Raw genomic sequence first — 56,715 nt, 5'->3', positions numbered from 1 at the left:
TCGCGCGTCGCGGAGCCGAATTCGACCTGTTGCCGTGGCTCGCCGCGCGTAGCATGCCGGCTATGGCATACAGCCCGGTCGATCACGCGCGTCTGCCGAAGCGCTCGCCGCTCGACGACATTGCCGACACGCGCGGTGTTTCGATATTTCAGGTGGCGCTGGCGTGGGTATTGCAAAAACCCGGCGTGTTCGCCATTCCTAAAGCAGGCCGCGTCGAGCATGTGCGCGACAACCATCGGGCTTCTCAACTGCAACTCCACGCTGACGAACTCGCCGCCATCGACACGTATTTCAAACCGCCACGCAGCAAGCGGCCGCTCGAAATGTTGTAAGCGCCGCGGCGGTCCGGGGTCGCCCCGCTTCAGACTTTAGCGAATCGCGGCCAGCCGCGAAGTTGCCGCGCGCGGCGCCTCGCAGTGGCTCGCTGCGGCGGCCCTACGCCGACTAATTGCAGCTGTGATGCAGGTGCACGGAACCCAGAACAGCGACTTCAGCGGGCGTATGCCTGAGCGAATCTTCGTTGACCTGGGCGGCGTCGGCGATGAATTCGTCGACGATCGACGACACCGACGTATTGTTCAAACACAGCGATACCCGCTGCGTTTCGTTGGGTGGCAGCGACGCGCGCTGGCCGAGGAACAGCACCCCGTATTGATAGCCGTGGATGATGCCGCGGATCGCGCCGACGCATTGGCCTTGCGCGACGTTGTCGTTTTTCCGTTTGCAGGTTTGTGCGAGTGAATAGGCGGAGAAGCTCGGGTCGACCGGCGGGGCGGCTTGCGACAGAGTTTGTGGTTGCGGCCCGGCTGATGGGGCAGGGGTTTGAGCCGGGGTTTGAGCATAAGCGAGCGATGCGAGGCCGAGAGCGGTGATCATCAGCAGGCCGGCGGCCGTGCGCGCCATCGCGTGGGGGACGTTTCGTTGCATGTTGTGGTGCCCTCATATCGAACGTTGAATCTGATATGAGGCAATCGCTTCGGTTTGGTTCCGGTCATGCGCGACGCGATCGATTGGCTGGGCTTTAAACGCCTGCAGGAGCACGCTGGTCAGCTTGCCGGAGGTGCGCCATGGTTCGTGCGGGAGCCCGCTTGCCCGCGAGTGTCGTCGATTCAAACCGGCCTCGGGCGGTGACGCTCGACCGGGGGATCGAGACATCACCGCCGTTGCCGGGGGACTGCGGGCGGGATACGGAGGGTCGTCGTTAGCGACGGGTAGGGCGCGGGGGCCCCCTACCCGGGAATCAGGCCATTGCTAATGCCCGTTTCCTCCGCCATTGCCACCGTTACCGCCGTTGCCGCCACTACCCTTGCCTCCGTGGCCGCCGCCGAAGCCTCCGCCAAAGCCGCCGCCGAACCCGCCACCGAAGCCTCCGTGGCCGCCACCGCAACCGCAGCCGCCGCTCCCGCTGCTGCCGCCGCCGCTGCTGCCACCACCGCTGCTGCCACCGCCACTGCTTCCGCCGCCACTGCTGCCACCGCCGCTGCTGCCACCGCCGCTGCTTCCGCCGCCGCTGCTTCCGCCGCCGCTGCTTCCGCCGCCACTGCTTCCGCCGCCACTGCTTCCGCCGCCACTGCTTCCGCCGCCACTGCTTCCACCGCCGCTGCTGCCTCCGCCGCTGCTGCCTCCGCCGCTGCTTCCACCGCCGCTGCTGCCACCGCCGCTGCTTCCGCCACCGCTGCTTCCGCCGCCGCTGCTGCCACCACCGCTGCTGCCACCACCGCTGCTTCCGCCGCCGCTGCTCCCGCCGCCGCTGCTCCCGCCACCACTGCTTCCGCCACCACTGCTACTACCACCGCCGTTACCTCTACCTCCGCCGCCGGCCGCTCCCGAGCCTGCCGCGCCACCGGCGCCTCCGGCACTATTGCCGCTCGCGCCACTGCTACTGCTGCCGGCACTCGCAGCACCGCTGCTGCTACCGTTGCCGGCATAACGCAAGCACCCTCCAACACTGGTGCTTATGCAATTGCGCGGACTGAACACCACGGCCGCATCATCTGCAGCCGTTGGTTCGTCGGGTGGCGTGCCGGTGGTTGCCGCACCCGCTGCGCCCGCTGCCGCGCCGTCGTCCTGCGCGAGTTGGGTCGCGCTATGCACGCCGCTGGCAGGCAGTGGCGCGTTGGCGGACGCCGTCCACCTGGGGACCGGATCCGTCGACGCCGAATACGCGACCTGAGTGACGAGCAAAGCTACACCTGCCACGATCGCCGCACTTCGCAGAACCCCGCAGTAGTACTGATTGAATTTTCTGGTTTTCATCACGTCTCTCCCGAGGGAATGCCGACACCTCGCTGCCGCCAATTCCCACGCTGACTCCTCGACGACTGGCCTGTCTGAACGCGGGCCGCATCGTCCCCCCGGACTCTGGCTTGCGGATGCAAGTCAAGCATCATCACTGCTTCCCCGGCTGCGTAGCCGGTGCGGCTGACAAGCGCCTTTATGCGTTTCAGCCGTTACCGTCAGGGCACGCTTTTCGTCACGTATCGCTTCTTGCCATGGCGATTCCCAAAAGCGGCGCTTCAGACGTTTTCCCGATCTCTTTGGTCCTGAGTGTCTGGACACTACTTAGCGATATCCATGCCATTACCCGCAAAGCCTTGCGGTGACAGGTGTCGAATAGGGGTGTGTGATGCCGGCGAGGAAAAAACGCATGAAAACGTTTCGGCGATGAAACGCACCGCTGGAAAGCCGCGTTATTGCGCGTTATTCGTTGCGCGCGGCATCTTCCGGGGTGTCTTCCGAACCACGGCCGGTGGCCTTGCCGGTACCGTCGCGCGACGCGGCCTGGAGCGCGCGCAGTTCGTCGACGGGGATATGGCAGCGGATGCGATGCGCGGACGACTGAGTAGAGTCGTCGCCGCCGGCTTCGAGGAAGGGCGGATCTTGCTGCTCGCAAATCGCACCGAGCTTGCGCGGGCAGCGCGTATGGAACACGCATCCGGAAGGCGGCGTGGCGGCGCTCGGCAGATCGCCCGACAGGCGGATGCGGGCGCGGCTGTCGTGGGCGTCGAGCGTCGGCACTGAAGACAGAAGCGCTTCCGTATAAGGATGATGCGGCCCACCGAAGACCGCGGCCGCCGGTCCGATCTCCAGCAGCCGGCCGAGGTAAAGCACCGCGATGCGATCCGACAGATAGCGCACCACATGCAGATCGTGCGAAATGAACACGTAGCTCACGCCGCGCTCGCGTTGCAGATCGGCGAGCAGATTGAGAATCGCGGCCTGCACGGAGACATCGAGCGCGGAGGTAGGTTCGTCGCACACCACCACGCGCGGCTCACCGGCGAACGCGCGCGCGATCGCCACGCGCTGTTTGAGTCCGCCGGACAACTGGCGCGTGCGCGAGCCGAGATAGCGCTCGGGCAAGCGCACGGCGGCCGTCAACGTGGCGAGCCGTTCGTCGATCGCGGCGCCGCGCAGGGCGGTGAGGCGCGACAACGCGCGGCCGATCAGGCGCTTCACCGAATGCGCGCGATTGAGTGCCGAGTCCGGATTCTGAAACACGATCTGCAAGGACTTGACCTGTTCGTCGTTGCGTCGCGTGACGCGCGCGGCGAGTGGCGTGCCGTCGAGTTCGAGCACGCTGCCCGGGTCCGGCGTGAGCAAGCCCAGCATCAGTTTCGCGAGCGTCGTCTTGCCGCTGCCGGATTCGCCGACAAGACCGAGCGTTTCGCCACTGGCGAGGTCGATCGAGACATCGTCGACGGCGCGCAGCGGGGCGCCGGACACGTGGAATGTCTTCGAGAGTTTTTCCGCGCGTAGCACGAGAGAAGGGCGCCCGGCGTTGCGCGCCGCGCCGTCATACAGCGGCAAACCTTCGGCGGCCGCACGCGGCAATTCGGTTGCGCGCTCGTGATAGTGGCAGCGCGACATCTGATCGCCGTGCGCGGCGCTCACGCGATACGGCGGTGGCGCCTCACGGCGGCAACGGTCGTCCGCGAGGCGGCAACGCTCTGCGTAAATGCAGCCTTGTGTGACCGAACCCGGCGAGGGCAGATGGCCGGCGATGGTGTCGAGCCGCTCGCTGTCCTTGCTGCGCCCCGCGCCCGGCAAACAGCGCAGTAGTCCAATCGTATAGGGATGACGCGGCCGGGCGAACACGTCCTGGGTCGCGCCTTCTTCGACCAGCTTGCCCGCATACAGCACGCCGACACGCTCGCACATCCGCCCGATCACCGCGAGATTGTGGCTGATGAACAGCACGGCGGTGCCGAGTTCCGCGCGCAGTTGCGCGACGAGGTCGAGCACTTCCGCTTCGACGGTGGCGTCGAGCCCGGTGGTCGGTTCGTCGAGAATCAGCAGGGCCGGGTTCGAGGCGAGCGCCATCGCGATCACCACGCGCTGCTGCATGCCGCCCGACAACTGATGCGGGTAGCTGTCCATCACGCGCTCGGGCGAGGCGATGCGCACACGCTGCAGGATCTCGACCGTGCGCTGCAGCGCTTCTTCACGCGAGACCCCGGCTGCTTCGAAGGCTTCCGTGACTTGCCGCGCAATCGTCAGTGACGGATTCAATGCGCGCCCAGGGTCCTGATAGACCATCGAAATCGCGTTCGCACGCATGGTGCGCAGCGCGTCGGCGTCGAGCTTCTGCACGTCCTGACCGGCGATGACGATCTTGCCTGCCTTCACCTTGCCGTTGCGCGGAAGATAGCGCAGCGCCGCCATCGCGAGCGTCGACTTACCGCAACCCGATTCGCCGACGAGACCATACGCTTCGCCGCGCCGCACGCGAAACGACACGTCCTGCAACACTTCGCGATCGCGTCCGCGCATCCGGTAGGTGACCGTCAGGCCCACCACGGTCAGCGCATCCGTGCGATCGCTCTTCGACACGTCGAAGGCCGGGAACGAGGCGGGCGGCGGGCCGTTCATCGGTCGAGCACTCCTTGCACGCTATCGGCGATCAGATTCACGCCGACCACCAGCGAGGCGATGGCGCCGGCCGCGAACACGACGGTCCACCACGCGCCGCCCGCCATCAGCGTGTACGACTCGGATAGCGCAAGCCCCCAGTCGGCGGAAGGCGGTTGAATGCCGAAGCCGAGAAACGACAGCGTCGCGACCGCAAAAATGGCATAGCCGAGCCGCACGGTCGCCTCGACGATGATCGGCGGCAACACGTTCGGCAGAATCTCCGCGAACATGATGTACGGCGCGCGCTCGCCGCGTAGTTGCGCGGCGGCGACATAGTCCAGATGCCGTTCGGCAAACACGGCGGCGCGTACCGTGCGGGCGGTGATCGGCGTGAAGGTGATGCCGATCACGAGAATCACGGTGAAGTTCGATGCACCGACCGCGGCGAGCGCGAGCAAGGCGACGATCACGAGCGGCAGCGCGAGCACGGCGTCGATTGCGCGGCCCACGACGTTGTCAACCCAGCCCTCGAAGTAGCCGACGATCAAACCGAGAGCGGTGCCGGCAAGCGTGCCGAGCAGGGTCGCCAAAGGCGCGATGGTCAGAATGTCGCGCGCGCCGACGATCACGCGCGAGAACACGTCGCGGCCGAGCTGATCGGTGCCGAACCAATGCGTGCTGTCGGGCGGCATCAGCGAGTTGAGCGGATCAGACGCATACGGGTCGATCCGCACGATCCATTGCCCGGCGATCGCGCAGACGATCCACCATCCGACGATCAGCACGCCGACCACGAACGTAGGCGAGCGCAGCAGCACGCGCAACTGGTCGAAGCGCGGTTCGCCGGCCGGCCGGGGCGTGGGCGGCGCGGCCGGTGGAACGATGGTGCTCATTCGGCGCTCCTCACCCGCAAGCGCGGATTGAGCAGGACATGCAGCGCATCGGCGACGAGATTGGCGACGGTGTAGACCACACCGATCGTCAGCACGCCCGCTTCGAGCATGGGGAAGTCTTTGGCCTTGGCGGCGTTGTAGATCAACGAGCCGATGCCCTGATAGTGGAACAGCGTCTCGACCACCACGAGACCACCGATCATATAGCCGAGCTGCGTTGCGGCAACGGTGATGGTGGGTAGCAACGCATTGCGCAATACGTGCCGCCAGATCACGATATGACGCGGCAAGCCTTTGAGGATCGCGGTGCGGGTGTAGTCCGCATCGAGTGCTTCGACGGTGCCCGCACGCGCCATCCGCGCGATGTAGCCGAAAAACACCAGCACCAGCGGCAGCACCGGCAAAACCAGATGCCGAAGTTGTTCGAGCACGCTCGCTTCCGGCGGATACGACGCTTCGATCGGCAGCCAGCGCAGCCACACGCCGAACACCAGAATCAGCACAATCGACGAGACGAACTCCGGCACCACGGTGGCCGACAAACCGGCGATGCTGATGGTGCGATCGAGCCAGCGCCCGGCGTGCATGGCCGACCATACACCGCCCGCAATGCCGAGCGGCACGACGACGATAAACGCGAGCAGGCCGAGCCTCGCCGAATGCGCGAGCGCATCGGCGATAAACGGCCCAACCGGCTCGCGGTAGGCATAGGAGATCCCCATGTCGCCGCGCACGAAATGCGAGATCCACCCCACGTATTGCGTCATGAGCGGACGGTCCGCGCCGAGCTGGTGATTGAGCGCGGCGACCGCGCGCGCATCGGCGAGCGGCCCGAGCACCGCACGGCCGATATCGCCCGGCAGCAACTGGCCGCCCGCGAACACGATCGCCGACAGCAGCCACAGCGTGATCAACGACAAACCTAGCCGCGTCGCCAGAAATCGCACGACGCGGCCGGCGTTGCCGCTCGACACCGGGGAAGCGGAAGGGGTCACCGTGGTCGACATCGTGCGCTCCCGTCGAAGCAGTGCCGCGCGCTCGGCATTACGCGCTCAACACCGCGCGATCGAAATAGAGTTGCGCGAGCGCGGTGAAGCGCACGCCGTTCACACCCTTGCGCATGGCGATCAGTTGATCGTAAAAGAACGGGATGATCACGGGCGTTTCGTCGAGCAACAAGGTCTGGATCTGTCCGGAAATTTTCCGCTGCGAACTCAGATCGATCGCCGCGACGAATTGCGCGACCAGTTGATCGTACTGCGGGTTCCGGAAGTGCGCGGCGTTCCACGTGCCGGTGCTGGTGAGCGGCGCGTTCAGGAACACGTTCGGCACACCGCGATGACCGTAATCGGTGATGCCGAGCGGCGAGTCGAGCCAATCCGATTTGCCCGGCGTGCCCGCGCCGTAGTACAGCGACTGGCTTTCCACTTTCAGATTGATGCGCACGCCGATCGCCTTCGCCGCGTTCTGCACGACCACGGCGAGATCGGGAATCTCCATGTATTTTTCGGTGGTCAGCGTGACGTCGAAACCGTTCGGCACACCCGCCTGCGCGAGCAATTGCTTTGCTTTCGCGATGTCGATCCTGCGTTGTGCGACGCCGGCGTCGGAAGACGGAAACACGGGTGCGAACGGACTGTCGTTACCGAGTTGCGCGCGGCCCTTGAACAGGCCCCGCACCAGCACGTCGCGATCGAGCGACAACGCCATGGCCTGGCGTACGCGCTTGTCCTTGAACACCGGGCTGTCGTTGCGCATGTGAATCTGGCGATGCGCGCTCGACTTCACACCGACTGCCTTGTAGTCCGGATTGTTCAGAATGCCGGCGCCTCCCTGCACGGTGAAGGTGCCCATCACGTCGGCCTGATGACCTTGCAGGGCAAGCAATTGAGCCTGTTCGTCGGCATAGAAGGAGAACTGTACGCGTTGCGGTAACGCTTTGTCGCCCCAGTAATCCGGATTGCGCACGAACGATGCGCCCACCTTCGCCTGATACTTTTCGAACTTGAACGGGCCAGTGCCGATGAAGCTCTTTTCATAACCGCCCGCATAGTTCGCGGGCAGGATCACTGCGTTGTAATTATCGGAGGAAACGTAGTACGGGAAGTTGCCGTTCGGAGCATCGAGGTGGAAGGCGACCGTGTGCTCGTCGACCACTTTCGCGCCGCCTTTCGACAGCACACCCTTGAGCACCGACAGCGCCGCCGAACCGCTGGCCGGATCGGCGAGACGATCGAAGGTGGCAACGACATCTTTGGCGGTGAATGCCTGGCCGTCGTGGAATTTGACGTTCGGCCGTAGCTTGAAGGTCCACACGTCGCCTTTGTCGTTCGGCTTCCACGACAAGGCAAGCGCGGGCTTCAGCACGAGCTTTTCGCCGTCGTCGTCGATCAGGAATTCGCCGGTCTGGTTCAGCAGCGCGAGACTCGCGGCATCGGTCACGGTGAGCGGATCGACCGCACCGGCCGGTGTCAGGTGGGCCACGCGGATCGTCTGATTAGACGGAGCGGGCGCGCCTTGTGCGCGTGCGAGCGGCGCGTTCAGCACGCCGCCGCCGGCCAGCGATAGACCGATCACGCCGGCATAGCGTAGCAGCTCGCGCCGCGTGATGCGGCCGGCGATGAATTCGTCGATAGCGTGGTTGCCGTAGGCGTCGGCGGTGCGGCGGGCCAGGTCGAGTCCGGAAAGTCGATCCGCGGGAGTCTTCATCGATGGAGTATCCAGTCCGTTCTGCTGTCGGTTCTGAAGGGCCGCGCTGGATGCGCGCGGCAGGGTAGCGGGTCTGCGATGACGCAACGCGGTTTCAGTGTAAGCGATTGCCCGCGGATTCGGCGCGCCTGCAAGGGCGCGGCGTGCCGGTTTCGCGGATAAAAGGGCCCGCGTGTATCGTCGGGACAACGCTCGATGCATGCTGCGCGGCGCCCGGCGACGGATCGTATGGCGCGAATCCCGCGCGAGACCGATGCCGTAGCGCAGGAAGCGCTGCTGCCACGGCATCCTTACCGATCAGGCCGGTGCCGGCGAGTTGGATTTACCGCGCGCCGGGGGCCACTGGCACGATACGCGAAACGGCGCGAACGGGAGATTCAATGTTCGTGCGGATGCTTGTGAATCGGATCGACCCAGAAGACCGTTTCCGGCGCTTCCACCGCGTCGATGTTCAGATTTACCACCACCGCTTCATTGTCGCTGCGCACCAGCACGCATTCGAGCGGCTCGTCGGTGCTCGCGTTGATTTCCTGATGCGGCACGTAAGGCGGCACGAAGATGAAGTCGCCCGGGCCGGCCTCGGCCGTGAACTCCAGATGTTCGCCCCAGCGCATGCGGGCCTGGCCTCGCACCACGTAGATCACGCTTTCGAGCGCGCCGTGATGATGCGCACCGGTCTTTGCGTTCGGATGGATCGTCACGGTGCCGGCCCAGATTTTCTGCGCCCCGACCCGCGCCGCATTGATCGCCGCCGCGCGATTCATACCGGGCGTTTGCGCGGTGTTGCTGTCGAGCTGGTCGGCCTTGATGACCTTCACGCCGTGCTCGCGCCAGTCGACCGGCGCCGACGGGTGCTCGTCCTTGTAATGCGGGTGTTCGTGATCCTGGCTCATGGTGTGTCTCCTCGTGGGCGGCCGCCCGGGTGATGGACGCGCCGCCTTGCGGCATTTTTGCACGTTCAGAAACAGGCGTGTGGCTCGCCGCTGCGGGTGTTCGCGTTTTCCGAACCCGCCCGGAACCCTTGTCGGTTGTCTCGCACGGGCTGCTTTTACGAGTTGTCCGATAGTGCCGCCCCATGCGCTAACGCAGGCTGGCGCTCTGTCAATTTTTCAAGGGTTTAACCACCATGAAGCAGATTAAACGATTGTCCTGTGGCGCGCTGCTTTGCCTCGCCTTTGCCGCATCCAGCGCCTGGGCCGAAGCCGGCCACGAGTGGGGCTACAGCGGCGACCACGGCCCCGCTCACTGGGGGGAAATCAGCAAAGACTTTCATACTTGCGAAAGCGGCCGCGCGGAATCGCCGATCAATATCGAAAGTGCGAAGAAGGCGCCCGCCGATATGCCCAGGCTGAAAATCAACTACCAGCCGCTGCCGATCGACATTTCCAACACCGGGCACTCCGTACAGTTCAACGCGGCACCGGGCACGGATAGCATTTCGCTCGGCGCCCATGCCTACCAGCTGGTCCAGTTCCACTTTCACGCACCGGGTGAAGAGCGCTTCGCCGGCAAGGCGAGCGTGATGGATGCTCACTTCGTTCACCGCTCCGACGAAGGCAAACTGCTCGTGCTGGCGGTTCAGTTCAAACTCGGGGCGCAAGCCAATCCGGTTATTCAGGCCCTGCTGGATCGTATCCCTCGTGAGCAGGGCGCGGAGCTGATGGCGAGAGGCGTCACGATCAACCCGCTCGATCTGCTGCCGGGGAATCGCGGTTATTACACCTATAGCGGCTCGCTGACCACGCCGCCTTGCTCCGAAGGGGTGACCTGGATCGAGTTCAAGGAACCCGTGACGATCACGCCGCAGCAACTGCACGCGATGGAGGCGTTCTATCACGGCAATCAACGTCCGGTGCAAGCGCTGAACGGTCGCGATATCTGGGACGTTGAGTGATTATTCGCCGCGTGGAGCGTGCCGGTATCCACGACCCCGCGCCGCGATGAAAAAAAAAGCCCGTCCACCAAGGACGGGCTTTTTTGCTTCAGTCCGGGTGGCCGCACATTGCGTGCAGCCACCTCGGCGCTTACTTCTGCTTCGAGCTGATCACGGCTTCCGCGACGTTGTTCGGCGTTTCCGCGTAGTGCTTGAACTCCATCGTGTAGGTCGCGCGGCCTTGCGTGGCCGAACGCAGCGACGTCGAATAGCCGAACATCTCCGCGAGCGGCACTTCGGCGCGCACCAGCTTGCCGCCACCGCCGGCGATGTCTTCCATGCCTTGCACCATGCCGCGACGGCTCGACAGATCGCCCATCACGTTGCCCATGAAGTCCTCCGGCGTTTCCACTTCGACGGCCATCATCGGTTCGAGCAGCACGGGCCTTGCCTTGCGCATCGCATCCTTGAAGGCCATCGAACCGGCCATACGGAAGGCGTTTTCGTTCGAGTCGACGTCGTGGTACGAACCGAAGGTCAGCGTCACTTTCACGTCGACCACCGGATAGCCCGCCAGCACGCCGGCCTTCAGCGTTTCCTGAATGCCCTTGTCGACCGCCGGAATGTACTCGCGTGGAATCACGCCGCCCTTGATCGCGTCGACAAACTCGTAGCCTTTGCCTTGCTCCGACGGTTCGAGCGTGATCACCGCGTGGCCGTACTGGCCACGGCCGCCCGACTGCTTGACGAACTTGCCTTCGACATCTTCGACCTTGTTGCGCACCGTTTCGCGGTAAGCCACCTGCGGCTTGCCGACAGTCGCCTCGACGCCGAACTCGCGCTTCATCCGGTCGACCAGAATTTCCAGGTGCAACTCGCCCATCCCGGAGATGATCGTCTGACCGGATTCCTCATCCGTCTGCACGCGGAACGACGGGTCTTCCTGCGCGAGACGATTGAGCGCGATGCCCATCTTCTCCTGATCGACCTTGGTCTTCGGCTCGACGGCCTGCGAAATCACCGGTTCCGGGAAGATCATCCGTTCGAGAATGATCACGTGCTGCGGATCGCACAGCGTGTCGCCGGTGGTCGCTTCCTTCAGGCCGACTGCCGCGGCGATGTCGCCCGCGTAGACTTCCTTGATTTCCTTGCGCTCGTTCGCATGCATCTGCAGGATCCGGCCAAGGCGCTCCTTCTTCTCCTTGACGGCGTTGTAGACGGTATCGCCCGAATTCACCACGCCCGAATACACGCGGAAGAAGATCAACTGGCCGACGAACGGGTCGGTCATGATCTTGAAGGCGAGCGCCGAGAACGGATCGGTGTCGGTTGGATGACGCTCGATTTCCTTGTCGTGCTCGTCGTGACCGGTAATGGCGGGCACGTCGACGGGCGAGGGCAGATAGTCGATCACCGCGTCGAGCATGGCCTGCACGCCCTTGTTCTTGAACGCGCTGCCGCACAGCATCGGCACGATTTCGTTGGCGATGCAGCGCGCGCGAATGGCGTGCTTGATTTCCTCTTCGCTCAACGTCTCGCCGCCGAGATACTTGTCGAGCAGTTCTTCATTCGCTTCAGCCGCGGCCTCGACCATCTTGTCGTGCCATTCCTTGGCGGTGTCGGCGAGTTCGGCCGGAATATCGCGATATTCGAACTTGATCCCCTGGTTCTCTTCGTCCCAGTAGATCGCTTTCATCTTCACCAGATCGACCACGCCCTGGAAGTGTTCTTCCGCGCCGATCGGAATCTGGATCGGCACCGCGACGCCCTTCAGGCGGTCGCCGATCTGCCGCTGCACACGGAAGAAGTCCGCGCCCACCCGGTCCATCTTGTTGACGAACGCGATGCGCGGCACCTTGTACTTGTTCGCCTGGCGCCACACGGTTTCGGATTGCGGCTGCACGCCGCCGACCGAGTCGTACACCATGCACGCGCCGTCGAGCACGCGCATCGAGCGTTCCACTTCGATCGTGAAGTCGACGTGGCCCGGGGTGTCGATGATGTTGATCCGGTGTTCGGGGTAGTTGCCGGCCATGCCCTTCCAGAAGGCGGTGGTGGCCGCCGACGTGATGGTGATGCCGCGCTCCTGCTCCTGTTCCATCCAGTCCATCGTCGCAGCACCGTCGTGAACCTCGCCGATCTTGTGGGTCACGCCTGTGTAGAACAGGATGCGTTCGGTGGTGGTGGTTTTGCCGGCGTCGATGTGAGCGCTAATGCCGATATTCCGGTAGCGCTCGATGGGAGTCTTGCGGGGCACGTGAACCTCCTTGAAATGGCGCGCCTGAAACGCTTGCCGGGCGGCAATCTGTGCTGCCCGGGGAGCCTTGGATGCTGCTTTGCCAAGAATACTAGGATAGCGCGTCGGCCCGTCTTTTGCAGGAATCTTGCCAGCTGCGTGTGACGGCCTGCTGGCATGGCTCCCGGCGCGGGGCCGGAGATGGCATGGCCTGCTTCGCGCGGAACGCAAAAAAAAGCCGGCACCTCGTGAAAGGCACCGGCTTTTCCGGAAAGCGGCCGCTCGAGGAGCGGCGGAGTGGCGGCGCGCGTTTAGCGCGTTTATTGCGCGGCCGGCAACCCCTGGATTTTCATCCCCGGTTTGATGCCTTTCGACGAGAACCAGCCCTTGCTCATTTCCAACGCATACACGCCGTTGTTCTTCGGGCAGTGATTGTTGGTCGTCTCGGCCTGCATTTCGTCGATATCGGTGACCGTGCCGTCGGCGCGCATGAAGGCGATCGACAGCGGGATCAACGTGTTCTTCATCCAGAAGCAATGCACGGCGTTTTCATTGAAGACGAACAACATGCCTTCATTCGGCGCGAGGGTCGTGCGATACATCAGGCCTTGTTCGCGGTCGGCGTCATTCGCGGCAACGGCGGCGTCGATCACGAACATGCCCGCCGTCAGCTTCGCGCGCGGGAAGTCGCCGGGTTGCTTCGCGCCGGCCGGCATCTGTTGCGCGTGAGCGGGAGCAGCGGTGGTCGCGGCGAACGAGATCGCCGCAAGCGGCAGGGCAACGGCAACAGCGAAACGCGCAATCAACGAGCGCATGGGAAATCGCACGGCATGACTCCTTGCTGGAAATTAACCCGCGAATGTTACGCGAGCGCGTCAAAAACAAAAAGGCAGATCGCCTTGCGGTGATCTGCCTTTCAACGCCGTAAGAACGGCAATGAAGCGTGTTCTTGACTGCGTTTTTACAACAAACTTACTCCGAAGCGCCCGAAGCTGCAGCAGCTGCTGCTGCCTTCTTGTGCGACTTCTTGTGAGCGTGCTTCGTGGTCTTCTTTGCCGACGAAGCTGCTGCTGCCGGAGCTGCCGAAGCTGCTGCCGGTGCCGAAGCTTGTGCGAATGCTGCCGTTGCGAAGAGGCCAGCGACCAGAGCGGCGATCAGTTTGTTCATTTTGTAAATCCTCAGCTTGAGTTAATTAACCAAATGACCCGGTTATATGTAGAGTCATGTCGGTAAACGTGCCATCCACCTTTCGGTTGACAGCCGCATCGAGATTTTTTTCGACGCGTCTGTTTAGCGTTCAGACTCCCTGTACTCGCCGCGTGAGCGGCTTGTGCAAAGGCCCTTAAGGCTGAATGCCGGATAGCTTCGGGCGGCATCTGCGTCGAATAACGCGTGAGCTCGCGCACCGGTTGACGTGTTTTTTGTGGAAAATTTATATGCGGATGCGCTGATGCAAATGAGTAGCCGCGCAGTGATCGCGGAAGCAATTGTTTCACGCGTTTTCAGCTTGGTTTCACGCGCTATTTTTGTTTGCGGATACAACGAGTTAGCTTTTTTATCGCCGGTCAGAATACAAACTTGATGCCGGAGCGGCGCCGGCATGGCGTGCAGGTGAACCGTTTCAAACCATGCCTTCCCATGGCGCCTTCAGCGGCAATTCGACACTCTCTCCGGGCTGCAGCCCGAGCGCAAAAATATCGAGTGCGCCGATGCCCGCGCGTACAAGACGCAGCGTCGGAAATCCGACCGCGGCAGTCATCCGACGTACCTGGCGGTTCTTGCCTTCGGTGATCGACAACTCGATCCACGTGGTGGGAATCGCGGCGCGGTAGCGGATCGGCGGTGTGCGGGCCCAGAGCGATCCGCCTGGCTCGACGTAATCCGCACGACAGGGCCGCGTGACGTAATCGCCGAGATCGACGCCGCGCGCGAGCTTCTTCAACGCGGCATCGTCGACTGCGCCTTCCACTTGTGCCCAATAACGTTTGACCAGTTTGTGGCGCGGTTCGGCGATGCGCGCTTGCAGCGCGCCGTCGTCGGTGAGAAGCATCAGCCCTTCGCTATCGGAGTCGAGCCGGCCCGCTGGATAAACGCCGGGCACCTTCACCCAGTCGGCTAGCGACGCGCGCGTTTCATGCGGCGAGAACTGGCAAATGGTGCCGAACGGTTTGTTCAGGGCGATAAGTCGCATAAGGGAATCGGTGAAGGTCGGCTGGCGCCGGCTGCGGCGGTGGCGTGCCGCTCAAGCCGGAAGAGATGCTGGCCCAATGGTAAATCGCGGAATAGTAATGCATAATCGCTTGTCGCAAGTCTTATGTCTTATATAAGACATAAGAATAAAGCACCTTGCCGCTTTGATTTTCGACCATGTTGGAAAACCCCGAGCCGCGACGGCCTCGTTGCCGCGTCGGCGTGGGCTAGAATAGGCGACCAGGCCGCTCGCGGGCGTCCGGCATTGCGCGCAGCGAGGAGCACCCAGTTTCCGCAGTCTCCCCATCAGCTTTCAGCACAGCCTTCACTGGAGTCGATCATGCCGTATCAGCACATCAAGGTTCCGACCGGTGGTGACAAGATCACTGTCAACGCAGATTTCTCGCTCAACGTTTCCGACCAGCCGATCATTCCGTATATCGAAGGCGATGGAACGGGCCTCGACATCACGCCGGTGATGTTGAAAGTGGTGGATGCCGCAGTAGAAAAAGCGTACGCGGGCAAGAAGAAAATCCACTGGATGGAAATCTACGCCGGCGAGAAATCGACCAAGGTGTACGGCCCGGACGTGTGGCTGCCGGAAGAGACGCTGCAGGTGCTGAAGGAATACGTTGTCTCGATCAAGGGTCCGCTCACCACGCCGGTTGGCGGCGGCATCCGTTCGCTGAACGTTGCGCTACGTCAGGAACTCGATCTGTATGTTTGCCTGCGTCCGGTGCAGTACTTCAAGGGTGTGCCTTCGCCGGTGCGTGAGCCTGAAAAGATCGACATGGTGATCTTCCGCGAGAACTCGGAAGACATTTATGCCGGCATCGAATGGCCTGCCGGCTCGGAAGACGCGAAGAAGGTCATCAAGTTCCTGCGCGAGGAAATGGGTGTGAAGAAGATCCGCTTCCCGGAAACCTCGGGGATCGGTGTCAAGCCCGTGTCGCGCGAAGGCACGGAGCGTCTGGTGCGCAAGGCGATCCAGTATGCGATCGACAACGAGCGCCGCTCGGTCACGCTTGTGCACAAGGGCAACATCATGAAGTTCACGGAAGGCGCATTCCGCGACTACGGCTATGCGCTGGCGCAAAAGGAATTCGCGGCGGAGCTGATCGACGGCGGTCCGTGGATGAAGATAAAGAACCCGAAAACGGGTGGCGACATCGTGGTGAAAGACGTGATTGCCGACGCGTTCCTTCAGCAAATCCTGCTGCGCCCGGCCGAATACGACGTGATCGCCACGCTGAATCTGAACGGCGACTATGTTTCGGACGCGCTGGCCGCGCAAGTCGGCGGTATCGGAATTGCACCGGGTGCAAATATGTCGGATTCGGTCGCCATGTTCGAAGCCACGCACGGCACGGCGCCGAAATACGCCGGCAAAGACTATGTAAATCCGGGTTCGGAAATTCTCTCGGCCGAGATGATGCTGCGTCACCTGGGCTGGACCGAAGCGGCGGATCTGATCATCAAATCGATGGAAAAGTCGATTCTGCAAAAACGGGTCACGTATGACTTCGCGCGCCTGATGGAAGGTGCGACGCAAGTGTCCTGTTCGGGCTTCGGCCAGGTGCTGATCGAAAACATGTAAGCGATTCGCGCCGGTTTGCCCGGCTTGAATTCAAAACCCCGGCGCCGTGAGGCGGCCGGGGTTTTTTGTATGTTCGTTATCAGGTGGAGATCGAAAGCGTTCGGAAAGGAAGTTCGGTGTCCAATATTTGAGACATTCAATCAACCCGCATCTCGAACCGCAACAACGATTCGCATTCAAAATGCGCCTCAAACTGGAAAGCGCCGCCCCAAAAAGAAACCCGGCACGGAGCCGGGTTTCAAAGGACGGGTAACGAACAGTTTCAGGCAGGTGCCTGGATGTTCGATGCCTGTTTGCCTTTCGGGCCTTGCACGACCTCGAAGGTTACTTTTTGACCTTCCTTGAGGGTCTTGAACCCATTCATCTGGATGGCCGAGAAGTGTGCAAACAGATCCTCACCACCTTCGTCAGGCGTGATGAATCCGAAACCTTTTGCGTCATTGAACCATTTGACCGTACCAGTTGCCATTCCAACTTCCCCTGTAACTCATGTCACTACCACGAGCCCTCGAAAAGCTCGACGGCCGCATGATGCAGCCGCTCCCTCCTCACAAGCTCACCAACGGCATTTTTTCGAAATTATGGCGCAGTGAAAAAAGTGCCAGCTTGATTGTTGAGGCTCTTTATTCGAGTGTCAAGAAAATTTTGAGACGTCGTTGTCGTGTTGCAAACAGGCGTTTCCAGGGTTTTTCCCGCTTTTATTTTCTTATGTGCGGTTGCCCAAGCGTGGTGTCTTGAAAAGTCGCATAATCGACTCACATGCTGTTCTGCGGGTGGCAGAACCTACCGATGCAGCGGGGCGAGCAGCTTCAGCCAGTACCGGCAGGTTGTGCGATACTCGATCCGACTGCGGCGCAGCACGACTGCGACGCTTCACAGGATAGGGGCCGGCTCCGCAATCGGCTCGTCGAATGACGCAGCGCCGTGGGGGTAATTACCCATAGGCGGTAGCGAACGGGCTCACCGGCCGGTCGGCCGGGTTTTGACAGGATTGCGGGCCTGTCCTAGTTGTTTAGAATGGGTGTATGGCGATTATCCCGGACAAGCAGGACAGCACCGTACTGGAGCGGCAGGAGAAAAAGCTCAAGCCGCCATCCATGTACAAGGTGGTGCTGCTGAATGACGACTTCACGCCAATGGAATTTGTCGTGATGATCGTGCAGGAGTATTTCAATAAAGATCGTGAAACCGCAACGCAGGTCATGTTGAAGGTGCATCGCGAGGGCAGGGGAGTTTGTGGGGTCTATACGCGGGACATCGCGTCGACCAAAGTCGAGCAAGTCGTTACCCACGCACGGCAGGCCGGGCATCCGCTGCAGTGTGTGATGGAGGAAGCATGATTGCCCAGGAACTGGAAGTCAGCCTGCACATGGCGTTCATGGAAGCACGCCAGGCGCGGCACGAGTTCATAACGGTCGAACACCTGTTATTGGCTCTGTTGGATAACCCAACGGCGGCCGAGGTGTTGCGTGCATGCGCGGCCAATATCGAGGATCTGCGCCAGAACCTGCGCAACTTCATTCATGACAACACGCCGACCGTGCCCGGCACGGACGACGTCGACACGCAGCCCACGCTGGGTTTCCAGCGTGTGATCCAGCGTGCCATCATGCATGTTCAGTCCACCTCGAATGGCAAGAAGGAAGTGACCGGCGCGAACGTGCTGGTGGCGATCTTCGGCGAGAAGGATTCGCATGCGGTGTACTACCTGCAGCAGCAGGGCGTGACGCGTCTGGATGTGGTGAATTTCATCTCGCATGGCATTGCGAAGACCAGCAGCACGGACGCCGCGAAAGCGAGCGACGCGAATGCCGAGTCCGACGAAGCCGCCGCGCAGAAGGAAACCCCGCTCGCCCAGTTCACGCAGAACCTGAACCAGATGGCGAAAGACGGTCGCATCGATCCGCTGATCGGGCGCGAGTCGGAAGTCGAGCGCGTCGTGCAGGTGTTGTGCCGCCGTCGCAAGAATAATCCGCTGCTGGTCGGTGAGGCCGGTGTGGGTAAGACCGCGATTGCCGAAGGTCTCGCGTGGCGCATTACGCGCGGCGAAGTGCCGGACATTCTGGCGGATGCGCAGGTGTATTCGCTCGATATGGGCGCGCTGCTCGCCGGCACCAAGTATCGCGGCGACTTCGAACAGCGCCTGAAGACGGTCCTGAAGGAACTGAAGGAACGTCCGCATGCCATTCTGTTCATCGACGAAATTCATACGCTGATCGGCGCGGGCGCCGCGTCGGGCGGCACGCTGGATGCATCGAATCTGCTGAAACCGGCGTTGTCGTCGGGCACGCTCAAGTGTATCGGCGCGACCACCTTCACGGAATATCGCGGCATCTTCGAAAAAGACGCGGCCCTGTCGCGTCGTTTCCAGAAAGTCGACGTGACGGAGCCTAGCGTCGAGCAGACGGTGGCGATCCTGCGCGGTCTGAAGTCGCGTTTCGAGGAGCATCATGGCGTGAAGTACTCGTCGGGTGCGCTGTCGGCCGCAGCTGAGTTGTCGGCGCGCTTCATCACGGATCGTCATCTGCCGGACAAGGCGATCGACGTGATCGATGAAGCCGGCGCGGCGCAACGCATTCTGCCGAAGTCGAAGCAGAAGAAGACGATCGGCAAGAACGAGATCGAAGAAATCATCTCGAAGATTGCTCGCGTGCCGCCGCAAAGCGTGTCGCAAGACGATCGCAGCAAGCTGCAAACGCTCGATCGCGATCTGAAGAGCGTGGTGTTCGGGCAAGACCCGGCCATCGACGCGCTGTCGGCCGCGATCAAGATGGCGCGTGCGGGTCTCGGCAAGCTGGACAAGCCGATCGGCGCGTTCCTGTTCTCCGGCCCCACGGGCGTCGGCAAGACGGAAGTGGCGAAGCAACTGGCGTTCACGCTCGGGATCGAGTTGATCCGCTTCGACATGTCGGAATACATGGAGCGTCATGCGGTGAGCCGGTTGATCGGCGCGCCGCCGGGCTATGTCGGCTTCGATCAGGGCGGTCTGCTGACCGAAGCGGTGACGAAGAAGCCGCATTGCGTGCTGCTGCTCGACGAAATCGAGAAGGCGCATCCGGACATCTACAACGTGCTGCTGCAGGTGATGGACCACGGCACGCTGACGGACAACAACGGCCGCAAGGCGGATTTCCGCAACGTCATCATCATCATGACGACGAATGCGGGTGCCGAAGCGATGGGCAAGTCGGTGATCGGCTTCACGAATCGTCGGGAAACCGGCGACGAAATGGTCGACATCAAGCGCATGTTCACGCCGGAGTTCCGTAACCGTCTGGACGCCACGATCAGCTTCCGTGCGCTCGATGAGGAAATCATCATGCGTGTGGTCGACAAGTTCCTGATGCAACTGGAAGATCAGTTGCACGAGAAGAAGGTCGATGCGCTCTTTACCGACGCGCTGCGCAAGCATCTCGCCAAGCACGGTTTCGATCCGTTGATGGGCGCGCGGCCGATGCAGCGTCTGATCCAGGACACGATCCGTCGTGCACTGGCCGACGAGTTGCTGTTCGGCAAGCTGATGAGCGGTGGCCGTGTGTCGGTCGACGTCGATGCGGAAGACAAGGTGCAGTTGACCTTCGACGAACACCCGGCGCCGCGCAATCCGAATCCGGAAGCGGTCGAAGTCGAGTAAGTTTCAGGCGTTACAGAGGCAGGCAAAAAAACGGCGCGGGTTCGATCCCACGCCGTTTTTTTATGTCTGTTCGAAGGGGCTTCGACTAGTGCTTGCCCGTGCTGCCGAACCCGCCCGCACCACGCTCGCTGCTTTCGAAATCGTCGACGATATTGAACTCGGCTTGGACCACCGGCACGATCACGAGTTGCGCGAGGCGCTCCATCGGATTCAGCACGAACGTGGTCTCGCCGCGGTTCCACGTCGAGATCATCAGTTGACCCTGGTAATCCGAATCGATCAGGCCGACCAGATTGCCCAGTACGATCCCATGCTTATGACCTAGACCCGAACGCGGCAGAATCAACGCTGCGTAACCCGGATCGCCGACGTGAATCGCCAGACCTGTCGGCACCAGCGCGGTTTCGCCCGGCTTCAGCGTCAACGGTTCGTCGAGACAGGCACGCAGGTCGAGGCCCGCGCTGCCGGTGGTGGCGTACGCCGGGAGTTGATCGCGCATGCGCGCATCGAGAATCTTCAGGTCGAGTTTCATGCAGGTTCGAAGGGTTAGGGAGTGGAGGCCGGGCGTCCGAGCTGGAACGCGTCGGCGAGAAGTTCATAGGAGCGCAGCCGGGCGCGATAGCTGCCCGCTACGGTGAGCACAATCAGTTCGTCGGCCTGGAACTGCGCCTGCAAGTCGTGCAGCCGCTCCGTGACGGTTTCCGGCGTGCCGATGATACTGCGCGGTTTCTCACGGTCGATGACGAGACGCTCGCGTTCGCCGTATTCCTGAGCGATGCCTTGTTCGACGGTGGGAATCGGTGCGTTCAGACCGTAGGCCATTTGCACGCGGCGCAGGTCGACGGCCTTTTCCAGATCGGCCGCTTCCTGCTCGGTGTCCGCGCAGATCACGAATACGGCGGCGGCCAGATACGGCTGCTGCGCCTCCAGGCTGGGTTTGAAACGATCGCGATAGGCATGCGCCACCTGGTGTCCGAAATGCGCGTTGATGAAATGCGCGAACGCAAAGCGGATCCCGAGTTGTGCCGCCAGCAAGCCGCCGAATTCACTCGAACCGAGCATCCACAGTTGCGGGCGCGTGGCGATCTGCGGTTGCAGCAGCACGCCGTGCGCGAGGTGATCCTCGGGCAAGCTGCCATGCATCAGGCCGACCAGATCGGCAACCTGCTGCGGGAAAATGTCGCCACGATTGTAGGCGCCGGCCGCGACCGCCTGAGCGGTGCGCATGTCGCCACCGGGCGCGCGTCCCACGCCCAGATCGATGCGATTGGGAAACAGCGCCTCGAGCATCATGAATTGCTCGGCGACCTTGAACGGGCTGTAGTACGGCAGCATCACGCCGCCGGAGCCCACGCGTATGCGTTTGGTGACGCTGCCGAGGCGCGCCAGCATCACCTCGGGGCAGGGATTCGACACGCCGCGCAAGCCGTGATGTTCGGCGCACCAGTAGCGCGTGTAGCCGAGATCGTCAGCCAGTTGCGCGAGTTCGACGGTGGCGGCGATGGCGTCCGCCACTGAGTGCCCGTCGATCACGGGCGTTTGATCGAGCACGGAAAGTAGCGTCATGTCAGTACTGCTCCAGATACAGATAACTTGCTGCGCAGAAGGTGCTCGCGGTGAAGCCGGCGTGCGCCGCCCGCGAGCGGCCTTAGCGGATCAGACTTGTGTCGGGCAGACGCCTTGCAATTTCCACGATCAAGGCGCGCGCGAGCGTCTGCTTGTCGGCGCGCGGCAGCTTTGTTGCACCCCCTGCTTCGAACAGGATGACCTCGTTGTCGTCGAGACCGAACGTCAGCGGGCCGAGGTTGCCGATCAGCAGCGGTACGTTCTTGCGCACGCGCTTTTCTTCGCCATGCACTTCGAGATCGCCGCTTTCCGCAGCAAAGCCGACGGCGAAAGGCGGATGCGGCAGCTTGGCCACCGACGCCAGAATGTCCGGATTCTCGACGAACGTGAAGGTGGGCAGTGCGCGATCGGCGGTCTTCTTGATCTTTTGTTCGCTGGCGTGATCGACGCGCCAGTCGGCCACCGCGGCCACGCCGATAAAGATGTCGGCGTCCGCCACTGAGCGCATCACCGCGTCGTGCATTTGCTGCGCGGTTTGCACGTCTTCGCGGAACACGCCCCACGGCGTTTCCAGCGCGACGGGGCCGGCGATCAGATGGACCTCGGCGCCCGCTTGCTGCGCGGCGCGTGCCAGTGCAAAGCCCATTTTGCCGCTCGAACGATTGGTGATGCCGCGCACCGGATCGAGCGGCTCGAAGGTCGGGCCGGCGGTCAGCAACACGCGACGGCCGGACAGGATCTTGGGCGAGAAGAACGACGCGATTGCTTCGAACGTGGCGGCTGCTTCCAGCATGCGCCCGTCGCCGATTTCGCCGCACGCTTGCGGACCCGAATCGGGGCCGAGCACTTCGATGCCGTCCGCGCGCAGTTGCGCAACGTTGCGTTGGGTCGCCGGGTTTTGCCACATCTGCCGGTTCATCGCCGGCACGACCAGCAGCGGACAATCGCGCGCGACACAGAGCGTCGAGAGCAGATCGTCGGCCATGCCGTGTGCGAGTTTGGCGAGGAAGTCAGTCGAGGCGGGCGCGATGACGATCGCGTCGGCTTCACGCGACAGATCGATGTGCGCCATATTGTTCGGCACGCGCCCGTCCCACTGACTTGTGTAGACGGGCCGGCCGGACAGCGCCTGCATCGTGACGGGGGTAATGAATTGGGTAGCCGCTTCGGTCATGACGACCTGGACCGTCGCGCCGGCCTTGGTCAACAGACGCGTGAGTTCGGCGATCTTGTAGCAGGCAATGCCGCCCGTCATGCCGAGGACGAGGTGTTTTCCTGCGAGTTCTGCGGTTGCCAACGAAAGCCTCCGACAAAGCGTGGTGGCGGGCAGCGGTGCGGGTGCCGCGCCGTTGGCCGCCTACGAATCGGCGCGTAAGCGCTCATCTGAGCCCAACTAAGCCTGGACCGCAAGCGGCCGCATAGGCGCGGCTCAGGCCGCCATGGCGACCCGTCAAACGCCGTTTAGCGCGAGCCGCGTACGCGCCGCAACTCGTCGAGCACGAGCAGGATCGCGCCGATCGTGATCGCGCTGTCGGCGAGATTGAACGCCGGCCAGTGCCATGCGCGCACGTGGAAATCGAGAAAGTCGATCACGTGGCCGTACGCGAGCCGGTCGATCACGTTGCCGAGCGCACCGCCGAGAATCAGCGAGAGCGCCGTGCAGAACATTTTCTGTCCGCCATGACGCTTGAGCAGATAGCAGATCACGAGCGCCGCAACCACGCCGAGCGCGGTGAAGGCCCAGCGCTGCCAGCCGCCCGCCATCGCGAGGAAGCTGAAGGCGGCGCCACGGTTGTACACGAGGATCACGTTGAAAAACGGCGTGACCTCATGCGGAACACCGTAGGCGAACACCTTCTGGATCGCGATCTTGGTGAGCTGATCGAACAGAATCACGATCAGCGCCACGCCAAGCCAAGGCGCCAGCGAGCTGTTTCCGGACGACGCTTTCGACACGGTTCTTGCCATTATGCCGCGCTCCTCGTTTCGCCGTTGCCGAACAGATTGCTGAAGCAGCGGCCGCACAAGGTGGGGTGCTCGGCGTTGGCGCCGACGTCCGCGCGATAGTGCCAGCAGCGCTCGCACTTCAGATACTTCGAGGCGATCACTTCGACGCTTTCGTCCGCTTCGCTGTCGACCTTCACGACGTTCGCCGCCGACGTGATCAGCACAAACTTGAGGTCGTCGCCGAGGCTTGTGAGCGCGTCATAACGCGCGCCGCTCGCCCGGATTTCGACTTCCGCCTGCAGCGACGAGCCGATCAGGTTCGCAACGCGTGCTTCTTCCAGCGCCTTGGTCACGTCGCTGCGCGCGGCGCGCAGCAGCGTCCACTTGTCGAGCAGTTCACCGGCTTGCGGCACGGCCGGGAACGCGTGATACGTCTCGGTGAAGATCGTTTCGCTGTTCGGCTGGAACACCTTCCACGCTTCTTCGGCGGTGAACGACATGAACGGCGCCATCAGACGCAGCAGGCCGTGCGCGATGTGATACAGCGCGGTCTGCGCCGAGCGGCGCGCGACGGAGTCTGCCGCGGTGGTGTACAGACGGTCTTTCAGCACGTCGAGATAGAAGCCGCCCAGGTCTTCCGAGCAGAACGTCTGCAGCTTGGCGACCACCGGGTGGAACTCGTACTTGTCGTAGTGCGAGAGGATGTCGTTCTGCAGATTCGCCGAGAGCGCGACCGCGTAACGATCGATCTCGAGCCAGTCTTCGACCGGCCGGGCGTGTTGCGCGAAGTCGAAGTCCGACAGGTTCGCGAGCAAAAAGCGCAGCGTGTTGCGGATGCGGCGATAGCTTTCCGTCACGCGCTTCAGGATTTCCTCGGAGATCGCCAGTTCGCCCGAGTAATCGGTCGAGGCGATCCACAGACGGATGATTTCCGCACCGAGGCGGTTCGCCACCTCGTGCGGGTCGATCCCGTTGCCGAGCGACTTGCTCATCTTGCGGCCTTCGCCGTCGACGGTGAAGCCGTGCGTGAGCAGCGCGTTATACGGCGGACGCCCGTCGAGCATCGACGCGGTCAGCAGCGACGAATGGAACCAGCCGCGATGCTGGTCCGAGCCTTCCAGATACAGGTCGGCCGGGAATTGCAGTTCGTCCTTATGCGAGCCGCGCAGCACGTGCCAATGCGTGGTGCCCGAATCGAACCAGACGTCGAGCGTGTCGCGGTTCTTTTCGTACATGTTGGCGTCGTCGCCGAGCAGTTCGCGCGGGTCGAGTGTTTGCCACGCTTCAACGCCGGCCTTCTCGACGCGTTGCGCGACTTCTTCGAGCAGCTCCAGCGTACGCGGATGCAGTTCGCCGGTTTCCTTGTGCACGAAGAACGCCATCGGCACGCCCCATTGGCGCTGACGCGACAGCGTCCAGTCCGGGCGATTCGCGATCATGCTGAACAGGCGCTGTTTGCCCCACGCCGGATAGAAGGCGGTGTTCTCGATGCCTTCGAGCGCGGTTTCGCGCAGCGTCTTGTCGGAGTCGTTCGGCTTCACATCCATGCCGGCGAACCATTGCGAGGTTGCGCGGTAGATGATCGGCGTCTTGTGGCGCCAGCAATGCATGTAGCTGTGCCGGTAGTTCTCGGTGCGCATCAGCGAGCCGGCGGCCCGCAGGGCTTCGACGATCTGCGGATTGGCCGCCCAGATCGACAGGCCGCCGAACAGCGCGAGCGATTCGATGTAACGGCCGTCGCCCATCACCGGGTTGATGATGTCGGAATCGGCCATGCCGTGTGCCTTGCAGGACACGAAGTCTTCCACGCCGTAGGCCGGCGACGAGTGGACGACACCCGTACCCGATTCAGTCGTCACGTAGTCGCCGAGATAAACCGGCGCCGTGCGCTTGTAGGCCGGATGCGCGGCTGCAAGCGGATGATTGAAGCGCAGGTTGACGAGCTTCGCGCCCGGCGCGGTTGCGATGACCGTGCCTTCCAGTTCGTACTGTTTCAGGCACGCTTCCACACGCTCTTCGGCGAGGATCAGCAAGCCGCGCGGCGTATCGACCAGCGCGTAGACGATTTCCGGATGCAGGTTCAGCGCCTGGTTGGCGGGGATGGTCCACGGCGTGGTGGTCCAGATCACGATGCCGCCTTCGTTGCGCGGCAGTGCTTTGAGGCCGAAGGCCTGCGCGGTCTTTTCCGGTTCGGCGAAGCTGAACAGCACGTCGATGGTCGGATCGGTCTTGTCCGCGTATTCGACTTCCGCTTCGGCCAGCGCCGAGCCGCAGTCGAAACACCAGTTGACCGGCTTCAGGCCGCGGAACACGTAGCCCTTTTCCATGATCTTCGCGAGCGCGCGGATTTCGCCGGCTTCGTTCGTGAAGTTCATCGTCTTGTACGGGTTGTCCCAGTCACCGAGCACGCCGAGACGGCGGAAGCCGACCTTCTGCTTTTCGATCTGCTCGGTCGCGTAGGCGCGCGCCTTCTGCATCACTTCAGCGGCCGGCAGCGACTTGCCGAACTGTTTTTCGATCTGGATTTCGATCGGCATGCCGTGGCAATCCCAGCCCGGCACGTAGACCGCGTCGAAGCCCGCCATATTGCGCGCCTTGACGATCATATCCTTGAGAATCTTGTTCACCGCGTGGCCGAGGTGGATGTCGCCGTTCGCATACGGCGGGCCGTCGTGCAGGATGAACTTCTTGCGGCCCTTGGAGGCGGCGCGGATCTTTTCGTAGACCTTGCGTTCCTGCCACTCCTTGACCCATTGCGGCTCGCGCTTGGGCAGGTCGCCACGCATCGGGAAGGGCGTGTCGAGCAGGTTGACCGGGTAGCGTGACTGCGGTTTCGAATCGGCTTTCTTGTTGCTCATGATGAGGTCGCGGTGAATTCTTTCTAAGCGCAGCGAGGCTGCGGTATGCGCACGAAGCGCAGGGCGTGGGGCGCGCCCGGCAGGCATGTCGCGTAATCCACGGACGCCCTTCGATGCGCGCAGCGGTGGGTACATGCAGCACTCAGCGCGCTTGCATGTACCGCGGCGGCTATCTAATTCGGTCGGTGGCCGAGGTGGCGAAACCAGTGGAACGGCTGCCCGGCGTGCCGGCGCCGACGGCCGCGAACCACGCGCGCGCATTGGCGACATCGCGCGCGATGGCGGCGGTCAGCGTTTCGAGGTCGACGTATTTCTCCTCGTCGCGCAGCTTTTTCAGGAATTCGACGCGCACGAGTTTGCCATACGCGTCGCCGTGCCAGTCGAGCAGATGCACTTCGAGCAGCACGCGGCCGGAATCGTCGACGGTCGGGCGCAAGCCGAGGCTCGCGACGCCGGGCAACGGCTCATCAGCCACGCCATGCACGCGCACCACGAAAATACCGGACAGCGCCGGACGCTTGTGGGCGATCGCCAGATTGAGCGTGGGGAAACCAAGGTCGCGGCCAAGCTTCATGCCGTGCACGACGTGCCCGCTGAGCAGGTAATCGCGGCCCAGCGCGGCACGCGCGGCGTCGAGATCGCCCGCCACCAGTGCCGCGCGCACGCCCGAGCTGGAAATGCGCGCGCCGGACGGATCGGCCACCGTGGCCATCTGCTCGACTTCGAAGCCGTGCTGTTGGCCAGCGGCCTTGAGCGACGCGAAATCGCCCGCGCGTTTGGCGCCATAGCGGAAGTCGTCGCCGATCATGACCCAGCGGGCATGCAGCCCGTTGACGATGATCCGCTCGACAAACGCATCCGGCGACTGGCTCGCGAAGGTGTGATTGAAATGCTCGACCACCACCCGGTCGACACCGTTGGTGCGCAGCGCCTCGAGCTTGTCGCGCAACATGGCGATGCGGGGCGGCGCACCGGCCGGGTTGAAGAATTCGCGCGGGTGCGGCTCGAAGGTCATCACGCAGACGGGCAGGCCGCGTGCATCGGCTGCGGCCCGGACGTGGGCGAGCAAAGCCTGATGGCCGCGGTGGACACCGTCGAAGTTGCCGATGGTCAGTGCGCAGGGCGCACGGCTTTCAGCATTGGGAAGACCGCGGAAGACTCTCACGATAGCGGGTTTAAGGTAGGGCGGCCGAGGTGCCGCAAAACAAACGATTATAAACGCTCAGCGCACGAGACGGCGGCGCGTCGCCGTTTCAGTGTCCCCCGAATGATAAAATCCGCGGATGAAAAAACTCGTCATCCTGATTTCCGGACGGGGAAGCAACATGGAAGCGATCGTTCGCGCCTGCGCGGACGAGGGCTGGCCGGCGCAAGTCGCCGCCGTGATTGCCAACCGTCCTGACGCCGCGGGCCTTGCGTTCGCGGCGTCGCACGGCATTGCCACGGCGGTGGTCGATCACCGCCAGTTTCCCGATCGCGAGAGCTTCGACGCCGCGCTGGCGCGCCAAATCGACAGCTTCGCGCCCGACCTGGTGGTGCTCGCCGGCTTCATGCGAGTGCTCACCGCCGGTTTCGTCGACCGCTACGCCGGGCGCATGCTGAACGTGCATCCGTCGCTGCTGCCGAGCTTTCCCGGCCTGAAAACCCATCAACAGGCGCTGGACGCCGGCGTGCGGCTGCACGGCGCGTCGGTGCATTTTGTCACGTCGCAGCTGGATCACGGGCCGATCGTCGCGCAGGCGGCAGTCCCCGTTGAGGCTGGCGACACCCCCGCCATGCTCGCGGAACGCGTGCTGGCAACCGAACACATTATCTATCCACGCGCGGTGCGCTGGTTCGTCGAAGGGCGTCTTGCCCTCGACGGCTTGCGTGTCACGCTTACGCCGCCGGAGCCGCAATGGCTCTTTGCCGGTCACACCGCCGGAGAGGGCGCATGAGATTGCATGGTTTTTTGATTGGACAAACCGAGACTTTGCTGGCTGAAGTCCTGAAACTGAACGGCCCGGCCGACGCCACGACGAGCCGCTTTTTCCGCGCGCATCCGAAGCTCGGGCACGGCGAGCGCGGCGTGATTGCCGAGGCGGTTTTCGCCGTGCTGCGTCGCCGGATGGAGTTCGCTCACCTGGCCGAAGGCGGCGCCGGCAGCCCGGCGCGCCGCATGGCCTTGCTGGGATTGATGCAGACGGCCGGCCGCACGGCCCTCAAGCCGTTCTTGTCGGAGACCGAATCGCACTGGCTCGAACACGTCGCGAAGATCGATCCGGAAAGCCTGCCGCTGCGGATTCGCCTGAATCTGCCCGACTGGATCTACCAGGCGCTCTCCAAGCGTTTCGAACCCGCGGAACTGGCGCAACTGGCCGCCGCGCTGAACTACCCGGCGCCGCTGGACCTGCGCGCGAACCCGATCAAGGCAAGCCGCGACGACGTGCTGAACGCGTTGTCGAAGGCCGGCATCGAGGGGGGCGCGACGCCTTTCGCGCCGTTTGGCGTGCGGGTGGTCGGCAAGCCGCCGCTCACCAAGCTCGACGCGTTCCAGCACGGCTGGGTTGAGGTTCAGGACGAAGGCAGCCAGTTGCTGTGCTCGCTGGTCGCGCCCAAGCGTGGCGAGATGATCGTCGACTTCTGCGCGGGCGCAGGCGGCAAGACGCTGGCGCTGGGCGCGGCTATGCGCTCTACCGGGCGTCTGTACGCCTTCGACATTTCCGAGCGGCGTTTGGCCAAACTCAAACCGCGCCTTGCGCGCAGCGGGTTGTCGAACGTGAACCCGGTGCTGATCGACAGTGAGCACGACAGCAAGATCAAGCGTCTGGCCGGCAAGATCGACCGCGTGCTGGTCGACGCGCCGTGCAGCGGCCTGGGAACATTGCGCCGCAATCCTGACCTGAAATGGCGGCAGTCGCCGGAATCGGTCGCTGAACTGGCGCCGAAGCAACTGTCGATTCTGACCAGCGCCTCACGTCTGGTGAAGAAGGGCGGCCGTCTCGTCTACGCGACCTGCTCGATTCTAGAAGCGGAAAACGAAGCCATCGTGCAGCAGTTCCTCGCTGAGCACCCGGACTTCGCGCTGGTGCCGGCGCGCGATGTGCTCGCCGAGCAGCGTATCGAGCTGGAAATGGGCGATTACCTGTCGCTGTGGCCGCACCGTCACGCAACCGACGGCTTCTTCGCCGCCGTGCTGGAACGTCAGAGCTAAGCCAACCGCAGCAAGCTATCTGCCGGTGCGGCCGGGTTCTTTTCCTGAACCCGGCCGCACCGGCGATTTCGGCGACATCATGCTAAACCGCATTTTTCCTCACATGTTTGGCGACCTCGCGCGCGACTTTGGGCAACCGGTCATGCTGTGGCAGGTCGGCGTGCTGCTTGGCACGCTCGCCGTCGCATGGCTGCTCGCGCGCTTCTTGCGCCGTGCGCTCGATCTGCGGCGCCAGACGCGCTACCAGACCCTGCGATTCGGCGCGGAAAGCCTGAACCGTGCATTCTTTCCGCTGATCGGTGCAGCGCTCGTCTGGCTCGCGCAGGCGATCACCGGCCAGTTCATGCACACCGCGCTGCTCGATCTGGCGCTGGTGCCGCTGTTCGGTATCGGCCTGATTTACATCGTATTTTTCTTCGCGCGGCGCGTTTTCAGCCAGGACGGCGCGAATCATCCGTGGCTGTTCCTTGTCGAGAAGATCGTCTCGCTGGTGGTTTGGGTCGGCATGATCCTCACCGTGATGGGCATTCAGGACGACGTGATCGCCTGGATGGGCAGCGTGCGCTTCAGGGTTGCGAATGCGCACATGACGCTGCTCTCGCTCACTACGGGCCTCCTGTGGGTGTGCGTGACGATGATCGTCGCGATGTGGCTCGGCGCCACGTTCGAAGATCGCCTGATGCGCTCAAAGACGCTCGACGCCAACCTCAAGGTGGTAGTGGCGCGCGTCGGCCGCGCGGCGTTCGTGCTGGCGGCAATCCTGATCAGCCTGTCGCTGGTCGGTATCGACATCACCGTGCTGGGGGTGTTCGGCGGCGCGCTGGGTGTGGGGCTCGGGTTCGGGCTGCAGAAGATCGCCAGCAATTACGTCTCGGGATTCATCATTCTGATCGACCGCTCGCTGCGCATCGGCGACACGATCAACGTCAGCGGCCTGCAGGGCATGGTCACGCAGATCCGCACGCGCTATACGGTCGTGCGCGGGCTCGACGGCATCGAAACGTTGATTCCGAACGAAAAGCTGATTACGGACGTGGTGCAGAATCAGTCCTCCTATTTGACGCGCGGTTACGCCAAGGTAGCCGTGCAGGTGGCCTATACCTGCGACGTCGAGCAGGCGATGACGTTGCTCGCCCAAGCGGCGCAGGGCGTTGCGCGCGTATTGCAGGAACCGGCGCCTACGCCTTACCTGGTGGGCTTCGGTGCCGACGGCATCAATCTCGAACTGGGTTTCTGGATCGAAGATGCGGCGACGGGCACTTCAGGCGTGCGCTCGGCCGTCAATCGCAATATCTGGCGTCTGTTCTCCGAGCACGACATCTCGATTCCCTTCGCGCAACGCGAAGTGCGAATCGTCGGCAACGTCAGCGACGCCATGCCGCAAGTGGTAAAAATGACCGCTGCGGCGGCCAATCAGCCCGACAGCGCCCGTTGACGGGCATTTCGAACCCGTCGGACAGTGAAAAAACCACTTTCCGGCGCGTTCAATCCGTTGATGCCGCACAAAAAATCCCTATTTGTTACAAACACTTGGAACGCTTCAAGTAGAATATCGTCCAATCCCGTTGTATGCTTTCACTTTCTTGACACACGTATTTTGCGTGTGTCCGGCGTCTCTTGTTCCACAGGTAAATTGCCTTGTTGAATTCCTTGCTCGATTTCCTTGCCCACGGGCTGTTGCACTTCTCGTGGTGGCAACTTGTGCTGTACACGCTAATCGCGACGCACATCACGATCATTGGCGTAACGGTCTATCTGCATCGCTGCCAGGCGCACCGCGCATTGGAGCTGCATCCGATCGTCAGTCATTTTTTCCGCTTCTGGCTGTGGATGACCACTGGCATGCTGACCGGCCAGTGGGCCGCGATTCACCGTAAGCACCACGCCAAGTGCGAGACCGAAGAGGATCCGCACAGCCCGCAAACGCGTGGCATCTGGAAGGTGCTGCTCGAAGGCGCAGAGCTGTATCGCACCGAAGCCAAGAATGAAGAAACCATGCGCAAATTCAGTCACGGCACGCCGAACGACTGGATGGAGCGCAACGTCTACACCAAGTACCCGATTCTCGGCGTGAGCCTGATGATGGTGCTGAACGTCGCGCTGTTCGGCGTCGTCGGTTTGACCATCTGGGCTGTGCAGATGGTATGGATTCCGTTCTGGGCGGCCGGTGTGGTGAACGGTCTTGCGCACTGGTGGGGTTACCGCAACTTCAACTCGTCGGATGCCAGCACGAACATCTTCCCGTGGGGCATCATCATCGGCGGTGAAGAGCTGCATAACAATCACCACACGTATGCCACGTCGGCCAAGCTGTCGAACAAGTGGTACGAGTTCGATATCGGCTGGATGTACATCCGCATCATGTCTGCGTTCCGTCTGGCCAAGGTGAAGAAGATTGCGCCTACGCCGCGTCTGACCACCGGCAAGCTGGTGCTCGATCAGGACACGCTGCAAGCCGTGCTGGCAAACCGCTACGAAGTGATGGCGCGTTACGGCAAGGCGCTCAAGCGTGCCTATCGTCAGGAATTGGCGCATCTGAAGGAAGTGGGCGCGCGCGAGAAGTATCAGGTCATGCGTGGTGCGCGCAGCTGGTTCCACAAGGAAGAGGCGGGTCTCGACGAGCCGCAGAAGCGTCAGTTGCCGCAGATTTTCGCGAATAGCCAGAAGCTCAAGACCTACATCGATATGCGCAATGAACTCGCGGCAATGTGGGAACGCTCCAATGCGTCGCGCGATCAACTGCTGATTCAGTTGCAAGACTGGTGTCATCGCGCTGAGCAGAGCGGTATTAAAGCGCTGCAGGAATTCGCGATGCGTCTGCGTCGCTATGCTTGATCGTATGCCTGACCGCGAAATCCATTAAAATTTCGTTACGTCACAAAACCCCGCGTTGGCGGGGTTTTGCTTTTTGGGCCGCGGTAATTTCAACGACACGCGATTGAAAGGCCGCGGCGGCAGCGCGAGGGCAGAGGAGATCATGGATCAGCAGGCGATCAGGGCCGTCGAATACGATCGGCCACAGGCGCAGGGCATGACCTGCGGGATCGGGCAGGCGTGGGCGAAGGTGCCCGATACGCCGTCGGCGGAGCAAAGGGTGGCGCTGAAGGAGCGCATCCGCGGGTTGCTTAAGCGCGAAAAGGCCGTGCTCGTCGCCCATTACTATGTCGACGCGGATCTGCAGGAACTCGCCGACGAGACCGGCGGCTGCGTAGCCGATTCGCTGGAAATGGCCCGTTTCGGCCGCGATCATGACGCGCAAACGCTGGTGGTGGCGGGCGTGCGCTTCATGGGCGAGACCGCGAAAATCCTGAGTCCGGACAAGCGCATTCTGATGCCCGATCTCGACGCGACCTGTTCCCTCGACCTGGGCTGTCCAGTCGATGAATTCTCGGCCTTCTGTGACGCTCACCCGGATCGCACAGTGGTCGTGTACGCGAACACCAGCGCGGCGGTCAAGGCTCGTGCGGACTGGATGGTGACGTCGTCGATCGGGCTGGAGATCGTTGCCGATCTGCACGCACGCGGCGAGAAGATCATCTGGGCGCCGGATCGGCATCTTGGCGGCTATATCCAAAGTAAGACCGGCGCGGACATGCTGTTGTGGCAGGGCTCGTGTCTCGTGCACGACGAATTCAAGGGCATCGAACTCGATCTGTTGCGCGCCGAATATCCGGGCGCGAAAGTGCTGGTGCACCCGGAGTCGCCGGCTAACGTGGTCGCGCAGGCGGACGTGGTGGGTTCGACAACCCAGTTGATCGACGCCGCCCAGAAACTCGACGCAACGCATTTCATCGTGGCGACCGATCTCGGCATTCTGCACAAGATGCAGCTTGCCGCACCTGGCAAGACCTTGATTGCCGCGCCTACGGCCGGCAACAGCGCGACCTGCAAGAGTTGCGCGCATTGCCCGTGGATGGCGATGAACGGCCTGGCCAATCTGGCCGACGTGCTCGAGCGCGGCCACAACGAGATCTTCGTCGACCGGGTCATTGGCGAGCGTGCGCGCTTGCCAATCGACCGGATGCTCGACTTCGCGGCGCGTCACAAAAAGCGCGTGCAGGCCAGCGGCGATCTCTCGCGCGACGGGCAACTGTATTCAAACGTGGGAGCGGCGTAATGGGGGCGGTGGAACACAATCAGATCGAGGCGGTGTCGCCGCTGTTCGCGGAGATCCAGGCCCAGTACGGCGCCGCATTCGATGCTGCGTTGGCACGCAATGTCGCTGATGCGCTGGCCGAGGATGTTGGCGCTGGTGACCAGACCGGCCGCCTCGTCCCCGCGGACGACATGCGTGATGCACGCATCATTGTGCGCGAAGATGCCGTGCTATGTGGTGTGCCCTGGTTCAACGCGGTGATGCGTCAGGTCGATCCGCGCATCGACTTGCGGTGGCGTTATCGCGAGGGCGATCGGATGACGGCGGATACGCCGGTGTGCGAACTACATGGTCCTGTCCGTGCGCTACTGACCGGCGAACGCAATGCGCTGAATTTCCTGCAATTGCTGTCGGGCGTGGCGAGCGCGACGCGCCGCTATGTCGACGCCATTGCTCACACCCAGACGCGTGTTCTCGATACACGTAAGACTTTGCCGGGCTTGCGGCTCGCGCAGAAGTACGCTGTGCGCGTGGGCGGCGGCGCGAACCAGCGGCTGGCGTTGTACGACGGCATTCTGATCAAGGAAAACCACATCGCCGCAGCGGGCGGCGTTGGTGCCGCGATGGATGCGGCGCTGGCGCTGAACGCCGGCGTGTCGATCCAGATCGAAGTCGAAACGCTGGCGCAATTGGAAATCGCGTTGGCGCACCGCGCGCAATCCATTCTGCTGGACAACTTTTCGTTCGACGCAATGCGTGACGCCGTGCGCATCACCGCAGGCCGGGCGGTGCTCGAGGTGTCTGGCGGGGTGAACTTCGACACAGTGCGGACCATCGCTGAAACTGGCGTTGATCGCGTGTCGATTGGTGCGCTGACCAAAGATGTCCGCGCTACGGATTACTCGATGCGGATTGTCTGAGCCGCGCGCTTGAACGTTCGCGATTCGTGAAAAGGCCATCGCCGGCGCCCGGCGATGGCCTTTTCACTACCGCTTCAGAAATCACACGTTGCGGTTACGCACATGCTCTGGCGACAGCACGGTCGGCAACGCTTTAGGCAGCGTGGTCGGCCAATCGCGGCTGAAATGCAGGCCGCGGCTCTCACGTCGCGAGCGAGCGCCCTCAACAATCAACGACGCCACGTCGACCAGGTTGCGCAGCTCAAGCAAATCGCGGCTCACTTTGAAATTCGCGTAGTACTCGTGGATCTCGTCGCGCAGCAGCGCAAGCCGATGTTTGGCTCGCATAAGCCGCTTGTCTGTGCGCACGATGCCCACATAGTTCCACATCAGGCGGCGCAACTCATCCCAGTTGTGCGCGACCACCACTTCTTCGTCCGGATCGGACACGCGGCTTTCATCCCAGTCCGGCAGCGGCGCGTGGACAGCGGCGCTGAAGCCTTCTTCCTCAATAGCCTGCGCGGCGGAACGTCCGATCACGAGGCATTCGAGCAGGGAATTGCTGGCAAGTCGGTTCGCGCCGTGCAGGCCGGTGCAGGACGTTTCACCCACTGCGTAGAGACCTGCGAGATCAGTGCGGCCAGTTAGATCGGTCACGACACCGCCGCACGTGTAGTGCGCGGCGGGCACAACCGGAATCGGCTCCTTGGTGATGTCGATGCCGAATTCGAGGCAGCGGGCCAGAATTGTCGGGAAGTGTTCGCGCAGGAATTCGGGCGATTGATGGCTGATGTCGAGATACACGCAATCAATGCCGCGTTTCTTTATCTCGAAGTCGATCGCACGCGCGACGATGTCGCGCGGCGCGAGTTCGGCGCGTTCGTCGTGGTTAGGCATGAAGCGCGTGCCGTCGGGCAGCTTCAGGATGCCGCCTTCGCCGCGCACTGCTTCCGAGATCAGGAAGGACTTTGCATAGGGATGGAACAGGCAGGTCGGATGGAACTGGATGAACTCCATGTTCGACACGCGGCAGCCGGCGCGCCAGGCCATTGCGATACCGTCGCCGGTCGCGGTGTCGGGGTTGGTGGTGTACAGATAGACCTTGCCGGCGCCGCCAGTGGCGAGCACGGTATGCGGCGCTTCGATGGTCACGGTGCGGCCGCTTTGCAGATCGAGTGCGTATAAACCGTGGCAGCGACGTCCAGGCAACCCGAGACGGTCGGACGTGATCAGGTCGATCGCGTAGTGGTCTTCGAGCAACGTGATGTTGGGATGGCGGCGCACCCGCTCGCTGAGCGTGGCGACTACGGCATGACCCGTTGCATCCGCGGCGTGAATGATCCGGCGATGGCTGTGGCCGCCTTCGCGTGTCAGGTGAAAGCCAAGTTCGGCGGCGTCGTCTTTGGTGAATGGCACGCCTTGCTCGATCAGCCATTCGATTGCGGCGCGCCCATGTTCGACGATAAAGTGGGTTGCCGCCTCGTCGCACAAACCGCCCCCGGCGATCAGTGTGTCGCTCACGTGGTTTTCGATGCTGTCCGCCGAATCCAGTACGGCGGCGATCCCGCCTTGCGCCCAATCGCTTGCGCCTTCGGTCATCGATCGCTTGGCGACCACCGCAACCCGACGGGTCTGCGCAAGATTGAGCGCGACGCTCAAACCTGCCAGACCGCTACCGACAATCGCTACATCGAATTCCATCGCCCGCATCTCCGCTCTCGTTTTTGCCATGACAGCATGCCTTTCGCATGCCGCTAAAACGAGAAAGGATACGCGCCGCAGCGGGTGAGGGAAAGCTGGCCGAACGGGATAAGACTGTCCTGGTGGGTATGGGGCAGTTAAATAGCGCGAAAGCGGGACATGGAAAATAAAAAAGCCCCGCATGAATGCGAGGCTTTTTTGCAAATCTGTTTGCCTTCGTCAGGCAGGAACCAAGATTTATTTAATCTTGGTTTCCTTGTACTCAACGTGCTTACGGACGACCGGATCAAATTTCTTGATCAGCATCTTTTCCGGCATGTTGCGTTTGTTCTTCGTCGTCGTGTAGAAGTGACCCGTGCCTGCGGTCGATTCCAGCTTGATCTTGTCGCGTGCGCCTTTCGCCATGATTTACTCCTTAGGCTTCACCGCGTGCGCGCAGATCTGCGAGCACAGCGTCGATACCGTTCTTGTCGATCAGGCGCAGGCCGGCGTTCGAAACGCGCAGACGCACCCAACGGTTTTCGCTTTCCACCCAAATACGGCGGTTTTGCAGGTTCGGCAGGAACCGGCGCTTGGTTTTGTTGTTCGCGTGGGAAACGTTGTTGCCGCTCATCGGCGCTTTCCCAGTTACTTGGCATACGCGTGCCATGAGAGCACTCCTAATACGCTAATTCTGAGTTCGAACGCCGTGAAAGTTTCCCGAAAAGAGCCGCGCTTGAGAGTTTATGGAAACTCGAGGCACGTTTCCTTTCCGGAACGCCTTGGTGGCTTCGGAACAGGGGGTTGGAAATAGGCAAACCGGAATTCTAGCAGAAAAAAAGCCGCAAAATCAAACCTTATTTGCGATGCCGAACACGGCGAGAGGTCGCCGCGGCCCAGGTTCAGGCCATTTCAGGGCCAGCCGGCATGGGCAAACGAGTAGGTAGTGTCGGCGCCGATCACCAAATGATCGATCAGCCGCACGTCGATCAGAGCAAGCGCGTCGCGCAGCGTATGCGTCAGGCGGCAGTCGCTCGCACTCGGCTGAACGGCGCCGGAAGGGTGATTATGCGCGACGATCAGGCTGGCGGCATTCAGACTCAACGCGCGCCGGACGATCTCGCGTGGGTAGACCGCCATGCGCGTCAGCGTGCCGCGTGCGCTTTCTTCGCAACGGATCAGCCGATGCCGGGCGTCGAGAAAGAGCGACACGAAGACCTCTTGCGCCTTGCCGCCTATATAGAGGCGCAGATAGTCCTTCACGGCCTCAGGCGAGTTCATCAGCACACGGTCACGCATTTTATCGACCAGCGAGCGCCGCGCCATCTCCATGATGGCGAGCAACTGCGCCTTTTTGGCCGGCCCGATGCCGCGCAGGCCGTCGAAGTCCGAGTAGGTTGCGTCGAGCATGGCGCGCAGCGAGCCGAAGCGGTCGAGCAGGGTGCGCGCGACATTGAATACATCGTGGCCGGGCAGGCCTGAGCCGAGCACGAGCACGATCATTTCGGTGTCGGATAGCACGCCCGGTCCTTGCTCGATCAGCCGTTCGCGCGGCATGTCGTGTTTAAGCCATTTGCCGCGTACGAGCCGCTGGGGTGCGGATTTGCCGATGTTCGCCGCGGCCTTGGCGATGCGAGCGCCAGGACCGGCGGCGGTACTGGTGGCGCTATCAACTGCGGCGCAAGCGCGCGGTGACGCCCGCGCCGGCGCCGCGCCGGGCTCCGGCAGCCTTGCCTCGGGTGGCGCTTTGTCTATCGTGCAGGCGTAATCAGCCATATCAGGTACACATCCTCCAGTTCGCTTTGGGGCGGCGCGCGGTGCCCGGCCGCGCCGCGATGCGTGCGACGGACCCAAGCCGCCGCCCGCTATGTGGCTTACAATAGGCGCTTTGCGCACGGCACCCCGACGGTTTGCCACACGCGTCGACTGCGCCCGCGGCGCACGCGTGCAGCGCGCTTCGACTGAGCGAGCATTGCATGAGCATCATCGACATTTCCGAAGTGAAACCCGGTTCACATGTGACGCTTCACTACCGGCTTTCCCTTGCCGATGGCGCCGAAGTCATCAATACGTTTACCGACAGGCCGGCCACGCTGCTGCTCGGTGCGGGTCAACTGGCGCCGCCGCTGGAACATATTCTGCTGGGTTTGAAGGTGGGCCACCACTCGACCTTTCAGCTAACGCCGGAGCAGGCATTCGGCCCGCGCAATCCGGAGCTGATCCAGCGGGTCTCACTGGCCACGCTGCGTGAAAACAGCATGATCGGCGAGGATTTTTCGCCGGGTGATCTGGTCGAATTCAACGCGCCGGGCGGCGGCCGCTATGCCGGCGTCCTGAAAGAAGTGGGCGAAACGTCGGCGCTGTTCGATTTCAACCATCCGCTTGCCGGCCAGACGCTGGCGTTTGAAGTGAAAATCATCGGGATTCTGTAAACATGAGCATCACGGATACGACTCTTGCCGAAGCCGAAATCCTGCTGGCGCAACCGCGCGGGTTCTGTGCCGGCGTCGATCGGGCCATTGAGATCGTTGAGCGGGCCATCAAGTTGCACGGCTCGCCGATCTACGTGCGCCACGAAATCGTCCATAACGCCTATGTCGTCGAGGATTTGCGCAAGAAGGGCGCGATTTTCATCGAACAACTGGAAGAGGTGCCGGCCGGCAATACCGTCATTTTCAGCGCGCATGGCGTGTCGAAAGCGGTGCGCTCGGAAGCCGAATCGCGCGGCCTGCGCGTGTACGACGCCACTTGTCCGCTCGTCACCAAGGTGCACATTGAAGTCGCGAAAATGCGCCAGGACGGCTTCGATATCGTGATGATCGGCCACAAGGGTCACCCGGAAGTCGAGGGCACGATGGGGCAGGCGGGCGAGGGCATGCATCTGGTGGAAGACATCAAGGATGTGCAGGCGCTGCAACTGGCCGACCCCGAACGGATCGCGTTCGTGACGCAAACCACTCTGTCGGTCGACGATGCGGCTGAGATCATCGGCGCCCTGAAGTCGAAGTACCCGGCGATCCGCGAACCGAAGAAGCAGGACATCTGCTACGCCACGCAGAACCGTCAGGACGCGGTCAAGTTCATGGCGCCGCAATGCGACGTGGTGATCGTAGTCGGCAGCCCGAATAGTTCGAATTCCAACCGCTTGCGCGAACTGGCCGAAAAGCTCGGCGTGCCGTCTTATATGGTGGACTCGCCGGATCAGATCGATCCGGTCTGGGTCGAAGGCAAGCGCCGGATCGGCGTGACGGCGGGCGCTTCGGCGCCGGAAGCACTGGCACAAGCGGTGATTGGCCGTTTGCATGAGCTCGGTGTGCGCAACGTGCGCGCGCTTGAAGGTATCGAAGAAAACATCGCGTTTCCGCTGCCGCGCGGGCTGGGTTTGCCTGCCTGACGATTAGCCGACGTTTCTGAAAGAAAGGCGCGCCCAAGGGCGCGCTTTTTTTTCGTCCGCAGATTCATGAGGTGGTGGAAATAAAGTGCCAGAACACAGGTCCGAGCCTTTTTACGTGTGTTTCCACGCGAATTCTTTTGAACTGCGATTTGGCATTTAATCGTTTTTCGACAGATGTGACCCCGTTTAAATCCAGCGAAACGCGTTGCGGCGATTTTTGACGCACTAAAATAGTGCGTGTATCCCGGTATCAATGGAAACGTAATACTTAACGCGGACCACCGTGTAACCGGGGATCGGGCTAATTCGCTGCAACACTTGATGCCATTGGGCGCGACGGTGGTGCAACTGGTGCACGAAAATTAGTCGCAACCCGGTTGCGCCTGTCGCTGGATTTCTCTCTCAAAATAAGGTTGCAATGCAGGAAAACCCCACCGTTTCAACAATATTGCGCGTCGCATAATTGGAGTTACAATGCGCGCGTTCTCAAGGCCTCCGGGTCCCGAACAACGGATTTTGCAAGGCGCGGGAGACCTACTTAATGCGAGTCAAATTTGCTTACACCGTGTCCATCGTGACCGCGGTTGCGATGTTGACCGCGTGCGGCAAGAAGCAGGATGGTGAGGTTGGAGCTGGTGCATCGGCTGCCACGGTGGCAGCGGCCCCGGCGAGCGAAGCGATTGTCGTGAAGATCGGTCATGCGGCCCCATTAACGGGTCCCATTGCGCATCTCGGTAAAGACAATGAAAACGGTGCGCGTCTGGCAGTCGAGGAAATCAACACGCAGGGTTTAACGATCGACGGTCACAAGATCCAGTTGGAGCTCGACGCCGAGGATGATGCGGCCGACCCGAAAACGGGTACGGCGGCCGCCGAGAAGCTCGTCGAGGATCACGTCGTCGCCGTGGTCGGGCACCTGAATTCAGGCGTCTCGATTCCGGCCTCGAAGATCTATAGCGATGCCGGCATTGTGCAGATCTCGCCCTCGTCGACCAACCCGGGATATACGCAGCAAGGTTTCAAGACGACTTATCGGGTGGTCGCGACCGATGCCCAGCAGGGGCCGGCGCTGGCCAACTACGCGACGAAGGTGCTCGGCGCGAAACGCATCGCGATCGTCGACGACTCGACCGTATACGGTAAGGGACTGGCCGACGAGTTCGCAAAGACGGTACAGGCGAGCGGCGCGAAGGTCGTCGCGCGTGAAGCCACGAATGACAGGGCTACGGAGTTTCAGGCCGTCCTTAGAAAGATCAGGCGTGTTCAGCCGGACGTGATCATGTTCGGCGGAATGGACGCGACGGGCGGGCCGTTTGCCAAACAGGCGGCGGCGCTCGGTATCAGGGCAAAAATCCTTGGCGGCGACGGCGTGTGTACCGACAAGGTGGGTGAGCTGGCGGGAACCGCCGTGCAAAACCTGGTCTGTTCGGAAGCGGGACTCGCGCTTTCCAAAATGGACAAGGGAGCGGACTTCGAAAAGAAGTACGTGGACCGCTTCCACACGCCGGTGCAGATTTACGCACCGTTCACGTATGACGCTGTGTACGTGATTGTCGATGCAATGAAGCGCGCTAATTCGATCGAGGCGCCCAAGGTGCTGGCTGCGATGCCGTCCACCGATTACAACGGGGTAATCGGCCACATCGCGTTCGACGACAAGGGTGATTTGAAAGAGGGCGCCATTACGCTTTACGACTTCAAGGACGGCAAGAAAGCGGTTCTCGACGTCGTGAAGATGTGATGACGGGACGTAGCCTGACGGCACCGAAACCACCCAACGGTGCCGTTTTTGCATCCGCCATCGGCAAGTGAACGACTGCATCACAGTCGCAAGACGAACCGGGCGGCGGATAACCCTTACCGGTCTTTTACATCAGTACCCGCAGTGCCGTTGAGATTGGCGTACCGCATCACCGCCCACCGGCTGATGAAGAACGCGAATCCAGTCGCACGGGCTAAGGAGCATTAAATGGATATCTTCATCCAGCAGGTCCTCAACGGGCTGGTGCTTGGCAGCGTTTACGCCATCATCGCACTGGGCTATACGATGGTTTACGGCATCTTAGGCATCATCAACTTCGCGCATGGCGATGTGTTGATGGTGGGCGCGATGGTCGCGCTCTCAGCCATAGGCGTGCTGCAGAACCACTTCCCCGGCCTCGGCAATGTGCCGACGCTATGCATTGCGCTGGTCATCGCCGCGGTTGTGTGTGCTGTCGTCGGCTACACGATCGAGCGCGTGGCCTACCGGCCGTTGCGTAAAGCGCCGCGCCTCGCCCCGCTGATCACCGCGATCGGCGTGTCGATCCTGCTGCAAACCCTCGCGATGATGATCTGGTCGCGCAACCCGCTGCCGTTCCCGCAGCTGTTGCCTACTGACCCGATCAACGTGATCAAGGCCACGGATACGACGCCGGGCGCCGTGATCTCGATGACCGAAATCGTGATCATCGTGGTGGCGTTTCTTGTGATGGGCGGTCTGCTGCTGCTGGTCCACAAGACCAAGCTGGGCCGCGCGATGCGTGCGATCGCCGAGAACCCGGGGGTTGCCAGCCTGATGGGCGTGAACCCGAACTTCGTGATTTCGGCGACCTTCATGATCGGCTCGGCGCTGGCCGCGCTCGCCGGCGTGATGATCGCGTCCGAATACGGTAACGCACACTTCTATATGGGCTTCATCCCAGGGCTGAAGGCCTTTACCGCGGCGGTGCTGGGCGGGATCGGCAATCTCGGCGGGGCGATGGTGGGCGGCGTGCTGCTCGGCCTGATCGAACAGTTGGGGGCCGGTTATATCGGCAATCTCACGGGCGGTGTCTTCGGCAGTAACTATCAGGACGTGTTCGCATTCATCGTGCTGATCATCGTGCTGGTGTTCCGTCCGTCGGGCCTGTTGGGCGAACGTGTTGCGGATCGAGCATAAGGAGTAGACAGACATGACCTCAATTCAACCGATCGAGCCGTCCACGACGCTCATCCCCGAAAAGAACATGACGAAGACGTTGACCGTCGGCATCCTTACCGCGGTCTTCGTGATCGCGGCGCCGATGATCATCGGCGCGGCCGGCGGCAACTATTGGGTCCGCGTGCTCGACTTCGCGATGCTGTACGTGATGCTGGCGCTAGGCCTCAATGTGGTGGTCGGCTTTGCCGGCCTGCTGGATTTGGGCTACATCGCGTTCTATGCAATCGGCGCTTACGTTGCCGCGTTGCTGAGTTCGCCGCACCTGACCTCGCAGTTCGAGTGGATCGCGCATATGTTCCCGAATGGCCTGCATACGCCGATCTGGATCATCGTGCCGATCGCCATGGCGCTCGCGGCGACCTTCGGCGTGCTGCTCGGCGCACCGACCTTGCGTCTGCGCGGCGACTACCTCGCGATCGTGACCCTCGGCTTCGGGGAAATCGTGCGGATCTTCATGAACAACCTCGACCGTCCGGTGAACATCACCAATGGTCCGAAGGGGATCACGGGGATCGATCCGGTGTCGGTGGGCGGCTTCAGTCTCGCGCAAACCCACTCGCTGTTCGGCTTCCAGTTCCCGTCGGTGTACTCGTACTACTACCTGTTCGTGCTCTGCTCGCTGTTCGTGATCTGGACCTGTACGCGTTTGCAGCACTCGCGGATCGGCCGTGCATGGGCCGCAATCCGTGAAGACGAAATCGCCGCCAAGGCAATGGGCATCAACACCCGTAACGTGAAGCTGCTGGCATTTGCGATGGGCGCGTCGTTCGGCGGCCTGTCGGGCGCGATGTTCGGGTCGTTCCAGGGCTTCGTGTCGCCGGAATCGTTCACGTTCTGGGAATCGGTCGTGGTGCTGGCGTGCGTGGTGCTGGGCGGTATGGGCCACATTCCGGGCGTGATTCTCGGCGCGGTGCTGCTTGCCGTGTTCCCGGAATTCCTGCGCTCGACCATGGGTCCGCTGCAGAACGCGATCTTCGGCCATGAAATCGTCGATACCGAAGTGATCCGTCAGTTGTTGTACGGCCTCGCGATGGTCGTGATCATGCTGTATCGCTCGGAAGGCTTGTGGCCGTCGCCGAAGCACGAAGACAAGATTGCGAAACTGGCGAAGCGCGCCGGCAAGAAACCGGTGCGGGCGTAAGGACGCGGAGAAAAAATATGAGCGATAACATTCGACTGTCCGTCAAAGGCGTCAACAAGCGTTTCGGCGGTTTGCAGGCACTTTCCGACGTCGGGCTCGAGATCAAGTCGGGCCAGATTTATGGCCTGATCGGCCCGAACGGCGCCGGCAAGACAACCTTCTTCAATGTGATCACGGGGCTGTACACGCCGGATTCGGGCGAGTTCAGGCTCGACGGCACGGAATACACGCCGACCGCCGTCTATCAGGTGGCGAAGGCGGGGATTGCGCGTACGTTCCAGAACATCCGTCTGTTCGGCGGCATGACTGCACTGGAAAACGTGATGGTCGGTCGTCACGTGCGCACGAAGCACGGTCTGATCGGCGCAGTGTTGCAAACGCCGGCCGAGCGTCGCGAAGAGCGCGAGATCAAGGAACGCGCAATCGAACTGCTGGAGTACGTCGGCATTGCGCAGTACGCGGACTACACGTCGCGCAATCTGTCGTACGGCCACCAGCGCCGTCTGGAAATCGCCCGCGCGCTGGCAACGGATCCGAAGCTGCTCGCGCTGGATGAACCGGCTGCCGGCATGAACGCCACGGAAAAGGTCGAGCTGACCAAGCTGCTCGACAAGATCCGCGCGGACGGCAAGACGATCCTGCTGATCGAACACGACGTGAAACTGGTGATGGGTCTGTGCAACCAGATGACGGTGCTCGACTACGGCAAGGTGATTGCGCAAGGACTGCCGTCGGACGTGCAGAAGGATCCGAAAGTGATCGAAGCTTATCTGGGTGCGGGGGTCCACTAATGGCTACGGCAATGTTGAAAATCAAGGGCCTGCAGGTCAATTACGGCGGCATTCAGGCAGTCAAGGGCATCGATCTCGAAGTCGCGCAGGGCGAACTGGTCACGTTGATCGGCGCGAACGGCGCGGGCAAGACCACGACGATGAAGGCGATCACGGGTCTGAAGCCGTACTCGGCAGGCGATATCGAGTACATGGGCCAGTCGATCAAGGGCATCCCGGCGCACGAGCTGCTCAAACGCGGTCTGGCGATGGTGCCGGAAGGCCGCGGCATCTTCTCGCGCATGTCGATCGTCGAGAACATGCAAATGGGGGCTTATCTGCGCAGCGACACGGACGGCATCAAGGCAGACGTCGATCGCATGTTCGGCTTCTTCCCGCGCCTGAAGGAACGGGCCGCGCAATACGCGGGTACGCTTTCGGGCGGCGAACAGCAGATGCTGGCGATGGCGCGCGCGATCATCAGCAAGCCTAAGCTGTTGTTGCTGGATGAACCGTCGATGGGTCTGTCGCCGATCATGGTCGAGAAAATCTTCGAAGTGGTGCGGGCGATCTCGGCCGAAGGCATGACTGTGCTGCTGGTCGAGCAGAACGCGCGTCTCGCGTTGCAGGCGGCGAACCGCGGCTACGTGATGGACTCGGGTCTCGTCACGATGTCCGGCGATGCGAAGCAGATGCTCGATGATCCGAAGGTGCGGGCAGCTTATCTGGGTGAATGAGCTGGGTGAATAACCCTGACCAGATTTGCTTTAGCCGTTAAAAAAGGCCGCCTGCGCGATTGAAGCGCAGGCGGCCTTTCTCTTTTCAGGCGCTTGTCCGACGCTCAGGCAGCCGGCGTTTCCGCCAGTTCGCCGAGGCGTTTGCCGAGACTGATGACGGCATCCGCGCGATAACCGAGCGCTTCATAAAACGCCCGCACGTCGGCCTTCGCGGACAGCACCTGCAAGTTCAGCTTCGGGCAGCCACGTTCGGTCAACGCGTTCTCGACATGCGCGACCAGCCTCGTGCCGATGCCATGACGTCGCAACGATTCATCCACCGCGAGCGAATACAGCCAGCCCCGGTGCCCGTCGTAGCCGCCCATCACTGTGCCGACTATACGCTCGCCAAACACCGCGACAAAGAACAGCTCCGGTTGCGTCGCCAGCTTGTTGGCGATCGACAGATGCGGGTTGCGCTGCGGCCTCGTCACGTCCCGGTACTCGGGGAATGCCTGCTGCCACAGCGCGACCACGGCGTCGGTGTCGCTCGCTTCGAAGCGGCGAATCGAGAGGGCTGCGGTCGTCGTCATACGCGCTTTTCCGTGTGATTACAGCGTGTCGAGAATCGAACGCAGCATCGCCATCATCTGGTCGATCTCTTCGTTCGTGACGTTCAGCGCCGGCATGAAGCGCAGCAGGTTCGGCCGCGCCGCATTCAGCAGCAGGCCGTCCGGTTGCATCAAACGTGCTTTCTCGACGATCTGATTGCCGATGTCCTTGCCGAGCAGCAGCGCGCGCAGCAGGCCCTCACCGCGTTCGCCTTCGAAGCCGCGTTCTTCCGACAGTTCGAGTAGCTTCGCGCGCAGATATTCGCCGCGCGCGCGCACGCCTTCGAGGAAACCCGGCGCCGTAAGCTGCGAAATGACCGAGTAGCCGACCGCGGTCATCAGCGGATTGCCGTTGTACGTGCCGCCCTGGTCGCCCGCTTCGAACACGGCGATTTCGGCTTTCGAAAGCAGCGCCGCGAGCGGAACGCCGCCGCCGATACCCTTGCCGAGCGTCATGATGTCCGGTTCGATACCCGACAGTTCGTACGCGAACAGCGTGCCGGCGCGGCCGCAACCGCTTTGCACTTCGTCGACGATCAGCAGCAGGTTGTGCTGTTTGGTCAGCGCGCGCAGTTGCTGCATGAACTCGCGGGTGGCGGGAATCACGCCGCCTTCACCCTGAATCGGCTCGAGCATCACCGCGACGGTCTTCGCATTGATGAGCTTTTCAACCGATGCGATGTCGTTCAGATCCGCCTTCGGGAAACCCGGCACTTGCGGTGCGTAGATCGTGTCCCAGCCCGGTTTGCCGCTGGCGGACATGGTGGCGAGCGTGCGGCCATGGAAGCTGTGATCGAACGTGATGATTTCGAACGCGCCGTCCTTGAACTTCTTGCCCCACTTGCGCGCGAGCTTGATTGCACCTTCGTTGGCTTCGGCGCCGCTGTTCGCGAAGAACACCTTGTCGAAACAGCTGTGCTGCGTGAGCAGACCCGCGAGTTTCGCCATCGGTTCGTTGTAAAAGGCCGGCGACGGATTCAACAATAGTTGCGCCTGCTTGTTCAGCGCTTCGATCATGCCCTCGTTGCAGTGGCCGAGGCTATTGACCGCCCAACCCTGGATGAAGTCCAGATATCGCTTGCCGTTATTGTCATAGAGCCACGAGCCCTTGCCGTGCGTGAAAACGATTTCGGGCCGGTTCGTGATGTACATCAGCGACTCGATCGGGTACTCATTGAAATTCATGACGGCAGGCTCCAGACAGCGGGGTGAAAGTTAGTGAGCGGTTTGGCCACACAATGAAACACGGGCCGGGGAAAGCAAAAAAAGCAAACAAAAAAGCCACGGCATGCCGTGGCTTTCATGATTCGAACTGCTTGCGCCCTTGTGCGGCGCGAATCCGTGACGAAGCCGGCGGCGTCCCTAAGGGAGCGGCGAGCGGCGACGTCGAAGTTCGGATTGAATGCGGTTCATGCGCGAAAGAATACGACAAGGAAAGCGCCGGTGTAAACCATGAATTTGCACAAATTCGCGTCAACGCGAATTCAGGCAAGTCTGCCAGCGTGCCTGTTTCGTTTTGATGAATGGGTCGAAAGGCGTGCAGTCAACCCATTCACAGCCTCAAACCGCGTTCGCCAGATCCGCTGCACTCGTGAAGGAATCCGCGTAGAACTCGTCTTCCGGCAGACCGTGATGCTGGGTGAAATCGCGCTGCGCTGACTCGACCATCACCGGCGCGCCGCACGCGTACACCTGATACGGCGACAGGTCGGGCAGATCCTCGATCACCGCGCGATGCACGAAGCCGACACGGCCCGTCCACGCGTCGCTTGCGTCGGGTTCCGACAGCACCGGCACGAACTTGAAGTTCGGAATCTCGCGAGCCCATTGCTCGGCGAGATCGAGCAGGTACAGGTCTTTCTTGCGGCGTGCGCCCCAATAAAGCGTCATGGGCCGGTCCAGATTCTTGAACACCGCATGTTCGACAATCGCCTTCAGCGGCGCGAAGCCCGTGCCCGAGGCGAGCAGCATGATCGGCTTGTCCGAGTCTTCACGCAGGAAGAAGGTGCCGAGCGGCGCTTCGAAGCGCAGAATGTCGCGCTCCTTCATCGCACTGAAGACGTGATCGGTGAACGCGCCGCCGGGCATGTGACGGATGTGCAATTCGATCGGGCCTTCCGTGTGCGGCGCGCTCGCCATCGAATAGCTGCGGCGCTTGCCGTCCTTAAGAATGAACTCGAGGTATTGACCGGCCAGATACTGCAGACGTTCGTTGGCGGGCAATTGCAGCTTCAGCACGACGACGTCGTCGGCCTTGCGCTCGATGGCGTTCACGCGGCACGGCAGTTTCTTGACCTGCACGTCGCCCACGCCGGCCACTTCGCGGATATCCACTTCGAGATCGGAGCATGCGGTCGCGCAGCAGAGGAGCGCCATGCCGCGCGTTCTTTCGTCGTTCGACAAGGCCGACGACGAATGCTGACGCTGTTCGATCTGACCGCTGATCACGGTGCCTTTGCATGAGCCGCAGGCGCCGTTCTTGCAGCCGTACGGCAGGCCGATGCCTTGCCGCAGCGCTGCGATCAGGACCGGTTCGTCCTGTTCTACCTGAAACTGCCGGCCGCTTTGCCGGAGCGTGACGTTAAATGCCATAGAGTGAGTATTCGAAATCGAGGAGTCGGTAATCGTTATCGGAGCCGCTGGTTCAACTGTGCGGTACCTGCCGCGCTTGACGGCTACAATGCATCCACCATGAAAGCGACACGAAATTTACGCCGGCCGCGCGTATTGATAGTTGGCTGCGGCGATGTCGGCATGCGTTGCGTGCCCTTGTTCCTGCCGCGCGCGCATGTCTTCGCGCTCACCAGTCACGCCGAGCGCAGCGCCGAATTGCGCGCTGCCGGGGCCACGCCGCTGCTCGGCGATCTCGACGTGCGCCGCAGCCTGAAACGGCTTGCCGGGCTCGCGCCGACGGTGCTGCATCTCGCGCCGCCGCAAAAAACTGGCGACGACGACCGCCGTACCCGTGCGTTGCTCGCTACGCTGAGCGCGCGCCGCGATCGGGCGCTGCGTGCCGCGCGCGGCGCGGTGGCGCCGGTGGGGCGGTTACGCCGCGGGTTGCGCAGCATGCATGCCTCGTGGGCTGAATTTGAAACAGCCAATATTGTACCCGACAGGGTGCGCTGGACTGCCGCTCCGCAAGCGCCGGTGAAGTTGGTGTACGCGAGCACGACGGGGGTCTATGGCGATTGTGGCGGCGCGTGGATCGACGAGACGCGCACGGCGCGGCCGGCCAATGCGCGTGCCAAACGTCGCGTGTCGGCCGAGCGGCAATTGCGGCGCGCCACCGCACGCGGCGTGGTCGCTGCCAGCGTGGCGCGGATTCCGGGCATCTACGCAAGCAACCGTCTGCCGCTCGCGCGGCTGGAAAAGCGCACGCCCGCCCTGATCGACGCCGACGACGTCTACACCAACCATATCCATGCCGACGACCTCGCCGCGATCCTCGTGCGCCTCGCCACGCACGGGCGGCCGGGGCGCGTGATTCACGCATCGGACGATACGTCGCTGAAAATGGGGGAATACTTCGATGTGGTGGCCGATGCGTTCGGCCTCGAACACGCGCCGCGCATTACGCGCGCGCAGGCGGAGCAGCAGATCGAACCGACCTTGCTGTCCTTCATGCGTGAATCGAGGCGCCTCGTGAACCGGCGCCTCAAAACGGAATTGCGCGTGCGCTTGCGCTATCCGAGCGTCGAAGACTTTCTGCGCGCGGCTTCGTAGGCATCGCGGGCCTGCCTTCGCAGACTTACGTCAGCGCCGGCAACGCCTCCAGCAACAGGAAGCACAGCATCGCGCCGATCAGCGCGCCGATCAGGTTCGGATGATATTTATGCCGCAGCCGCATCATGACCAGCAGTCCGCCGATCAGAACCAGGCCGAGGCACACGAAAGCGATCATCATATTCGTGATCGGGATGGTGTCGTGAGTGACCATGGCGCGCCCTCCTTGAACCCTTTGTAGTCGTTGTTTAAACGAGTATAGGGCGAGTTGTAAGGAAGAACATGCTGCGCCGCAGCGAGTGATCAGGATTTCGCGAACCCGTGTGCGGGCGCGCACACGATTCTCCTGATGCATCAAGGCCTTAAAAGGGTCCTACCGGTTTACCCGCTCCGTAGAGATCCGAGGTCGGTTTCATCGAGCCATTGCCACCCGCCCGGTGCCAGTGTCGCGGGCAAGCTGAGTCCGCCGATCCGCTCGCGATGCAGTGCCTCGCAGCGGTTGCCGGCCGCCGCGATCATCCGCTTGACCTGGTGATACTTGCCTTCCATCACGGTGAGGGCCAGCGCGTGCTCGCCGCGTGCGTGGGCGTCGACGGCGGCGATCGGTTTGGACTCGCCGTGCAGGAGGACGCCATTGCGCAAGGCGTCCAACTGGGTGTCGTCGAGCGGGTGCCGGGTGATTGCGATGTACAGCTTCGGCACTTTGCGTTTCGGCGACGTGAACATGTGAACGAACTTGCCGTCGTCGGAGAGCAGCAGGAGGCCGGTAGTGTCCTGATCGAGGCGGCCCACGCATTGCACGCCACGTTCGGCAAACTGCGGCGGCAGGAGGCTGAACACGCTCGGATGATGCTGCGGATCGCGCGAGCATTCATAGCCGGCGGGCTTGTTCAGCAGCAGATAAGCGTGCTCGCGATACGGCCAGATGACGCCGTCCACGCTGAAGCAGAACGTGGCGTCGTCGGTGGGGAAATCGGTGTCGGCATCGGCGCACACTGAGCCGCCGATACTCACGCGGCCGTCGCCGATCAATGCCCGGCATTGGCGGCGCGAGCCGAAACCTTGAGTGAAGAGGATGCTTTCGAGATTCATGGCGAGCGAAGAATAACACCGCAAGAAGCGGAGCGCCGCGTAGCGACATAGCGGCGACGATGGTCTCCCGACTTTCCAGTGCAGGAGTTCATCGATGTCCGTCACGTCATCTTCGCCGTCGTCATCCGCGATCCGTTTGCCGGCCGCATTCCAGCGGCTTGCATGGTCGAATCTGGTCGCGCAATCCGCCGAGCAGATCAGCCTCGCGGCCGCGCCGCTCGTCGCCGTGTTCGCACTGGGCGCCGGCGCGCGCGAGACCGGCCTGTTGCAAACCGCGCAGACGCTGCCGTTCCTGTTGTTGTCGATTCCGCTCGGCGTATGGGCCGACCGCCGCTCGCGCCGTACGTTGATGACGCTCGCGGAAAGCGTACGCGTGGTCGCGATGTTGTGCGTGCTGCTGCTGGTAATGACGCACGCGCTGAGCTTGCCGCTGCTTGCCGCGCTCGGCTTCATTGCCGCGACCGGCACGGTGGCGTACAACGTCGCGGCGCCTTCGCTGGTGCCCTCGATCGTGCCGCGCGAGGCGTACGCCCAGGCGAACGGCCGGCTCGAACTGGCGCGCAGCGTCGCATATTCGGCGGGCCCGGCGCTTGGCGGGCTGCTGGTCGGCTGGATCGGCGCGGGCTGGGCGTATGGCTGCGCGGCCGGGCTATCGGCGCTGGCCGTCGCGCTCCTCGCGGGCTTGCGCGAACCGCCGCGAGCAAGCGCCGCCCAGCGTCACTTCCTGCTCGAACTGCGCGACGGTACGCGCTTCGTTTTGCACGACGCGTTGCTGCGTCCAATGCTGGCCACCGCGATCTTCTTTAATCTCGCCTTCTTCGTGCTGCAAGCGGTGTATGTGCCGTATGCCGTGCATCGCCTTGGATTGAGCGCGTCGATGGTCGGCGTGACGCTCGGCGCGTACGGCGTCGGCATGGTGTGCGGCGCGCTCGCCGCGCCCGCCATCGCGCGACGTCTCGCGTTTGGACGCGTGCTGATCATCGGGCCTTCATGTGGTCTGCTTGCCTCGCTGGTGATGGTGGCGACGATCGTCGCGCCGTCGTTCTGGCTGGCGATGCTGAGCTTCTTCCTGCTCGGCGCCGGACCGATTCTGTGGGTGGTCGGCTCGACCACGCTGCGTCAGGCGATCACGCCAGAGCGGATGATGGGCCGCGTCTCCGCGATTAACAGCACGGCAACCTACGGCGCACGGCCGCTGGGCGCGCTGCTCGGTGCGGCGATCAGCGCGCGGTGGGGAATGGATGCCTGTCTGGTCGCGGCTGCGGCGGCGTTCGTCGTGCAGGCGCTGATCATCGTCATGTCGCCGGCGGCGCGGCTCGCGAACATTCCAGAAGGCGCCGCGGTCGCGCCATGAAAACTGGTTTTCATGGCGTACGCGGATGTTCACGAACACGCAGGCGGTTCTCCGTGAAAACCCTCGAAAATGAAAATGAATTTTTTTCTGCGAGATTTCTATGTAAATATACTTTCATTCATTTTGATTACAGTCGCCGCATCGCAGCGGTTGTCTTGCTCGCATGATTCATCACTCGTCCGCTGCTTCCAACCTTGCCGAACAGGCGATTGCTTCACGCATCGCCGCAGCGATGCCGACGCTTACGCCAATCCATCGGCGCATGGGCGAGTACGTGCTGGCGAATCTGTTCCGCGCGGCGACGATGCGAATCGACGAACTGGCGAGCGTGGTCGGTGCATCGGTGGCGACGGCGAATCGCTTCGCTCGCGCGCTCGGCTTCGACGGCTATCCGCAGTTTCGCGAAGCGCTGGTACGCGGCTTCGAAGCGACGCTTGCACCCGTCGAGCGACTGCGTAGCGCGCAGGAATCGCTCGCCTCCGGTGACGCTCTGCTCGATGCATTGCTCGAACAGGCGGCGGCCAATCTTCATTCCACCCGCACCGCGATCGATAGCGCCGCCGCCGAAGCAGCGGTTGAAGCGATCATCGCCGCGCGCCGGGTATTCGTGCTCGGCTACGGGGCCAGCGCGTTTCTCGCCGGTTTGATGGAACACGGCCTGATGCCGTATCACGACAACGTGCAGTCGCTCGCATTGATCGGCGGACCGTCGCATGCCGCACGGCGCCTGTTCACTGCGGACAGCGCCGATCTGGTGATCGGCATTGCGTTTCCGCGTTATGTCGACGACACCATCGAACTCGCCCGGCGAGCGGCAAGTCGCGGCGCACGCGTGCTTGCGCTTACCGATAGTCCGCGCTCGCCGCTCGCGCAATTTGCCGATCTCAAGCTCTACATCCGTTCTGAACGGCGGCTCGCGGCCAATGCCGATTCCGCTGTGCTGGCCGTGATCGAAGCACTCTGCGACGCGGTTGCTTATCGCGCCCAGCGCTCGGTCAAAGCCGCAGCGGGTGTCAGCGAATTTGTATTGCCCTGGCTGACCGATCCGCAAGCCGAGCCTTCCAGCGTGGCCGAGAACCCCGCGCGACCTTCTCCCCGTACCACCCGCACTACGAAAGCCAAGAAATGAACTCCAACGCAGTCATTGCCATTCACGGCGGGGCAGGCACGATCCTGCGCGCGTCGATGTCGGCCAGCGCCGAAGCCGACTACCACGCCGCCTTGCATGCCGTACTGAGCGCGGGTCAGCGCGTGCTCGCCGACGGCGGCAGCGCGCTCGACGCCGTCAGCGAAGCCGTGCGTCTGCTCGAAGATTGCCCGCTCTTCAACGCGGGCCGCGGCGCGGTCTACACGGCAGCCGGCACGCATGAGCTCGACGCGGCCATCATGGACGGCAGCACACTCGACGCGGGCGCGATCTGCTGCGTGACGCGCATACGCAATCCGATTCTGGCGGCGCGCCGCGTACTCGAACGCAGTGAACACGTTCTGTTCACCGGCGCCGGCGCGGAAGCTTTCGCGGCCGCGCAAGGACTCGAATTTGTCGAGCCCGAGTATTTCCATACCGAAGCGCGCCATCGCCAGTGGCAACTCGCACGCGGCCAGGCGCGCGCCATGCTCGATCACGACGGCGCGACGCTGGCCTCGAACAATGACGATCCCACGCCGCATGAGCCGATCGATCCGAATCGCAAGTTCGGCACGGTGGGGGCGGTCGCGCTCGATCAGCATGGCCACGTGGCGGCTGCCACCTCGACAGGCGGCGTCACCAACAAGCAGGTCGGCCGGGTCGGCGATACGCCGCTGATCGGCGCGGGCTGCTATGCGGACGACGCCACCTGCGCAGTGTCGACCACCGGCTCCGGCGAGATGTTCATGCGCATGGTTGCCGCGTACGACGTCGCGGCGCAGATGGCGTACCGCAACGTCTCGCTTGAAGAGGCGGCGCACGACGTGGTGATGACCCGCCTGCCGAAAATCGACGGACGCGGCGGTCTGGTCGCCGTCGATGCACGCGGCAACGTCACGCTGCCGTTCAATACCGAGGGCATGTATCGCGGTTTCGCGCGCATCGGCGAGACGCCGGTGACGGCGATCTATCGCTAATGCTGTTGCTGTTCTGTTGCACTCCCGTTTGAGCTTTTGCCTGAGCCACCGTTAGCCGCGTTCGAAACAAAAGGAACCATCGTGCCGACTTCATCGCACACCGCCCGTCCGCTTATCGAAACCTTGCCGCCGCAACGCGTGCTCGCGGTCGACGATCTGTCGGTCGCATTTCGCAGCGGCGAGAAGACCTTCAACGCGGTGCGTAATCTCTCGCTGACGGTCGAGCGTGGCGAGACGCTGGCGATCGTCGGCGAGTCGGGTTCGGGAAAATCGGTGACATCGCTTGCATTGATGCGGCTGATCGAGCATGGCGGTGGGCGCCTTGCCGGCGGCAGCATCGCCTTCCGGCGCCGCGACGGCAGCGTGCTCGACCTTGCGAAAGCATCGTCCGGCACGATGCGCTCGATTCGCGGCGCCGACATCGCGATGATCTTCCAGGAGCCGATGACCTCGCTCAATCCGGTATTCACGGTCGGCGATCAGATCAGTGAAGCGATTGCCTTGCATCAGGGCAAGAGCCGTTCGGCCGCGCACGCCGAAACGCTGCGCCTGCTCGAACTCGTCCGGATTCCGGAAGCACGCCGGGTGGCGGCACGTTTTCCGCATCAACTGTCGGGCGGTATGCGCCAACGCGTGATGATCGCAATGGCGCTGTCGTGCAAGCCCGCCTTGCTGATTGCCGACGAACCGACCACCGCGCTCGACGTCACGATTCAGGCGCAGATTCTGCAATTGATTCGCGGCTTGCAGGACGAGATGAACATGGGCGTGATCTTCATCACGCACGACATGGGCGTGGTGGCTGAGGTGGCCGATCGCGTGCTGGTGATGTATCGCGGCGAGAAAGTGGAAGAGGGGGCATCGGACACGCTGTTCGCCGCGCCTTCTCATCCTTATACGAAGGCCTTGCTCGCCGCGGTTCCGCGACTGGGCGCGATGGAGGGCACCGATCAGCCCGCCAGGTTCCCGATTCTGACCATCGAGCAGGCGGCGCTGAATGGCACCGATGGAGCCGTGCGTCCGGCTGCGGCTGTCGCCGAAGAATCGCAACCGGTGATCCACGACAGCACGCCGCCGATTCTGCGCGTGCGCGATCTGGTCACGCGTTTTCCGGTCAAGAGCGGTATATTCGGACGCCTGACGGGGCGCGTGCATGCGGTCGAGAAAGTCAGCTTCGATCTGCGCCCCGGCGAGACGCTCGCGCTGGTCGGCGAGTCGGGTTGCGGTAAATCGACTACAGGCCGTTCATTGCTGCGCCTGGTCGAAAGCCAGAGCGGTTCGATCGAATTCAATGGCAAGGAAATCAGTTCGTTGACCGGCCCGGCGTTGCAAGCGCTGCGCCGCGATATCCAGTTCATTTTCCAGGACCCGTTCGCTTCGCTGAATCCGCGCCTGACGGTCGGCTTCTCGATCATGGAGCCGCTGCTTGTGCATGGCGTGGCTCAAGGCGAAGAAGCGCAGGCGCGCGTTGCCTGGCTGCTCGACAAGGTCGGCTTGCCGCGCGAAGCCGCGCGCCGCTATCCGCACGAGTTTTCGGGTGGGCAACGGCAACGCATTGCGATTGCGCGCGCGCTGGCATTGAACCCGAAGGTCGTGATCGCCGACGAGTCCGTGTCCGCGCTGGACGTTTCCGTGCAGGCGCAGATCGTCAACCTGATGCTCGATCTGCAACGCGAACTCGGCGTCGCGTATCTGTTCATTTCGCATGACATGGCGGTAGTGGAGCGCGTCAGCCATCGCGTGGCGGTGATGTATCTCGGCCAGATCGTCGAGATCGGTCCGCGCCGCGCGGTGTTCGAAGCGCCGCAGCATCCGTATACGAAGAAGCTGATGGGCGCGGTGCCGGTTGCCGACCCGGCGCGCCGTCACGCGAAACGCATGCTTGCCGCCGACGAGATTCCGAGCCCGATTCGTGCACTGAACGATGAACCGGTCGTGGCGCCGCTAGTGGCGGTGGGACCGGATCATTTCGTGGCGCAGCATCGGGTCGGCGGCGCTTACTAGGCCTGAACGAGAAACCCGAGCGCAGTACCAGACCTGAACCGAAGCAATTTTCTCTCGCAGCACATAACCCTGTTTCATTTCGCAGCCTGGAGCAACCTCATGAACCTGCTGGTCCCGTCTTCTCCGTTTCGTTTGCGCGCGCTGGTCAGCGGCGGCGCGATGGTGTTCGCGATGCTCGCGGGCAATGCGGCGCACGCCGATACCACGGCCGTGATGGCCGTTGCGTCGACCTTCACGACGCTCGATCCGTACGACGCGAACGACACGCTCTCGCAAGCCGTCGCCAAGTCGTTCTATCAAGGCCTGTTCGGTTTCGACAAGGACATGAAGCTGGTCAACGTGCTGGCCGACAGCTACGAAGCGAGTCCGGATGCGACGGTCTACACGTTCAAGCTGCGCCACGGCGTGAAGTTCCAGGACGGCACCGACTTCAATGCGGCTGCCGTCAAAGCGAACTTCGACCGCGTGACCGATCCGGCGAACAAGTTGAAGCGCTACAACATGTTCAACCGGATCGAGAAAACCGAAGTGATCGATCCGTACACGGTGAAAATCACGCTGAAGGCGCCGTTCTCCGCGTTCGTCAACGTGCTGGCGCATCCGTCGGCGGTGATGAT

At 62.4% G+C, this 56,715-nt stretch carries 53 protein-coding genes (2 of these 53 cut by a window edge); 26 read left to right on the top strand and 27 right to left on the bottom strand.

What is annotated here, in order from left to right:
* Window positions 1-332: the 3' end of an aldo/keto reductase gene (locus tag AC57B6_RS31305; RefSeq protein ID WP_496422779.1), read on the top strand. It extends 514 nt beyond the left edge of the window; the window shows 332 of its 846 coding nt (coding positions 515-846); the start codon falls outside the window, past its left edge; it ends in the stop codon at window positions 330-332.
* A 112-nt stretch (window positions 333-444) separates the two neighbouring features.
* Here the strand turns inward: AC57B6_RS31305 and AC57B6_RS31300 are convergent, their stop codons facing one another.
* Both AC57B6_RS31300 and AC57B6_RS31295 read right to left on the bottom strand, forming a co-directional pair.
* Entirely contained in the window at window positions 445-927 is a 483-nt protein-coding gene (locus tag AC57B6_RS31300; protein ID WP_496422778.1) for a hypothetical protein, read from the bottom strand.
* A 302-nt stretch (window positions 928-1,229) separates the two neighbouring features.
* On the bottom strand, window positions 1,230-1,928 hold the full coding sequence (locus tag AC57B6_RS31295; RefSeq protein ID WP_496422777.1) for a hypothetical protein: 699 nt from the start codon (window positions 1,926-1,928) through the stop codon (window positions 1,230-1,232).
* 29 nt (window positions 1,929-1,957) lie between these two features.
* Between AC57B6_RS31295 and AC57B6_RS31290 the strand changes: the two genes are divergently transcribed.
* Window positions 1,958-2,173 carry a hypothetical protein gene (locus AC57B6_RS31290; RefSeq protein ID WP_028197913.1) on the top strand — a complete coding sequence of 72 codons (216 nt, stop codon included), beginning with the start codon at window positions 1,958-1,960 and terminating at the stop codon, window positions 2,171-2,173.
* Window positions 2,174-2,700: 527 nt separating this feature from the next.
* Here the strand turns inward: AC57B6_RS31290 and AC57B6_RS31285 are convergent.
* The 5 genes from AC57B6_RS31285 to AC57B6_RS31265 form a co-directional block, all read right to left on the bottom strand.
* Window positions 2,701-4,872: an ABC transporter ATP-binding protein gene (locus AC57B6_RS31285; protein WP_496422776.1), complete on the bottom strand. Its 2,172-nt coding sequence runs from the start codon at window positions 4,870-4,872 to the stop codon at window positions 2,701-2,703.
* Window positions 4,869-5,747, bottom strand: coding sequence for an ABC transporter permease (locus tag AC57B6_RS31280; protein WP_106352509.1), 879 nt, complete (start codon window positions 5,745-5,747; stop codon window positions 4,869-4,871). The genes AC57B6_RS31285 and AC57B6_RS31280 overlap by 4 nt, the downstream gene beginning before the upstream one ends.
* Window positions 5,744-6,754, bottom strand: coding sequence for an ABC transporter permease (locus AC57B6_RS31275; RefSeq protein WP_496422775.1), 1,011 nt, complete (start codon window positions 6,752-6,754; stop codon window positions 5,744-5,746). The genes AC57B6_RS31280 and AC57B6_RS31275 overlap by 4 nt, the downstream gene beginning before the upstream one ends.
* Before the next feature lie 37 nt (window positions 6,755-6,791).
* The gene (locus tag AC57B6_RS31270) at window positions 6,792-8,456 is read right to left on the bottom strand and encodes an ABC transporter substrate-binding protein (RefSeq protein WP_496422774.1); all 1,665 of its coding nucleotides are present in this window, start codon (window positions 8,454-8,456) and stop codon (window positions 6,792-6,794) included.
* A gap of 377 nt (window positions 8,457-8,833) precedes the next feature.
* Window positions 8,834-9,349: a cupin domain-containing protein gene (locus AC57B6_RS31265; protein ID WP_028197908.1), complete on the bottom strand. Its 516-nt coding sequence runs from the start codon at window positions 9,347-9,349 to the stop codon at window positions 8,834-8,836.
* 233 nt (window positions 9,350-9,582) lie between these two features.
* Here AC57B6_RS31265 and AC57B6_RS31260 point away from each other — a divergent pair, with 233 nt between their 5' ends.
* Window positions 9,583-10,350, top strand: a complete 768-nt coding sequence (locus tag AC57B6_RS31260) for a carbonic anhydrase (protein ID WP_183796462.1) — start codon at window positions 9,583-9,585, stop codon at window positions 10,348-10,350.
* A gap of 130 nt (window positions 10,351-10,480) precedes the next feature.
* Here the strand turns inward: AC57B6_RS31260 and fusA are convergent, their stop codons facing one another.
* From fusA to AC57B6_RS31240, 4 genes are all read right to left on the bottom strand, one after another.
* Entirely contained in the window at window positions 10,481-12,586 is a 2,106-nt protein-coding gene (fusA, locus tag AC57B6_RS31255; RefSeq protein WP_028197906.1) for an elongation factor G, read from the bottom strand.
* A 299-nt stretch (window positions 12,587-12,885) separates the two neighbouring features.
* The gene (locus AC57B6_RS31250) at window positions 12,886-13,392 is read right to left on the bottom strand and encodes a DUF192 domain-containing protein (protein WP_028197905.1); all 507 of its coding nucleotides are present in this window, start codon (window positions 13,390-13,392) and stop codon (window positions 12,886-12,888) included.
* Between the two features lie 145 nt (window positions 13,393-13,537).
* Complete coding sequence (locus AC57B6_RS31245) at window positions 13,538-13,732, bottom strand: hypothetical protein (protein WP_011489640.1); 195 nt, start codon at window positions 13,730-13,732, stop codon at window positions 13,538-13,540.
* A gap of 454 nt (window positions 13,733-14,186) precedes the next feature.
* Window positions 14,187-14,756, bottom strand: coding sequence for a pseudouridine synthase (locus AC57B6_RS31240; RefSeq protein WP_496422773.1), 570 nt, complete (start codon window positions 14,754-14,756; stop codon window positions 14,187-14,189).
* Between the two features lie 339 nt (window positions 14,757-15,095).
* Between AC57B6_RS31240 and icd the strand changes: the two genes are divergently transcribed.
* A complete protein-coding gene (gene icd / locus AC57B6_RS31235; RefSeq protein WP_028197903.1) occupies window positions 15,096-16,352 on the top strand; it encodes an NADP-dependent isocitrate dehydrogenase in 1,257 nt (418 codons plus the stop codon).
* A 262-nt stretch (window positions 16,353-16,614) separates the two neighbouring features.
* Here the strand turns inward: icd and AC57B6_RS31230 are convergent, their stop codons facing one another.
* Entirely contained in the window at window positions 16,615-16,821 is a 207-nt protein-coding gene (locus tag AC57B6_RS31230; protein ID WP_007180614.1) for a cold-shock protein, read from the bottom strand.
* Window positions 16,822-17,377: 556 nt separating this feature from the next.
* On the opposite strand from AC57B6_RS31230, the gene clpS reads away from it, so the two are divergent.
* Both clpS and clpA read left to right on the top strand, forming a co-directional pair.
* Window positions 17,378-17,692, top strand: a complete 315-nt coding sequence (gene clpS / locus AC57B6_RS31225) for an ATP-dependent Clp protease adapter ClpS (RefSeq protein ID WP_028197902.1) — start codon at window positions 17,378-17,380, stop codon at window positions 17,690-17,692.
* Window positions 17,689-19,986 carry an ATP-dependent Clp protease ATP-binding subunit ClpA gene (gene clpA, locus AC57B6_RS31220; protein WP_020069123.1) on the top strand — a complete coding sequence of 766 codons (2,298 nt, stop codon included), beginning with the start codon at window positions 17,689-17,691 and terminating at the stop codon, window positions 19,984-19,986. Before clpS ends, clpA begins: the two co-directional genes overlap by 4 nt.
* A gap of 85 nt (window positions 19,987-20,071) precedes the next feature.
* Here the strand turns inward: clpA and dut are convergent, their stop codons facing one another.
* The 6 genes from dut to AC57B6_RS31190 all read right to left on the bottom strand — a co-directional run bounded on the left by dut (window position 20,072) and on the right by AC57B6_RS31190 (window position 27,522).
* Window positions 20,072-20,518, bottom strand: a complete 447-nt coding sequence (gene dut / locus AC57B6_RS31215; protein ID WP_028197901.1) for a dUTP diphosphatase — start codon at window positions 20,516-20,518, stop codon at window positions 20,072-20,074.
* Window positions 20,519-20,532: 14 nt separating this feature from the next.
* Window positions 20,533-21,552 (bottom strand): LLM class flavin-dependent oxidoreductase, encoded by a 1,020-nt coding sequence (locus AC57B6_RS31210; RefSeq protein WP_183796463.1) that lies wholly within the window; start codon window positions 21,550-21,552, stop codon window positions 20,533-20,535.
* 82 nt (window positions 21,553-21,634) lie between these two features.
* A complete protein-coding gene (gene coaBC / locus AC57B6_RS31205) occupies window positions 21,635-22,849 on the bottom strand; it encodes a bifunctional phosphopantothenoylcysteine decarboxylase/phosphopantothenate--cysteine ligase CoaBC (RefSeq protein ID WP_030101141.1) in 1,215 nt (404 codons plus the stop codon).
* A 164-nt stretch (window positions 22,850-23,013) separates the two neighbouring features.
* Window positions 23,014-23,520, bottom strand: coding sequence for a signal peptidase II (gene lspA / locus AC57B6_RS31200; RefSeq protein WP_496422772.1), 507 nt, complete (start codon window positions 23,518-23,520; stop codon window positions 23,014-23,016).
* Entirely contained in the window at window positions 23,520-26,357 is a 2,838-nt protein-coding gene (gene ileS, locus AC57B6_RS31195) for an isoleucine--tRNA ligase (protein ID WP_496422771.1), read from the bottom strand. The genes lspA and ileS overlap by 1 nt, the downstream gene beginning before the upstream one ends.
* 169 nt (window positions 26,358-26,526) lie before the next feature.
* The gene (locus tag AC57B6_RS31190) at window positions 26,527-27,522 is read right to left on the bottom strand and encodes a bifunctional riboflavin kinase/FAD synthetase (protein ID WP_496422770.1); all 996 of its coding nucleotides are present in this window, start codon (window positions 27,520-27,522) and stop codon (window positions 26,527-26,529) included.
* A gap of 118 nt (window positions 27,523-27,640) precedes the next feature.
* Between AC57B6_RS31190 and purN the strand changes: the two genes are divergently transcribed.
* From purN to nadC, 6 genes are all read left to right on the top strand, one after another.
* Complete coding sequence (gene purN, locus AC57B6_RS31185) at window positions 27,641-28,294, top strand: phosphoribosylglycinamide formyltransferase (protein ID WP_106352515.1); 654 nt, start codon at window positions 27,641-27,643, stop codon at window positions 28,292-28,294.
* The gene (locus tag AC57B6_RS31180; protein ID WP_030101144.1) at window positions 28,291-29,550 is read left to right on the top strand and encodes an RsmB/NOP family class I SAM-dependent RNA methyltransferase; all 1,260 of its coding nucleotides are present in this window, start codon (window positions 28,291-28,293) and stop codon (window positions 29,548-29,550) included. The genes purN and AC57B6_RS31180 overlap by 4 nt, the downstream gene beginning before the upstream one ends.
* Before the next feature lie 79 nt (window positions 29,551-29,629).
* The gene (locus AC57B6_RS31175) at window positions 29,630-30,985 is read left to right on the top strand and encodes a mechanosensitive ion channel family protein (protein WP_144192461.1); all 1,356 of its coding nucleotides are present in this window, start codon (window positions 29,630-29,632) and stop codon (window positions 30,983-30,985) included.
* A 203-nt stretch (window positions 30,986-31,188) separates the two neighbouring features.
* The gene (locus AC57B6_RS31170; protein WP_028197892.1) at window positions 31,189-32,385 is read left to right on the top strand and encodes a DesA family fatty acid desaturase; all 1,197 of its coding nucleotides are present in this window, start codon (window positions 31,189-31,191) and stop codon (window positions 32,383-32,385) included.
* Between the two features lie 142 nt (window positions 32,386-32,527).
* Window positions 32,528-33,667: a quinolinate synthase NadA gene (gene nadA, locus AC57B6_RS31165; protein ID WP_183796466.1), complete on the top strand. Its 1,140-nt coding sequence runs from the start codon at window positions 32,528-32,530 to the stop codon at window positions 33,665-33,667.
* The gene (nadC, locus tag AC57B6_RS31160; RefSeq protein ID WP_046567950.1) at window positions 33,667-34,566 is read left to right on the top strand and encodes a carboxylating nicotinate-nucleotide diphosphorylase; all 900 of its coding nucleotides are present in this window, start codon (window positions 33,667-33,669) and stop codon (window positions 34,564-34,566) included. Before nadA ends, nadC begins: the two co-directional genes overlap by 1 nt.
* 81 nt (window positions 34,567-34,647) lie before the next feature.
* Here the strand turns inward: nadC and nadB are convergent, their stop codons facing one another.
* The 4 genes from nadB to radC form a co-directional block, all read right to left on the bottom strand.
* Window positions 34,648-36,246, bottom strand: coding sequence for an L-aspartate oxidase (gene nadB / locus AC57B6_RS31155; protein ID WP_496422811.1), 1,599 nt, complete (start codon window positions 36,244-36,246; stop codon window positions 34,648-34,650).
* A 237-nt stretch (window positions 36,247-36,483) separates the two neighbouring features.
* Window positions 36,484-36,651 carry a 50S ribosomal protein L33 gene (rpmG, locus tag AC57B6_RS31150; protein ID WP_007180630.1) on the bottom strand — a complete coding sequence of 56 codons (168 nt, stop codon included), beginning with the start codon at window positions 36,649-36,651 and terminating at the stop codon, window positions 36,484-36,486.
* 10 nt (window positions 36,652-36,661) lie between these two features.
* Window positions 36,662-36,895 carry a 50S ribosomal protein L28 gene (gene rpmB, locus AC57B6_RS31145; RefSeq protein WP_007180631.1) on the bottom strand — a complete coding sequence of 78 codons (234 nt, stop codon included), beginning with the start codon at window positions 36,893-36,895 and terminating at the stop codon, window positions 36,662-36,664.
* 242 nt (window positions 36,896-37,137) lie between these two features.
* Window positions 37,138-38,001, bottom strand: a complete 864-nt coding sequence (radC, locus tag AC57B6_RS31140; RefSeq protein WP_144192462.1) for a RadC family protein — start codon at window positions 37,999-38,001, stop codon at window positions 37,138-37,140.
* A 200-nt stretch (window positions 38,002-38,201) separates the two neighbouring features.
* Here radC and AC57B6_RS31135 point away from each other — a divergent pair, with 200 nt between their 5' ends.
* The 7 genes from AC57B6_RS31135 (at window position 38,202) to AC57B6_RS31105 (ending at window position 45,229) form a co-directional block, all read left to right on the top strand.
* A complete protein-coding gene (locus AC57B6_RS31135; protein ID WP_028197887.1) occupies window positions 38,202-38,657 on the top strand; it encodes an FKBP-type peptidyl-prolyl cis-trans isomerase in 456 nt (151 codons plus the stop codon).
* A 2-nt stretch (window positions 38,658-38,659) separates the two neighbouring features.
* On the top strand, window positions 38,660-39,619 hold the full coding sequence (ispH, locus tag AC57B6_RS31130; protein ID WP_028197886.1) for a 4-hydroxy-3-methylbut-2-enyl diphosphate reductase: 960 nt from the start codon (window positions 38,660-38,662) through the stop codon (window positions 39,617-39,619).
* Window positions 39,620-40,160: 541 nt separating this feature from the next.
* On the top strand, window positions 40,161-41,360 hold the full coding sequence (locus AC57B6_RS31125; protein ID WP_496422769.1) for a branched-chain amino acid ABC transporter substrate-binding protein: 1,200 nt from the start codon (window positions 40,161-40,163) through the stop codon (window positions 41,358-41,360).
* A 228-nt stretch (window positions 41,361-41,588) separates the two neighbouring features.
* Window positions 41,589-42,539, top strand: coding sequence for a branched-chain amino acid ABC transporter permease (locus tag AC57B6_RS31120; RefSeq protein ID WP_028197884.1), 951 nt, complete (start codon window positions 41,589-41,591; stop codon window positions 42,537-42,539).
* Window positions 42,540-42,552: 13 nt separating this feature from the next.
* Window positions 42,553-43,722: an ABC transporter permease subunit gene (locus AC57B6_RS31115; protein ID WP_216750030.1), complete on the top strand. Its 1,170-nt coding sequence runs from the start codon at window positions 42,553-42,555 to the stop codon at window positions 43,720-43,722.
* A 17-nt stretch (window positions 43,723-43,739) separates the two neighbouring features.
* A complete protein-coding gene (locus AC57B6_RS31110; RefSeq protein WP_028197882.1) occupies window positions 43,740-44,513 on the top strand; it encodes an ABC transporter ATP-binding protein in 774 nt (257 codons plus the stop codon).
* Window positions 44,513-45,229, top strand: coding sequence for an ABC transporter ATP-binding protein (locus AC57B6_RS31105; protein WP_028197881.1), 717 nt, complete (start codon window positions 44,513-44,515; stop codon window positions 45,227-45,229). The genes AC57B6_RS31110 and AC57B6_RS31105 overlap by 1 nt, the downstream gene beginning before the upstream one ends.
* A 104-nt stretch (window positions 45,230-45,333) precedes the next feature.
* Here AC57B6_RS31105 and AC57B6_RS31100 read toward each other — a convergent pair whose 3' ends face one another.
* On the bottom strand, window positions 45,334-45,801 hold the full coding sequence (locus AC57B6_RS31100) for a GNAT family acetyltransferase (protein WP_028197880.1): 468 nt from the start codon (window positions 45,799-45,801) through the stop codon (window positions 45,334-45,336).
* Window positions 45,802-45,819: 18 nt separating this feature from the next.
* Window positions 45,820-47,004 carry an acetylornithine transaminase gene (locus AC57B6_RS31095; protein ID WP_030101150.1) on the bottom strand — a complete coding sequence of 395 codons (1,185 nt, stop codon included), beginning with the start codon at window positions 47,002-47,004 and terminating at the stop codon, window positions 45,820-45,822.
* A gap of 23 nt (window positions 47,005-47,027) precedes the next feature.
* Here AC57B6_RS31095 and AC57B6_RS31090 point away from each other — a divergent pair, with 23 nt between their 5' ends.
* A complete protein-coding gene (locus AC57B6_RS31090) occupies window positions 47,028-47,339 on the top strand; it encodes a hypothetical protein (RefSeq protein WP_127837944.1) in 312 nt (103 codons plus the stop codon).
* Between the two features lie 40 nt (window positions 47,340-47,379).
* Here AC57B6_RS31090 and AC57B6_RS31085 read toward each other — a convergent pair whose 3' ends face one another.
* Window positions 47,380-48,411, bottom strand: coding sequence for a CDP-6-deoxy-delta-3,4-glucoseen reductase (locus AC57B6_RS31085; protein WP_496422768.1), 1,032 nt, complete (start codon window positions 48,409-48,411; stop codon window positions 47,380-47,382).
* Between the two features lie 99 nt (window positions 48,412-48,510).
* Here AC57B6_RS31085 and AC57B6_RS31080 point away from each other — a divergent pair, with 99 nt between their 5' ends.
* Window positions 48,511-49,542 (top strand): NAD-dependent epimerase/dehydratase family protein, encoded by a 1,032-nt coding sequence (locus tag AC57B6_RS31080; protein WP_496422767.1) that lies wholly within the window; start codon window positions 48,511-48,513, stop codon window positions 49,540-49,542.
* A gap of 25 nt (window positions 49,543-49,567) precedes the next feature.
* Here AC57B6_RS31080 and AC57B6_RS31075 read toward each other — a convergent pair whose 3' ends face one another.
* Complete coding sequence (locus tag AC57B6_RS31075; protein WP_046567960.1) at window positions 49,568-49,756, bottom strand: hypothetical protein; 189 nt, start codon at window positions 49,754-49,756, stop codon at window positions 49,568-49,570.
* A gap of 167 nt (window positions 49,757-49,923) precedes the next feature.
* Window positions 49,924-50,634 (bottom strand): pseudouridine synthase, encoded by a 711-nt coding sequence (locus tag AC57B6_RS31070; protein ID WP_496422766.1) that lies wholly within the window; start codon window positions 50,632-50,634, stop codon window positions 49,924-49,926.
* Between the two features lie 94 nt (window positions 50,635-50,728).
* Between AC57B6_RS31070 and AC57B6_RS31065 the strand changes: the two genes are divergently transcribed.
* The 5 genes from AC57B6_RS31065 to gsiB form a co-directional block, all read left to right on the top strand.
* A complete protein-coding gene (locus AC57B6_RS31065; RefSeq protein ID WP_496422765.1) occupies window positions 50,729-51,988 on the top strand; it encodes an MFS transporter in 1,260 nt (419 codons plus the stop codon).
* 163 nt (window positions 51,989-52,151) lie between these two features.
* Window positions 52,152-53,117, top strand: coding sequence for a MurR/RpiR family transcriptional regulator (locus AC57B6_RS31060; protein ID WP_496422764.1), 966 nt, complete (start codon window positions 52,152-52,154; stop codon window positions 53,115-53,117).
* Complete coding sequence (locus AC57B6_RS31055) at window positions 53,114-54,094, top strand: isoaspartyl peptidase/L-asparaginase family protein (RefSeq protein WP_153134661.1); 981 nt, start codon at window positions 53,114-53,116, stop codon at window positions 54,092-54,094. Before AC57B6_RS31060 ends, AC57B6_RS31055 begins: the two co-directional genes overlap by 4 nt.
* Before the next feature lie 81 nt (window positions 54,095-54,175).
* Complete coding sequence (locus AC57B6_RS31050; protein ID WP_496422763.1) at window positions 54,176-56,098, top strand: dipeptide ABC transporter ATP-binding protein; 1,923 nt, start codon at window positions 54,176-54,178, stop codon at window positions 56,096-56,098.
* A 99-nt stretch (window positions 56,099-56,197) separates the two neighbouring features.
* Window positions 56,198-56,715: the 5' end (the start) of a glutathione ABC transporter substrate-binding protein GsiB gene (gsiB, locus tag AC57B6_RS31045; RefSeq protein ID WP_496422762.1), read on the top strand. The gene runs 1,045 nt beyond the window's last position; the window shows 518 of its 1,563 coding nt (coding positions 1-518); its start codon is at window positions 56,198-56,200; its stop codon lies beyond the right edge, outside the window.

This window comes from Paraburkholderia sp. BGA-UO-ETr-F12 (assembly GCF_059567945.1).
Note: the sequence above shows the minus strand (reverse complement) of the source record. Positions and strands in the feature narration are given on the sequence as shown.

What these genes read in the sequence shown, in the direction of transcription:
- clpS (WP_028197902.1), top strand. Translation starts at nt 17,378, where the DNA reads ATGGCGATTATCCCGGACAAGCAGGACAGCACCGTACTGGAGCGGCAG.
- AC57B6_RS31125 (WP_496422769.1), top strand. Translation starts at nt 40,161, where the DNA reads ATGCGAGTCAAATTTGCTTACACCGTGTCCATCGTGACCGCGGTTGCG.
- AC57B6_RS31285 (WP_496422776.1), bottom strand. Translation starts at nt 4,872, where the DNA reads ATGAACGGCCCGCCGCCCGCCTCGTTCCCGGCCTTCGACGTGTCGAAG.
- AC57B6_RS31080 (WP_496422767.1), top strand. Translation starts at nt 48,511, where the DNA reads ATGAAAGCGACACGAAATTTACGCCGGCCGCGCGTATTGATAGTTGGC.
- AC57B6_RS31210 (WP_183796463.1), bottom strand. Translation starts at nt 21,552, where the DNA reads ATGACGCTACTTTCCGTGCTCGATCAAACGCCCGTGATCGACGGGCAC.
- AC57B6_RS31120 (WP_028197884.1), top strand. Translation starts at nt 41,589, where the DNA reads ATGGATATCTTCATCCAGCAGGTCCTCAACGGGCTGGTGCTTGGCAGC.
- AC57B6_RS31180 (WP_030101144.1), top strand. Translation starts at nt 28,291, where the DNA reads ATGAGATTGCATGGTTTTTTGATTGGACAAACCGAGACTTTGCTGGCT.
- AC57B6_RS31300 (WP_496422778.1), bottom strand. Translation starts at nt 927, where the DNA reads ATGCAACGAAACGTCCCCCACGCGATGGCGCGCACGGCCGCCGGCCTG.
- AC57B6_RS31270 (WP_496422774.1), bottom strand. Translation starts at nt 8,456, where the DNA reads ATGAAGACTCCCGCGGATCGACTTTCCGGACTCGACCTGGCCCGCCGC.
- AC57B6_RS31245 (WP_011489640.1), bottom strand. Translation starts at nt 13,732, where the DNA reads ATGAACAAACTGATCGCCGCTCTGGTCGCTGGCCTCTTCGCAACGGCA.
- nadC (WP_046567950.1), top strand. Translation starts at nt 33,667, where the DNA reads ATGGGGGCGGTGGAACACAATCAGATCGAGGCGGTGTCGCCGCTGTTC.
- purN (WP_106352515.1), top strand. Translation starts at nt 27,641, where the DNA reads ATGAAAAAACTCGTCATCCTGATTTCCGGACGGGGAAGCAACATGGAA.
- AC57B6_RS31100 (WP_028197880.1), bottom strand. Translation starts at nt 45,801, where the DNA reads ATGACGACGACCGCAGCCCTCTCGATTCGCCGCTTCGAAGCGAGCGAC.
- AC57B6_RS31295 (WP_496422777.1), bottom strand. Translation starts at nt 1,928, where the DNA reads ATGCCGGCAACGGTAGCAGCAGCGGTGCTGCGAGTGCCGGCAGCAGTA.
- AC57B6_RS31175 (WP_144192461.1), top strand. Translation starts at nt 29,630, where the DNA reads ATGCTAAACCGCATTTTTCCTCACATGTTTGGCGACCTCGCGCGCGAC.
- rpmG (WP_007180630.1), bottom strand. Translation starts at nt 36,651, where the DNA reads ATGGCGAAAGGCGCACGCGACAAGATCAAGCTGGAATCGACCGCAGGC.
- AC57B6_RS31115 (WP_216750030.1), top strand. Translation starts at nt 42,553, where the DNA reads ATGACCTCAATTCAACCGATCGAGCCGTCCACGACGCTCATCCCCGAA.
- AC57B6_RS31280 (WP_106352509.1), bottom strand. Translation starts at nt 5,747, where the DNA reads ATGAGCACCATCGTTCCACCGGCCGCGCCGCCCACGCCCCGGCCGGCC.
- radC (WP_144192462.1), bottom strand. Translation starts at nt 38,001, where the DNA reads ATGGCTGATTACGCCTGCACGATAGACAAAGCGCCACCCGAGGCAAGG.
- AC57B6_RS31075 (WP_046567960.1), bottom strand. Translation starts at nt 49,756, where the DNA reads ATGGTCACTCACGACACCATCCCGATCACGAATATGATGATCGCTTTC.
- ileS (WP_496422771.1), bottom strand. Translation starts at nt 26,357, where the DNA reads ATGAGCAACAAGAAAGCCGATTCGAAACCGCAGTCACGCTACCCGGTC.
- AC57B6_RS31070 (WP_496422766.1), bottom strand. Translation starts at nt 50,634, where the DNA reads ATGAATCTCGAAAGCATCCTCTTCACTCAAGGTTTCGGCTCGCGCCGC.
- AC57B6_RS31105 (WP_028197881.1), top strand. Translation starts at nt 44,513, where the DNA reads ATGGCTACGGCAATGTTGAAAATCAAGGGCCTGCAGGTCAATTACGGC.
- AC57B6_RS31260 (WP_183796462.1), top strand. Translation starts at nt 9,583, where the DNA reads ATGAAGCAGATTAAACGATTGTCCTGTGGCGCGCTGCTTTGCCTCGCC.
- AC57B6_RS31275 (WP_496422775.1), bottom strand. Translation starts at nt 6,754, where the DNA reads ATGTCGACCACGGTGACCCCTTCCGCTTCCCCGGTGTCGAGCGGCAAC.
- AC57B6_RS31265 (WP_028197908.1), bottom strand. Translation starts at nt 9,349, where the DNA reads ATGAGCCAGGATCACGAACACCCGCATTACAAGGACGAGCACCCGTCG.
- nadB (WP_496422811.1), bottom strand. Translation starts at nt 36,246, where the DNA reads ATGGAATTCGATGTAGCGATTGTCGGTAGCGGTCTGGCAGGTTTGAGC.
- nadA (WP_183796466.1), top strand. Translation starts at nt 32,528, where the DNA reads ATGGATCAGCAGGCGATCAGGGCCGTCGAATACGATCGGCCACAGGCG.
- AC57B6_RS31240 (WP_496422773.1), bottom strand. Translation starts at nt 14,756, where the DNA reads ATGCGACTTATCGCCCTGAACAAACCGTTCGGCACCATTTGCCAGTTC.
- clpA (WP_020069123.1), top strand. Translation starts at nt 17,689, where the DNA reads ATGATTGCCCAGGAACTGGAAGTCAGCCTGCACATGGCGTTCATGGAA.
- AC57B6_RS31290 (WP_028197913.1), top strand. Translation starts at nt 1,958, where the DNA reads ATGCAATTGCGCGGACTGAACACCACGGCCGCATCATCTGCAGCCGTT.
- AC57B6_RS31055 (WP_153134661.1), top strand. Translation starts at nt 53,114, where the DNA reads ATGAACTCCAACGCAGTCATTGCCATTCACGGCGGGGCAGGCACGATC.
- icd (WP_028197903.1), top strand. Translation starts at nt 15,096, where the DNA reads ATGCCGTATCAGCACATCAAGGTTCCGACCGGTGGTGACAAGATCACT.
- AC57B6_RS31230 (WP_007180614.1), bottom strand. Translation starts at nt 16,821, where the DNA reads ATGGCAACTGGTACGGTCAAATGGTTCAATGACGCAAAAGGTTTCGGA.
- AC57B6_RS31135 (WP_028197887.1), top strand. Translation starts at nt 38,202, where the DNA reads ATGAGCATCATCGACATTTCCGAAGTGAAACCCGGTTCACATGTGACG.
- ispH (WP_028197886.1), top strand. Translation starts at nt 38,660, where the DNA reads ATGAGCATCACGGATACGACTCTTGCCGAAGCCGAAATCCTGCTGGCG.
- AC57B6_RS31060 (WP_496422764.1), top strand. Translation starts at nt 52,152, where the DNA reads ATGATTCATCACTCGTCCGCTGCTTCCAACCTTGCCGAACAGGCGATT.
- AC57B6_RS31085 (WP_496422768.1), bottom strand. Translation starts at nt 48,411, where the DNA reads ATGGCATTTAACGTCACGCTCCGGCAAAGCGGCCGGCAGTTTCAGGTA.
- dut (WP_028197901.1), bottom strand. Translation starts at nt 20,518, where the DNA reads ATGAAACTCGACCTGAAGATTCTCGATGCGCGCATGCGCGATCAACTC.
- lspA (WP_496422772.1), bottom strand. Translation starts at nt 23,520, where the DNA reads ATGGCAAGAACCGTGTCGAAAGCGTCGTCCGGAAACAGCTCGCTGGCG.
- AC57B6_RS31095 (WP_030101150.1), bottom strand. Translation starts at nt 47,004, where the DNA reads ATGAATTTCAATGAGTACCCGATCGAGTCGCTGATGTACATCACGAAC.
- AC57B6_RS31065 (WP_496422765.1), top strand. Translation starts at nt 50,729, where the DNA reads ATGTCCGTCACGTCATCTTCGCCGTCGTCATCCGCGATCCGTTTGCCG.
- rpmB (WP_007180631.1), bottom strand. Translation starts at nt 36,895, where the DNA reads ATGGCACGCGTATGCCAAGTAACTGGGAAAGCGCCGATGAGCGGCAAC.
- AC57B6_RS31110 (WP_028197882.1), top strand. Translation starts at nt 43,740, where the DNA reads ATGAGCGATAACATTCGACTGTCCGTCAAAGGCGTCAACAAGCGTTTC.